This is a genomic window from Bifidobacterium scaligerum, from assembly GCF_002802865.1.
Classification (GTDB): Bacteria; Actinomycetota; Actinomycetes; order Actinomycetales; family Bifidobacteriaceae; genus Bifidobacterium; species Bifidobacterium scaligerum.
The window spans coordinates 1-57,671 of sequence record NZ_PGLQ01000007.1 but is presented as its reverse complement, the minus strand read 5'-3'; the positions used below and the strand labels follow the sequence as shown (position 1 = coordinate 57,671).

The window sequence follows — 57,671 nt, the reverse complement described above, 5'->3', positions numbered from 1 at the left end:
AAAGATGATGAAGCGCATGTCCAACCGCGCCGGCATGGGCGGAGGCATCCCCGGCTTCGGCGGCCCCGGTTCGGGTAACAGCAAGCGGAAAGGCAAGAACAAGAAGAAGGGCGGCAAGTCCGGCAACCCGATGAAGCGCGAAGCCGAGGAGAAGGCATTGCGCGACAAGCTGGCCGGCAAGTCCTCTGGCTCCACCGGCGGTTCCGCATTCGCCAAGAAGCCGCAGAACCCGGCCCTGCCCGCCGGCCTTGAGCAGATGATGAACAACGCCGAGGGCAACGGCATGGAGATGCCGCCGAACCTTGGCGGCGGAATCGGTGGTCTGTTCGGCCGCTGATTCCCAGCTTCTTCCGGCTCCCCTCTTGAAGGAGGGGAGCCTATTTTTTGTACTTCAGCAGCTCAGTACGTAAGTCCAATACTTACGTAAGTTCGGTACTTAAGGAGTGTATCCATGACTACGTTGTTTGCGGTAGTAGTCATCCTCGCATGGCTTTGGCTGGGATTGTCAGCGCTGCCGGCAGGCCTTGAAGCGCATATGCCAATGCCGTATATGATTGCGCTCACGCCATTCCTGTGGATTCCGCTGGTTGTATTGGCCGGCGTGGCGGCTTGGCAACATCATTGGGGATTCGTCTGCCTGTTGTTGGTCACGGCTCTGATGACCAGTTCGCAGCGTATCAGCTATTGGGGTACCGGATTCAGGACCAGTACTCGATCAACGCGTGAAACCTACCGTGAAACACCATCGGGAGACCGTGAAACCTCTCGTGAAACACTGCCTGAAACACTGCCGAACCAGTTTGCGGTTATGACGCTGAACTGCCGGTATGGCCGCGCAAATGCCGAGGCGATTGTAGAAGCGGTACGCGAACGCCACATCGCGGTGCTGGCATTGCAGGAAGTCTCCGATGAGCTGATCGCGCGGCTGGACACGGCAGGCATCGCGCAGCTGCTCCCCTATCGTCAATCGGGCGAGCCCAAGGCCACAGATAACGGCGGCTATAACGTAGTATTCTCCCGATACGAACCCGCCGCAGCCGTACCCAATGTGGTTACCATTCCGGCGGCCGACGTGCCGGCGATCACCTTGAAACTCGCGCACACCGTTGCCACTGAGGTCGATAACGCAACGAACGCTTTCGACAGAACCCCTGACGATTCTCCAGCACCGCACCACAACCGCACAGTCACGTTCTGCTCGGCACATCCGAAATCTCCGATGCGCGGCTGCGTCGATTGGTCGGCCGGCATCGTCGGCCTCGGATCGGTCGCCAAGGCGTCATCGATCGGAGAGCACAACATAGCCGTTGTTATGGGCGATCTCAACTCCAGTACCGACCACCCCAGTTTCCGTGCGCTGCTGAAGTCCGGTTTCAAAGACGCAAGCCTGACCCAAGCGTCCGGCCCGACCTTGACCTTCCCCCGATGGATCAAATGGCCACGCATCGAACTGGATCATGTGTTGTTCACGCCGGGTTTGACTGTCAGCAACGTCACGTCATTCGAAATCAAAGACACCGACCATCTGGCCCTCACCGCAACGCTCGCGCTCAAGGCACGCTAAGAATCACACTGAAATCACGCTAAGAATCACACCCAAAAACACAGCGAGACCCCGCGAACATCACGCACAGCAAACCAATACGCCACAGACATGACGGAATCGTGTTCGCTACGTGTTCGCGAGCCGGTTCACTGCGTGTTCAACGCGTGTTCAGTCCGGGGCTCGGCGCTATAATGGGCCAGTTATTCACGCGCGCGTGGCGCCCTCTACACCCCGTGCCGTGAGGACACGTGGGTTCCGGCGTGCCGTGCCCCACACAGCATACCGAGAAACCACAAACCTAGCATTTACAAGGAGAGCCATTTTGGCAACCAAGATTCGTCTGAAGCGACAGGGCAAGAAGTTCTACGCCTTCTACCGCGTGGTGGTCGTTGATTCCCGCAAGAAGCGCGACGGCAAGGTCATCGAGGAGATCGGTACCTACAACCCGAACACCCAGCCCTCGACCATCCAGATCAAGTCTGACCGCGCTCAGTACTGGCTCGGCGTCGGCGCTCAGCCGTCCGAGCCGGTCTTCAAGCTGCTGAACATCACCGGCGACTGGCAGAAGTTCAAGGGCCTCGAAGGTGCCGAAGGCACCCTGAAGACCGCTGAGGCTGGCCCGGATGCCGCTGCTCGCATTGAGGCTGTGGAGAACGAGGCTCAGAAGCTGAAGGCCGCCAAGTCCGAGGCTGAGGCCAAGGCTAAGGCTGAGGCTGAGGCTGAGGCTGAAGCCGCTGCCGCCGCTGAGGAGGCCCCGGCCGAGGATGCCGCTGCTGAAGAAGCTCCGGCTGAAGCCTGATTCGAGAAAGGCTGAGCAATGCTTGCACAGGCTGTGGAACACCTCATCAAGAACATCGTCGATTTTCCGGATGATGTTTCCGTCAAGTCTCACGAGAACGCGCGCGGCGAACTGCTTCGCGTACGCGTGAACCCGGAGGACATTGGCCGCGTGATCGGCCGTGGAGGCCGCACCGCCAATGCGATTCGTACTGTGATTCAGGCGCTGTCTGATCATAAGGTACGCGTCGATATCATGGACGTCCGTCGATAAGGGATAATTCACAGCATGGCACAGCAAGACATGCACGACGACCCTCAGCAGCTTGAGTTGCTGAGGGTCGCTCGTATTGGTAAGGCACAAGGCTTGAAGGGCGAGGTCACCGTTCGCCTGTTTACCGACGATCCGGAGTGGCGTTTCGAGCCCGGCTCGGTGCTCTATGAGCAGGACGGCGAGACCGAATACATCGTCGAGAACTCCCGCACGTTCAAGGACCGTTGGATCATCAAGTTTGAAGGCACCGACGACCGTAACGCCGCGGAAGCGTTGAACGGCATCGAACTGTACGGTGAAGCCGACGATCCAGATGAGATGCTGGAGGCCGACGAATGGTATCCGAAAGATCTCATCGGGCTTGAGGCTCGTATGGCCGAGGATAATGGACTGGGACTTCCGTCCGGTCAGGTGGTCGGCAAGGTGGTCGATGTGGTTGACTCCCCCGCCCAGTCGTTGCTGAAGATTCGTTTGACCGAGCCGGTAGTGACTGGTCAGAATGCAAAGGGCGAGGATGTGGTCGAGAAAACCGCACTCGTACCGTTCGTGGAACAGCTGGTACCGGAGATTGATTTGGATGGGCAATACCTGACGCTCGATCCGCCCGGTGGTTTGATTCCCGGATTGTAAAATATATCGTCGTTCATGAAGGAGCGTCGGAGGTGATTAAAGTCACGTCCGACGCTCTTTCATATCTCATCGGTTTATCTACGGTTCTCCGTTTTTTTAGCTTTCGCCTTTGCGAATATGTACCGCTGCCACGTCGTCAGTGGTACATATTCAGGGGAACCCCTCACGGGAGGTGGTTCCTCGTTTAGGAGTGGCTCCCGGCAGGGGGATGGCCTCTCCTCACGCGAATATGTACCACTTACTGTGAGTCAGTGGTACATATTCAAAGGAACGGTTCCTCCCTCGCGAATATGTATCTCTCACTGTGAGTCAGTGGTACATATTCGCGAGGAGGGGGCGAAGTGGGGAGCCGACGCGAGGGGGAGTCAACGACGAGACGACGGAACAACGGAACAACGGAACAACGAGACGACGAGACGATCAGCCGAGCTTGGCAAGCTCCTCGGGGCTGAGCTCAAGCTGATCAGCCTTCAGGGAATCGAGGATAGTCTCAGGACGATGAGCACCCGGAATCACGAACATGTGATCGCCCTTGGCGAGCTCCCACGCCAATACCACCTGCTGGTAGCTCACACCGTGGGCGGCTGCCACTTCGCGGAACGGGTCGAACTTGGACTCGTCATATGGGTGACGGTAGCCGCCGAGCGGGCTCCAGCACACGAAGGCGAGGCCGAGTTTGGCGCAGTAATCAAGCGTATCCCGCGTCTCCAGATGAATCGGCGAATACTGGTTCTGCACGGCCACCAGCTTGTCGCCCAAAATCGAGCGGGCGATGTCGATCTGTTCGATCGAAGCGTTGGAGACACCGGCGACCTGAGCCACACCCTGATCCAGCAGCGCCTTGATGCCTTCGATCGACTCGTTGTACGGCACTTCCGGGTCATGACGGTGCAGATACAGCAAGTCGATGGTGTCCACGCCGAGGGCCAGAGCGGACTGCTTGCCGTATTCGATCAAGTGTTCAGGCTTGCCATCGCGCGGCCAGAGCGGCTCGCCGTGCTCACCCCACGTACGGCGCAATCCCACCTTGGTGGCCACGGTCACTTCGTCTTTCGGCCCCTTCCAGCTGGCCAGGGCCTCACGCACCAGTTTTTCACCGGTCTGTTCCTCTTCGCCCGGCGTGTAGTAGGCCCATGCGGTATCGATATGGCGGCATCCGGCATCCAACGAAGCGTGCAGGGTTTCGATGCCGATATCATGACCGCGATTGTTCTCGATGGTCAGCGGCATTTCGCCGTGGCCGATGGCGGTGGTAGAGAACGGACCAAGATTGCGGAACAGTGCCATAATGGCTCCTTTGCTGTGTATGTACTTATGTTGTTGGCCGGGTTATCAACACTTCCACTGGCCACTATAAGCCGTTTCGCTGTTCCATCGCAGTCGAGCCGCACAATGTGTGGTGAATTGCGTCACGATCGTCCGTCACGATTACCCATCATCAACCCATCATCAACCCATCTGCCGCACATTTAGCGTCCGCCGAACGAGCCACCGCCAGAGCCGCCGGACGATCCACCAAAACCGCCGCCGGAGAAGCCGCCGCTGGAACCGTCCGACGAGCTGGGAGCGGCAGCACTGATAGTGGATGCGATGTCTGCGAAACCGGAGGAAAGCTGGGAGCCGAGATCGCTGAAGCTCAGGCTCGGCACATAGGAGGAACCGCCGAACATCGAGTTCGCGCCGAATTGGCCGGCGAGACCACCGCCGACGTTCTGCGTACTGCCCTGCGCGCCATAACCATAGCGGGCATCGTCATTCCAGCTATGCGAACGATAGGACCAGTAGAGCGTGGAATCGGAAGCGTTGTCGTCGAGCCAGCGCGGGTCGGCGACCTGCGGATACGCCTTGGCCAGTTCGGCGGCCACGCGGTCGCTGATGCCAAATGCGGCGGCGTACACCATATACCAATCCCACATGGCCAAATCAGCGGTACCGCGATCGGTGAAACTGGAGAAATCCTGCATGTAATGCTTGAGCCCCAAGCATTTGCCGGCGATTTCCTGGCCTTGTTCGGTCAGCTCGTGCGTCGCGCCGGCCAGAGCACAAAACAGGCCGACAAGGATTAGCGGTAGCCCAAGAATAATGCCGACTGCCGCATATCCAATATCCGTGTTGCCAATCATGGACCCATAGCCGATCACGGCGGCAAACGCGCCGGCGGTAATCGACTGCCATCTACGCGAGCGCGAGGCGTTCAGTCGCTCATATTCCATGTTGCACGCGCCGGTGAACTTGCCGAGCTCCACATAGCCATCTTTCCAGCCTTTACAGGCCTGTTTCATCTGACCGAAGTCGAATACCGGCGACCCCACCCGCTCGGATATCACAATCAGCAAGTTAAGCAGCGCATCCTCAGATTCGCTTAAGCCCAGCTGCCCGGCATTCGATACCGCATCGATGGCAGCCGGCAGAATCACGACGGTGCTGGTAGCGCGAGCGGCATATCGTCTGCCGGAATCCCCATCGATCATATGGCTCAGGCTCACCGGCGTGGCTTTGCTCATATCGATGCCGCGATACATATCTGCCGGCCCCGGATAGATGGCGACGGCCTTCTTGACGGCAAGCGACAGCATGGTTGCCGTAAGCTCACGGTTCATTGGCCGCGAATGCTTCGGCGACTCCACCACCTCGATGAGCCGAGCGGCCGAAGCCGGACTGATGCCGGGCTGGTCACGCCAATATTCGATAGGGCCGCGGTATTTTGTATTTTTATTGCTGGTGATGACGGCCGCGATTCCCCACGCACAGAAGATAAGGCCGAACAACACAATTGCAATCCATATGCCCAGCCGGATGCGGGCCATCGTGCGCTGCTTATCGCGCCACTGCTGCTCCTGCTGGTATTCGCTGTGTTTCAGTGTGTCCAGATGGTCACCGGACTGATAACGGGCCGCATTGATACCGGTGTCTTTCGGACCGGCTTTGAACGCGGCAACCACGTCCAGATAATCACCGGAACGCACGTTGTAAACCTTGAATTTCAGGCTGCCGTCGGCGGCACGACTGGTTTCGGACGTGCGTTCGGTGTGCAGCCACGCCCACGACGTATCCGAGTTGACGCCGTCGGGGAAGTGTACGGTGCCGCTGACTGTGCCGATCGGCACCGAATTGGATTTGCCAAACGGCTCCCATTGGAAGCTGGCGATGTCATCCCACTGGGCGGCCACATTGTGCATGGTGAACGACACGTCGAATTTCATGGAGTCGGCCGAGACGGTTGCCGGGATATTCCAACCGATTTCCACGGTTTTGCTGGCGGTGTCGGTGCCATATGCGGTAACATCCAAGGCATCCGTGCCGGGCGTGTAGGGGCGAGCGGCGTACGTACCGTCGGTCACATCCGCGATATACCAATGGTCGGCGTAATCGGAATCCCATATGGCGTCACTTGCCACAGCATCCGGCAGTTTCGGTTCGCTTTGCTGCTGGTACGTGACGCCTTCGGTCACGTTGCGCACGGTAATGTCACTGATATCGGTGAGATTGCCGGTACGCAACGTGTACTGCTGATACAACTGCTTCCATGGCTTGGTGTCGCCGTTATCGTCGTCGCGTTTCAGCAGCTTCATGTCGATATGCTGCGTGACCTTGAGGTCGCCTCCGCGGGTGATGGTGGCGTCATAGTCAAGCGTGCGATAGCTCAGGTCCTCGCCGGTGACAGCCACGGTAATCATACCCATCGCATACATCGTGAATACGCCGCCAACGAGCAATGTGATAGCCATACTGAAGATAGTGGCTCGAATCAGTCTCTTTCTCATTGCTGTTTCCCCTCCCCCGGATTCCCCAGTGCAGCCGGCACCCAGACCTCTGCGAGGGTCTGATGCTTAGAATTTGACCTGCGGGGCTTGGCGATCGGCCACATCCGCCTCGAAGTACTGCGCCTGTTCAAAGTGGAACAGGCCGGCGATGATGTTGGTCGGCACGGTTTCGATGGCGGTGTTGAGCTTCAACACCACATCGTTGTAGAACTGACGCGCGTATGCGATCTTGTTCTCCAGTTCCTTGAGCTGGGCCTGCAGGTCCATAAAGTTCTGATTGGCCTGCAGCTGTGGGTAAGCCTCAGCGGTTGCCTGCAGGTTGAACAACGCTCGGGACAGCTGATTTTCCGCGGTGATACGTTGCGCTTGGGTGGCGTTGGGATTCTGCGCGGCCGCCACCACGCCGGCACGGGCTTGGGTCACTTGTGTCAGCACGTTCGACTCATGTCCTGCATATCCTTTGACGGTCTCCACCAGATTCGGAATCAGGTCGGCACGTTGCTTCAGCTGCACATCGATTTGCGCCCAGCCGTTCTTCACCCGGTTCCTTAACGCGACCAAACCGTTGTACGCACTGATCGCCCAACCGATCAGGCCCACGATAACGATCACAACGATGATTCCGATAATGACCCCAACGCTCATAACTGCCCCTTTGCCCACACGGCGTCCATTCCATACCTATTCTTTCATGCGCGAGCGCAAAAAGCGAGGAGGCCGAAGTGAACGTTGCGTGACGGCGCGCGACATTCAGCAGTCCAGCGAACGTTCAGGAAGACTTCAGTCAAGTGCAACGTAGTTTGGCAGCGGCTATCAGCCCAGCACCAGCGGGCAATCAATTTCAGCCTCGATAGTTAGGGACAGAGGTCCCGCCTAGGCATGCCCAGAACGGAACCTGCACAACAACAAAAGCTCTGCCGAGTCGGATTCGCGCTTCCCTGGCTTTGTCTGAAGCAGCCAGCACCGCTTCAGGGCTCCTTACGGAACCCGGAAAGCATCCGACACAGACCCACCCAAGGACCCACTATGTTTGTGTTGAACAACGCCTGGAAAACCGTGATACGGAACAAAGGCCGCAATATATTGATCGTGCTGATCGTAGCGATTATCGCCGCGGCAGCCACCATCGGACTCGCTATTCGCAACGCCGCCGGCACTGCGCGCGAAACCGGTCTCGCGAACACGTCCGTGACCGCCACCATCAGTGTGGATCGCAGCAAACTGATGGAGCAGGCGCGTGAAGCCTCGTCATCCTCCAGTTCGTCCGACTCCTCCTCTTCATCCACCGATGCCGCACCGGACTTCGATTCGATGCGCAGTGCGCTGGACGACAGCAACCTTACGCTGGCCGACTACCAGAAGTATGAGAAGGCCTCCAGTGTTCCGGTCAGCTCGTATTACTCCGAAAGCACCGGCGTCTCCGGCACCGATTCGTTCCAGCCGGTGGAGACCAGCACGGCAAATGCCGCGAACTCATCCGACTCCAGCTCCTCGTCATCGGATTCTTCGTCCGAGTCGTCCGGCTCCGGCTCTGGCTCCGGCCAGCAAGGTCCGGGCGACGGCCAAGGCCAAGGCGGCCAGGGTGGTGGCCCCGGCAATATGATGACCTCCGGCGACTTCACCCTGACCGGCTTCTCCTCGGATACCGCCATCGCCAACGCATCCAACGGCACATTCACCATGTCGAGCGGCGAAGTGTTCGGATACGGTGAGGACGACAACGGCAAGGTCATCATCTCCAAGACCCTGGCAGACTTCAACAACCTGTCCGTCGGCGACACCATCACCGTGACCAATCCGAGCGACACCTCGCTCACCTACACGCTGACCATCTGCGGCATCTACGAGAACACCACGTCCAGCAACACGAACGCGATGGGTCCGATGGGCGGCACTTCGCAGGACGCCGACAACGCGATCTACACGTCCGTCTCCACGCTGAAATCGCTCGGTCTGGACTCCGACACCACCGCCAACGACGATAACGACGACACCACCACCCAGCTCAACTACACGTATGTGCTGTCCAGCGCCGACGACTACGAGACTTTCGCCTCCGACGTGAAGGCGGCCGGTCTGGACGATACGTACACCGTGCAGTCCGCCGATGTGGAACAGTACGAGTCCAGCCTCGTGCCGCTCGACAATCTGGCGAAGTTCGCACTGACCCTGCTGATCGTGGTGCTCGTGGTGGGTGCCGTGGTGCTCGTGGTGCTGAACCTGTTCAATATCCGCGAGCGCAAGTATGAGGTCGGCGTACTGACGGCCATCGGCGTGAAGAAGACCAAGGTGGCGGCACAGTTCGTCATCGAACTGCTGATTGTGACGATGTGCGGCATCGCTCTTGGCGTGGCCGGCGGCGCGGTGGCTTCCGTACCGGTGTCCAACCAGCTGCTTGCCTCGCAGGTGTCCGCACAGGAATCCGAGGCGTCCAGCCAGCAGCAGCAGTTCGGTCGTGCGGCCGATATGGGCGGCGGACCGGGCAGTGAGCAGCAGTCCGACTCCAGCTCTTCGGATTCGTCCAGCTCGTCTTCCTCTGATTCCTCCTCCACAGACTCCAACTCCGACTCCGACTCCAATGCAGGCAATGCCGCCCAGCCTTCACAACAAGGCGGACCGGGCGGCATGAGGCAAGCCGTCGATTACGTCAGTGAAATCAACGCCACCGTGAATCTCGCAGTGGTCGGCCAGCTGATTCTTATCGGACTCGGCCTGACACTGATCTCCGCACTGGTCGGCATCGTGTTCGTAATGCGTTACGAACCGCTGCAGATCCTCGCCGATCGCTCGTAATACAGCCGCTCTCTTTGCCACGGTGTGGATATCGCCACACCGATTAAGGATTTTTATTATGGATACTGCCGTTACAGCCACTGCAAACACTGCAAGCACCACAAACACCACTACTGCCGCCAAGCCGGCGCTGGAATTGGAGCACGTCTCCTACTCGTACACCAAGGGCGGCAAGCGCGTGCTTATCGACAAGAACTATGTGTTCCGCACCGGACGTGTCATCTCCATCACTGGACCTTCCGGAGCCGGCAAAACCACGCTGCTTTCGCTGCTGTCCGGACTGACCACTCCGACCAAGGGTCGGGTGCTGCACAACGGCGAAGATTTGGCCAAAGCCGACCGCTACCGCTTCCGCAGTCATGACATCGGCGTGATCTTCCAGAGCTTCAATCTCTTGCCGGCGCTGACCGTGGCGGAGAACATCATCCTGTCCATGGACGCCTCCGGCAAAACCTTTGATCAGCCGAAGAAGGAAATCGCCGCCGAGCTTATCGAGAAGGTGCGCCTGCAGCCGGAGTATTTGAACGAGCGTATTCTGCACCTGTCCGGCGGCGAGCAGCAGCGTGTGGCGATTGCGCGCGCGTTGAGCTACGACCCGCAGATCATCTTGGCCGACGAGCCCACCGGCAATCTCGATCTGGCCACGCAGGACGACATCATGGCGATTTTCAAGGATTTGGCGCATAACGAAGGCAAATGCGTGATTATCGTGACGCATAGCCCGGAAGTCGCCGCCCAGTCCGACGAAGTCTTCCAGCTCGCCCCGCTTCGCGAGCGGTGAGCGGACAGCTTCCCCAAGCGCAATTCGCCATTACGACGCCGCACAATGCCTCGATTTTTTGCATTGTTGTGATTTGTGTACGCACTTTACGCAACAATGCAAAAAATAGTGACGTTGTGCGGCGAATTATTTGGTGAGAATCGTTGGAAATCCAGCATTCTTGTGTGCGCTCACTGCGAATACACCTGAAAACGCCGCGCACAAAACCAACAAGGAACCCGTTTCTCTCCGTTGTGCGCAGTATTTCATCACCGACGCCGAAATACTAAAAAAGGACAGACCCGCAATAGGGCCTGTCCTTTTTTAGTACATGCAGTTATTTCCAGCGGATGCCGTAATCACTGCGAAGGTCTTTCCGAAGACCTCAGTCCTCGAATGCCGAACCGTCAAGCGGGGAACCCAGTGGGTTCCCCGTAGGTGAGGGGAGCGGCCATGCCGCGACGGATCCGTGAGAGGATCTCAGTCCTCGAACGGATCGAAGTCGCGACGGACGCGACGGCGCGGGCGCTCGGAACGCTCTTCGCGATCGGCGCGGTAATCGTCATAGTTGTCATCGGTGGCGTAGCGCGGGTTGCGGTCGGAACCACGGCCGCGGCCACGAGAGCCCGAACGACGGTCATCGCGGTCGAAATCACGATCGCCGCGGTCGGAGGAGCGGCGGCGACGCGGACGATCCTCATCGTCACGATCGTCGAAGTCGTCGTGATCCACCGGACGACGACGACGCGGACGATCCTCATCACGGTCAAAGTCGCGATCGTCACGATCAGCGGAACGACGGCGACGCGGACGATCCTCGTAATCATCCTCGAAGTCGTCGTGATCCACCGGACGACGACGACGCGGACGATCCTCATCACGATCGAAGTCACGATCGTCACGATCAGCGGAACGACGGCCACGGCCGCCGCCACGGCGATCGTCACGGGAGCCGCGGCCGCCACGGCGATCATCACGGTCGCCACGCTCAGCACGAGCACCGCCACGAGCGCCGGCGTTGTTCTCCTGATCTTCGAAGCCCGGGATGGCCAGGGAGATCTTGCCGCGGTCGTCCACACCCTGCACGACTACCTCAACGGTGTCGCCTTCTTTGAGCACGTCCTCCACGGAGTCGATGCGCTCACCGTTGGCGAGGTTGCGGATCTGGGAGATGTGCAGCAGACCGTCGGTGCCCGGGGTGAGGTTCACAAAGGCACCGAAGGAGGTGGTCTTCACAACCTTACCGTTGTAGGTTTCGCCGGCTTCCGGCACATGCGGGTTGGCGATGGAGTCGATGATGGCCTTGGCCTTCTCAGCGGCCTCGCCGCCCTCGGAGGAGATGAAGACGGTACCGTCATCCTCAATGGCGATTTCAGCACCGGTGTCTTCCTGAATCTGGTTGATCATCTTGCCCTTCGGGCCGATGACCTCGCCGATCTTCTCAACCGGAACGGTGGTGGTGATGATGCGCGGAGCGAACTCGCTCATCTCGGCCGGACCATCGATGCACTCGTTGATGACCTCAAGGATGGTGGTGCGGGCTTCGTGGGCCTGCTGCAGGGCGGCGGCCAGAATGTCAGCCGGAATACCGTCCAGCTTGGTGTCAAGCTGCAGGGCGGTGATGAACTCGGAGGTGCCAGCCACCTTGAAGTCCATATCGCCGAAAGCATCCTCAGCGCCCAGAATATCGGTCAGGGTCTTGTAGATGTGCTTGCCATCAACATCACCGGAGACCAAGCCCATGGCGATGCCGGCAACCGGTGCCTTCAGCGGCACACCGGCGGCGAGCAGGGACAGGGTGGAGGCGCACACGGAGCCCATGGACGTGGAACCGTTGGAACCAATGGCCTCGGAGACCTGACGGATGGCGTACGGGAACTCTTCGCGGCTCGGCAGCACCGGCACGAGGGCCTTCTCGGCGAGGGCACCGTGGCCGATTTCACGACGCTTCGGGGAACCGACGCGGCCGGTCTCACCGGTGGAGTACGGCGGCATCTCGTAGTTGTGCATATAGCGCTTGGACTGCGGACCGGACAGCGCGTCGATCTGCTGCTCCATCTTGAGCATGTTCAGGGTGGTGACGCCCAGAATCTGGGTTTCACCGCGCTGGAACAGAGCGGAGCCATGCACGCGAGGCACGATGTCCACTTCAGCGGAGAGGGTACGGATGTCGCGCAGGCCACGGCCGTCGATGCGGTAGTCCTCAGTCAGGATGCGGCGACGCACGATCTGGCGCTGCAGCTCCTTGAAGGCGTTGCCGAGTTCCTTCTCCTTCTCGGCATCATCCATGTCTTCGAACTCGTTGGCGAGCACTTCGCGCACGTGTTCCTTGATCTCGTGGATGCGATCCTGACGCGGCAGCTTCTCAGCGATGGAGAGTGCCTCATTGAGGTCAGCGTGAGCGATCTCGTCGATGCGAGCGTACAGCTCGTCGGTGTACTCCGGGAAGAGCTGGAATTCCTTGGTTTCCTTGGCAGCCTTCTCCTTGAGCTCGTTCTGAGCTTCGCAGATCACCTTGATGAATGGCTTGGCGGCCTCAAGACCCTGAGCCACGACGGTCTCGTCCGGCTTGGTCTGTCCCTCATCATAGATCAGGTGCCAAGCGTTCTTGCCGGCACCGGCCTCGATCATAGCGATGGCCACATCGCCGTTATCGATCACGCGGCCGGCGACCACGATCTCGAATACAGCGCGTTCACGCTCGCTCCAGCGCGGGAAAGCGACCCACTGGCCGTCGATCAGGGCCAGACGCACGCCGGACACCGGGCCGGAGAACGGCAGACCGGAGATCATGGTGGAAGCGGAGGCAGCGTTCAGTGCGATGACGTCGTAAGCGTCATCCGGGTTCACGGCGAGCACGGTCTCGACAACCTGAACCTCGTTGCGCAGGGTGTGCGGGAACAGCGGACGCAGCGGACGGTCAATGATACGGCAGGCGAGAATTGCCTCGGAGCTCGGACGGCCTTCGCGGCGGAAGAACGAGCCCGGAATCTTGCCGGCGGCATACATCTTCTCTTCCACATCGACGGTCAGCGGGAAGAAGTCGTAGTTCTCCTTCGGGCTGGAGCCGGCGGTGGTGGTGGACAGAATCATCGAATCGTCGTCCAGATAGGCGGCCACAGCACCATCAGCCTGCTGTGCGAGACGGCCGGTCTCGAAGCGCAGCGTGCGCTTGCCGAACGAGCCATTGTCGATTACGGCCTCAACGGCCTTGATTTCGGGACCCTCCATGGGGTTCCTCCTTTTTACTTATCTAATTATTCCTACATGCAAATGCGGCTTCGTGCCGCATGTCCTCTTCAGCGGACGTCACATACCTTGTGTCGGCTGGCCCCTTGGCCACCGTTTCCTCGTGTCAACCCATTCATTCGGGTTCTCTCTTCGGCCTTACCTCATGAACTTCAGCGCCAGACTCGATCGTTACATGACCGTTTACTGTCGTGCGGCACCTGTTTTGCGGCCTATCCTCTAACCCTCTTGCTGTTGTTGCCGTTGGTTGGCATATGTAAAACGCCCGAGTACCATCCTAGGCACTCGGGCGGAAGTCTTCAATTATCGACGCAGACCCAGACGCTCGATGAGGGAGCGGTAACGGTTGATGTCAACGTTCTTGAGGTAGTCAAGCAGACGACGACGATCACCGATCATGAGCTGCATGCCACGACGGGAGTGGTGGTCGTGCTTGTGCTGCTTCAGGTGCTCGGTCAGGTCGGCGATGCGCTTGGACAGGAGGGCAACCTGAACCTCGGGGGAACCGGTGTCACCTTCGTGCGTTGCGTACTCGTTGATAATCTGGGTCTTCTCTTCAGCCGTCAGTGCCACGGCATCCTCCTTAATGTGGTCGTTGCGCGGTGTTCCGTGCGGGCTCGCTCGAAACGCTCTCTATCCGCGGGCGAAATCACGCCAAATAGAAACTATAGGTCAGGGGGCGGACTGTCTACCGCATCACAGCACGGTCAGTACACCGCCGAACAGTACGACAAACAGCGCGAGCGCCTCGATCGCAAAGTACAGAATGAAACTCGCCCAGCTTTTGGTCAGCACGTTCAGCGGCGACGATTTTTTGATGACGACCAATAGTCCCACGAAAATCACCGCATATACTGCGATGCCGATGGCCGCCGCCATAATGCCGATGTTGGCAGCGTTCGCCAGATTGGCCTGGTCGCCGTACACCACATACGTGGAATACCAGAAGTTCAGATTGAGCATGCTCAAGCCGGCTATGAATTGCTCGCCGGCAAGACCGATGACGAACACGATCAGCCACGGCCACGAGGGGGAGACGACCACGGCCATCGCAAGCCCCACATAGGTGATCACTACGGCGGTCCAGCCGATCAGCGCGATGCCTTGGGCGGACACTCCATCAAGAGCCCCCAGTACGGTATACGTATTGTTCACGGCCAGCGAGCGGCCGAACCAGTATGGCGCGATCATGGCCGTCAACGCCGCCAGAATCACTACGATCCAGCGGACCGGATGGGAGCGCCGCCGTTCGATTTCCGCCAGCGAAAGGTCGGTTTCGGGGATCGAGGGGGTCGGATGCTTGGACACTTCCACCGTTTCGACTTTGCCGCCCACCACTTCGATGGCCTCGTTGGGCTCCGTGGGCTCTTCGGTCAGCGTGGGTCTGATGAGCTGAGCAAGTTCGGCTTCGGCGTCAGAGGCAAGCGGATCGGATTCGGCGTCGCGCCTATCGGCTTGCGTCTTGACCTGCGCGTCAGTCTGCGCTTCGGTCTGCGCATGAGGCTGTGCGGCTGCATTGAAGTGCACGGTTGCGTCGACGTCCGCCATGATCCTCCGTCCTGTCGTCCAGCCCTGTGCTGTTGAGGGTGCACTCGCACTGTTGGCAGCGCGGGCGCACCTATGTTTCATGTCCGCAACCATGGTACTCGCAACCCCGCTCGCAACAGCATTTTCCTTTGCGCCATGGTTCGACGCCACACGCCAAGGCACGAGGCACGACAGACGGAGTTGCTTGCGTCGGATTCCTATGTATAATGTCTCAAGTCGCCAAAAGCGACGACCTAACGCGGATGTAGCTCAATGGTAGAGCCTCAGTCTTCCAAACTGATTACGCGGGTTCGATTCCCGTCATCCGCTCCATTGATAACCGTTGGAATTCCGCCGTTTTTCTTGTTTTTGCGGCCAGCATCGCCCGCATAATGCCTCGCTTATGCCGCAGCTACAGCGGCAGAACAGGGACCGCGGAAACGTCGGGCGCTGTTTTTCATGCAATTTTCAGGTGGTTTGTACGTTGCGATGAGCTTGGGGTTGTTATATAGGACTTACGGCCACGAGGTCGCAATAACTGAATTCCTTTCTTCTTCTCTCTCCTTTCTCCGGCCCGGTTCTTCGGAACCGGGCTTTTCTTTTGTTTTCCGTCTTATAGGGTTATAGGAACAGGGTTGCGGGAACTGAGCGTGGTGTGTATGTTTCCGGGTCCGATCTTGCGGGAATATGCGCACAATTCGCGTTGTCTTTTCGAAACCGAGGTTTGTGCGCGCCGGCGTAAGCCCCTATCGGGGTCGCCCATGCGGGAAAGGGCGGAATTCCGGCGATCGCGATTCCGCATGTCGGCGCACAAAGCGTTTTCGGCGGCTTTTTGCTTGATTCGTGCGAACACAAAATGCGGTATGCGGGCCAATGGCCCCGAAGTGCGCGCGCCCGCAGTACCCGTTCTGTACGTCCAGCTCTTCGCCACTCATAGGGCGTGATTACGAGCTCTCCTTGCCGCGATGGCGCTCTCATGCCGTGCGAGCTGTTCCATGGTCATTGCGGTCACGCGAAAATCGACATGTGCGCCTCCTCGCTCCAGCGTGCGGGCCACAAGGAACGCGAATTCGGCTCTGGACTCATCGTGGCCCAGATTGCTGGCCGTGGCCAGGATGATTTCCCAGCCGCGGGCGCGCAGACGGTTGCGTTTCTCCTGATCGCGTCTCCACTGTTCCTTGTCCGTGCGATGCTGATCCCCGTCGTATTCGACCGCCACGAGGAAATCCGGCCATGCCATGTCCAACGTCATCGGTGCGCCCGTCTTAAACGAGGAATCCGGCACATGATAATTCAATGTTGGGCGCGAGATGCCGTGGCTACGAAGCAGGAGATGGGACTCCGATTCCTTGGGCGACCTCGCTCCGGGAATCATGAGTCCTGCGGCGACCTGACATTTCTTTTTGCCGTGAAACGACACGGGGCTCTTGCTCAGCGAGATAAAGGATCGCATGCGGCCGCCAAAGTCCGTTGCCGAATCGTTCGCCCGAAGATCCAAGGCGGCAATGATGGACTCTCCGAGGATAACGAGTTCCCGCAAAGGAAGATGCGCGGCCATCTGCGCCCAGGTGTGGAACAGGTCAAGCGCGTACACGTACTGGTTGATTCGCACGTTGCGCGCGGTCTTGAGCAAGGTCCAGACATGAGGCTGTACGAGGCCTCTCAGACTATGCATGCGCTGGCGTTTGCTACTTGAGACCGTGTGCAGCCTGTCGGGGTCCATGGCGCAGTTCGACGGCAGCGGTACGGCTTGCAGCATCAATGATGTGGTCATACCGAACAGCAGTGGTTTGCCGGCCCGTTGCGCGACTTCCGTGCAATGCTGGATGATGTCGCGTTTGCGTTGCGACAGGCTGCCGTACATCGAATTGGCGGCGAAATCGTTGCGGATTGACGAATATGGGCTGGCATGTTGTGTGTCGAGCGTATCCGGAGGCTCGTCGCCGAAGACGCCGGGCGGAGGTGTGGGGAGAGGCCGGCCGAAGATATTTGCGTTGGTTCTATTGGATGGTGTCGTGCTCATGATGTCACGCTAGCGAGTGTCGCAATGAGCCGCCACCTGAACCGGTGTATGTGGTTCGAGCTTATGTGGATAACTCGAATGTGGATAACCGGGCGATCGGGTACCGCGGGCGCTGCGGGCGCGCACTTCGGAGCCATTGGCCCGCATACCGCATTTTGTGTTCGCACGAATCAAGCAAAAAGCCGCCGAAAACGCTTTGTGCGCCGACATGCGGAATCGCGATCGCCGGAATTCCGCCCTTTCCCGCATGGGCGACCCCGATAGGGGCTTACGCCGGCGCGCACAAACCACGGTTTCGAAAAGACAACGCGAATTGTGCGCATGCACCAGGGGTGAAACGCATGCCGTCCGTCTCCCGACAGCTATAGGAGCCAGACCAATGTTCCGGAACCATGCCGGCGGCGTCCCCAGAGGCCTTGTTCCACGGCGTTTTCGGCGGATGGGGGGGGAAAAAAGCGCGCCCACGATGCGAACGCCCAAGCGTCGGGCTCAATACACCAGTGCCGGGTGAGACGGAAATCTCACCCGGCACTTGCCGGCTCTTGACCGCTATCGATCAGCCTAGGCGATCACAGTTGCACAAAACGTGCCTCATACGGTTCCAGATCGGCATCGAGCGGAGCGTCGAGGATGCCTTCGCTGGCGTTCAGGTGCGCGTGCTGGTCATGCTCGGAGAAGTTGAACAGGCCAATCAGCGTCTCGCCTTCAACCTTGCGAACCACGGCGAGCACCGCATCGTTAAACGTATCCCACGTGGACACCCAAGCGTCCGGAGCGAAGCACGGATCATGACGCTCTTCGCGCACCTCGGCCATGCCCTTGAACAACCGGTTCTGCAGCGTGCCGGACTTCTTGCGCAACGCCGCCTTGTCCCAGTCGAACTTGGAACGATGCAGGTTGCGGCTGTCTTCCACGCGGTCCGGGTCTTCCTTGTAATCCCAGCCGTTGAGCTGGCCGATCTCATCGCCGCAGTTGAGCATCGGGAAGCCCCGCAGGAAGCCCACGGCCTGATGCATCAGCAGATCACGCTTGACGGAAGTTTCGTACAGCGGCTTGTCGTGCGTAATGATGGCCTTCTCCACGCCGCACAGGGAGGCGGTGGTACCGCAGCTGCGGGCGTCGCGAGTGGCTTCGTCGTAGTTGTACAGCTCGCCCATCGACCAGCTGCCGGGCACCGCGCCCTCGTAGAAGTGGTACAGGAATTCCTTGTGCTTGAGCGGATCAATGCCGAGCTCACGCTCCACATCCTCGTCCAGACCCCAGCCGATATCGTCATGGCAACGCAGGTAGTTGACGAACCAGCAGTTGTCCGGCAGGGCATTGAGCTTGTCGATCTGGGCCTTGAGCAGACGCACGTCGCGGCTGGCCAGCGCGCTCCACAAGTTCACCATGATGGACACGTTGTACAGCATGTGGCACTCGGGGGCTTCGGGGGTGCCGAAGTAGGCGGCGAGCTCCTTCGGAGCCATGACCACCTCGCCCTTGAGCACAACGGCCGGGCAGACGCATTCCAGCACGATGCGCAGCATGCGCACGATGGTGTGGACCTCAGGCAGGTTGCGGCAGTTGGTGCCGAGCTGCTTCCAGATGTAGGGCACGGCGTCGATGCGGAAGACCTCCACACCGAGGTTGGCCAGATGCATCACGGACGAGAGCATGGCCACCAGCACCTTGGGGTTGCGATAGTTGAGATCCCACTGGAACGGGTAGAACTGGGTCATCACCCACTTGCCCATCTGTTCGTTCCAGCTGAAGTTGCCGGGTGCGGTGTTCGGGAAGACCTGCGGCACGTGCGCGTCGTACTCGTCCGGCACGGTGCGGTCATCGTAGCAGAAGTAGTAATCCTGATACTCAGGATCGCCGGCCTGTGCAGCCTTGGCCCAGCGATGAGTGGAGGCGGTGTGGTTCATCACGAAGTCGATACACAGGCTGATGCCGGCGCGACGCAGCTTCTTCGCCAGCTCAGCAAGATCCTCGTTGGTACCGAGCTTGGGGTCGACGGTGTCGAAATCCTCGACCGCGTAGCCGCCGTCGTTGTTCGGGTGCGGCATGGTCAGCAACGGCATGAGATGCAGATAGGTCAGCTTCTGCTCTTTCAGGTACGGGATCTTTTCGGCGAGCTTCTTGAGATCGCCGGCGAACAGGTCGGTGTACATGGTCATGCCGAACATGTCGCCACGCTTGTACCACTCAGGATCGGCTTCACGGGTTTTGTCGAGGCGCTTCAGATCAGCAGGACGGTCTGCGTAGGCTGCGGCCATCGCTTCGATTAGCGCGTCAAACTGATCATGATCGCTGTACAGGCTGCTGAACAGGCGCTCCAGCTCATCCTTGCGGGATTCAAGACGTGCGGTGAACACCTTGCTGGGTGCGCTTTTGCGCGTGGTCTTCGATGCGGTTTTCGCCGCGGACTTACGCGACGACTTCGCGTGCGACGCCGCGGTAGTGTTCGACTGTTGATCCTGTACCGACTGGTTACCTTGAGCCATCGGAAACTCCTTCGTCCCTATTATTGCCCGCGTCAACCGTTTGACGTGTGATTACTAGGATATCAAACCGGTTCGATACCCTCAAGTGCGCCACGCCGAAAACCCGCAACAGACCACACTTTCCAAGGCATCAGATCGAATACGCATGTTGCGAAAACGCCCCAGCACCATGGACCTAGCGAGCGATCACGACCATTGCCGAAGCGATAGAACCATCATGACTCAAGGAGACATGGACGGAAGGCCGCGAGCCAGCATATGGACCATCAGGCGACAGCTCACCCCCCTCCGAGCTTCCGCCGCCATAGAACGCACGCGCGGCACCCGCGGCGAGCATCACATGAGGAACGCCATGTGAATCATCCAGGATCTCCACCTCACGCCACGGGAAGTCATCGAGCGTAAACGGATACGACCCCTCCCCCACAGACTCGCACCACGCTTTGAGGAACGCCTCCTTGCCGGCCCATTTGGCCGCCAAATGCACCGCTTCGCCATCGTTTTTCACGCGTGCGCGCTCCAGCGCCTGACGCACCTCGCGCACGGAAAAAAGACTGCGCATGCGGGAAGCAGGTTCCGCCAGCTGTTCGGCGAAGGCCGCAACGTCCACCACATCATGCCCCAAACCCAATATGCCCATAGCAATCAATCCTATGGTCTTGCTCGGCGAGCGCACAACATTGCACCGCAATCATCGTTACGGAAGTCAAATTGTTGACTTACCTAAAGAATCCATGAAAACAGCGGATTTTCAACCGACACACCGAAACATAAATCGATTGACGTCAACTTTTTGACTTTTTAACGTTGTTAACACAACGAGCCAATGAAGGACAGCTTCATCATCGCGAAGCCGCAACCAACGAAGCAACTAGAAGCAAGGAGGCAAAACCATGGTCACCATGAAACAGATTGCCGCCCGTGCCGGAGTCTCCGTATCTTCCGTTTCGCTCGTGCTCAACAATCGCGACGCCGGACGCATCAGCGCGGACGTCGCAAGCCACATCCGCGCGATCGCCACGGATATGGGATATCTGACCAACCGCTTCGCCAGCGGCCTACGCACCAACAGCAGCCACACCATCGGTCTCTTGAGCGACGAAGTAGCCACCACTCCGTTCGCCGGGCGCATGATCGAAGGCGCGCAGGACGCCGCCCGGGCACTCGGCTATCTGCTCGTCATGGCCAACATCAAGAACGGCGCGAAAGAATCCGACCGCGAGATTCTCTCCCTGCGCCAGTTCGGGGTGGACGGCTTCATTTACGCACGCATGTTCAATCAAAAGACCACGCTGCCCGACTCACTGCAGGATTGCAAGGTGGTGCTCGCCGACTCCACGGATGCCTCCGGATCGGCACCCAGCATCGTGCCGGACGAACACAGCATCGGCTACACGGCCACCAACCATCTCATCGAAGCCGGCTGCCGGCGCATCGCTTACGTGGGCACCATACACAATATGGTCGCCCAGCCCGGGCGCCTGTCCGGATATGTGGATGCCCTGGCCGATCGCGGCATTCCCTATGACCCGGAACTCATGATCAACGTGGACACCGGAAGCGACGCCGCAGCTCGCATGCCGGCGTTCTTCGACCGTCATCCGGACGTAGATGGATTCTTCTGCTTCAACGACACCCGCGCCTGGGCCATCTACTCCGAAGCGGCCCGTCGCGGATTGACGCCCGGCAAAGATATCGCGGTGGTCGGCGTGGACAATCACCAGGTCATCGCCGAAGCGCTGGACCCGGCACTGTCCACCGTGGAACTGCCTCATTATGAAATGGGCTATTGGGCGGTCGGCAAACTGGTTTCGATGATCGAAGGCAAAGAGCCGACGCCATTCCCGAAAACCGGATACCCGGTCGACAAGGTCCAGCCGCCGCCGTTGAGCGAACATTCGCCGCAAATCGAGTGCCAACTGCGCATCAAACAATCTTGGGTGCGGCCGAAACGGCAGTAGTCCAGCCGGAGGCAAACGGCGCCACAGCATGGGCCAACGGCGAAGGCGCCGACGAATCCATCCGTCAACACCTCGCCTAGAGCATTCGAGTTCACATTTTTTACCGCCGATGCCGCAGAGCGTTGCGCGCAACCCAGCATCGAACCGGTTCGAGACATTACTGAGTAAGACAAACAGGAGAAACAGAAGGAGGAGCACCATGCCCCACACCATCAGAAATACAGCGCTCAAGGCTTTGGCAGCGTCACTCGCCATCGCCAGCCTTGTCACTGTAGGAGGCTGCGGCGAAGCAGCCCGCGCCGCGGCCAAGGCCAACGCCAACGAAATCACCATCTGGACGCATACGGCCGGCAGCGAAGCCGAGCTCGCAGGCGTGCAGCAGATCATCGACGACTACAACGCCAGCCCGGACAAGAAGGCCACCATCAAACTGCAGTCCTTCCCACAGAGCTCGTACAACGATTCGGTGATCTCCGCATCCTCCGCCAACAACCTGCCCTGCCTGGTGGACGTGGACCAGCCGAACACCCCGTACTGGGCCTGGGCCAACATCCTCGACCCGCTCACCGACGAGGCGTTGCTCAAGCGCACCAAGGACCTCATCCCCTCCGCCACCGGCAAGTGGAACGACAAGGTGTATACCGTAGGCTACTTCGATGCCACCGTGGCCCTGTTCGCCCGCAAATCCGTACTCAAGAAGCTCGGCATCCGCATCGCCACGGTGGACAAGCCGTGGACCAAGGACGAGATGGACGACGCACTGGCCAAACTCAAGGCCACCGGCGAATGGAACTACCCGTTCGAGATCGGCACCGCCGACAACAAGAGCGAATGGTATGCCTACGCCTACGCACCAATCCTGCAGTCCTTCGGCGGCGACCTCGTCAACCGCAAGGATTACCAGAGCGCGGACGGCGTGCTCAACGGCAAGGAGGGCAAGGCGTTCGCCAACTGGATGCGCGATCTCGTGGCCAAGGGCTACATCTCCTCCAAGGGCGGCTCCGACACGGCCCTCGACTTCGTGAACAACAAGTCCGGCCTGCTCTACGGCGGCATCTGGTCGATGAGCACCTTCCAGAAGTACGCCAAGGATTACGACGACATCGTCGTGATGCCGATGACCGACTTCGGCCACGGCTCCGTCACCGGCGGCGGTTCCTGGACGGTCGGCATGACCCCCACCTGCCCGAACAAGGCGGCCGCGCAGGACTACATCCGCTTCTCGCTGCAGGACAAGTACATCGCCAACATGGCGAGCGCCGGCATGAACATCCCGACCACCAAGGCCGCTCAGCAGATGGTCAAGCCGTTCGCCAAGGGCGGCGATATGCAGATCTTCACCGAGATCTCCGAGAAATACGTCAAGATGCGTCCTGAGACCCCGGCCTACAACTTCATCTCCACTGAGTTCCGCAAGACCATCGGCGACATCATGAACGGCGCCGACGTCAATACGTGGCTCGACAAAGCAGTCAATCATATCGACGGCAACATTCAGGGTGCCGACGGTTACCGGAAGAACTGATCGAAAGCGACTTCAAAGGGAATCATCATGACTAGTACCACCAAAACCCCTGTGGCGACCAACAAGCGTACCGCCGAACAGCGTCACGAGAACGCCGTCGGCTGGGGCATGCTGCTGCCGGCATCCCTGCTTCTGCTGCTGTTCATCGGCATCCCGGTGCTGCTGGCGTTCGGCCTGGCGTTCACCAACGCCCGCACCATCAGCCCGAATCCGACCCGATTCATCGGTTTCGAGAACTTCACCCGACTGTTCTCCGATCCCACGTTCTGGTTCGCACTGCGCAACGTTGCGGTGTTCGCCGTGGTCGTAGTGCCGGTTCAGGCCGGACTCGGCCTGCTGCTGGCCGTGCTCATCAACAAGCAGGTACGCTCCTCCGTGTTCTTCCGTACGGTCTACTTCCTGCCCGTGGTGACCTCCATGGTGGTGGTCTCCCTGCTGTGGATGTTCATCTACCAGAACGACGGCATGCTCAATCAGGTGATGTCCAAGCTCACCTTCGGCCACTGGCAGGCCGTGGACTGGCTCAACGACCCACGCACCGCGATGGGCGCCATCATCGTGATGTCCATCTGGCAAGCGGTCGGCCAGCATATGCTCATCTGGCTGTCCGGTCTGCAGACCATCCCAGGCGAACTGTACGAGGCCGCCGAGCTGGACGGCTGCAGCGCTTGGGAACAGTTCAAGAACGTGACTTGGCCGGGCCTGCGCTCCACGCGCAACATGATTCTGATCACCATCACCATCGCGGCTATGAGCCTGTTCACCCAGATCAACGTGATGACTCAGGGCGGCCCGCGCGACGCCACCACCACCGTGGTATTCGAGGCCGTGCGCTCCGGCTTCCAGCAGCAGGAGATGGGCTACGCCTCCGCGATCACGCTCGTGTTCTTCTGCATCATCATGGTCATCACCGCCATCCAGCGCTACCTGACCCGCGAGAAGTAATCGAAAAGACTTGAGATTAAGGATTCAACGATGAGCAACGCAACTACTTCGATGGCCGCTCACGACAAGCTCGCGGCCAAGGCCGCCAAAAAGGTCGCCTATAAGCACAACCGCCTGTCCGTAGGCGGATGGATCGTCCGCATCCTGTTCGCCTGCCTGTTCGCTTTCCCGCTGATCTTCATGGTGGTCAGCTCCTTCAAGCCGGACGATGAGATCATGGCCGATCTCGGCTCCTTCAAGGCGTTCCTGCCGGTGGGGCACATTTCGCTCGACAACTACGCGCAGGTGTTCACCCGCGTGCCCGCCGCCACCTTCCTGATGAACTCGGTGATCATCACCGTGGTTACCGTGGTGCTCGGCGTGATTGTCAACTCGATGGCGGCCTTCGCTCTGCAGCGTCTTGAGGTGCGTGGCAAGAAGGTCATCTTCACCTTCATTCTGGCCACACTGATGGTGCCGTTCGAAACCTACGCCATCCCGCTGCTGTGGTGGGTCAACCAGCTGCCGCGCCCGGTGGTGGACCAGTTCGGCCTGTACTTCACCCGCGGATGGATCGATACTCTGCCCGTGCAGATCGTGCCGTTCATCGCCAACGCCTTCTCCGTCTACCTGTACATGCAGTACTTCGAGACGATTCCGAAGGACCTCGATGAGGCCGCCCGCGTGGATGGTGCCGGATGGTTCCGCATCTACTCGCGTATCATCATGCCGCTGTCCGGACCTGCCACCGCCACCGTGGTGATCCTGAGCTTCCTGCCCATGTGGAACCAGTACGTCTGGCCGCTGATGGTGGTGCAGTCCGAGAATCTGCGCCCGGTGATGATCGGCGTGCAGTATTTCCAGCAAATGACCACCTCGTGGGGTCAGATCATGGCCTACAGCTCGCTGATCACCGTCCCGATCATCATCGTCTTCGTCCTCTTCCAAAAGCAATTCGTCAGCTCCATCGCCTCGACGGGAGTAAAGGGCTGAAATCACACCACATACTTCGACTGCGGTCGGGGCTAACCGGACCGCTGCGCCTGCCTCGATTGCAGTCGACCACATACTTGCCGGATGGGTTTTCCCCTTTTCTCCCATCCGGCATTATTCGTATCGCACGAAATAGTTGCACGCGTCAACGCATACGTCAAAGGAGACCACAATGACCATCATCAACACCGATAACTACACTGCATGCGAAGCGTTCGCATCATACGCCGGCGACGGCGAAACCCCCGGCATCATTCGTCTCACACCAGTCAGCGGCAGTGCGCAGCCGGTGGAGGCGAGCCTTACCGCAGCCGATCGTCGCGCGAAACTGACGCTACCCATCACCCCCGGCGAACAGTACGAGCTGCATTGCGAAGGACTGGAGCTGGGATTCGCGTACCTGACCGGCGGCGAGAATCTGATCGACCGCGGCATCCGCATCATCACTTCGGATACTCGAGCCACCGCGCATCGACCGCGCGCACATTTCGAGCCGGCACAGCACTGGATGAACGACCCGAACGGCCTCTGCCGTTTCCAAGGCCGCTACCACATGTTCTACCAGTACAACCCCTACGGCTGGGAGTGGGACAGCATGCATTGGGGCCATGCGGTCAGCCATGACCTGATGCACTGGGTCGATCTGCCGATCGCGCTGCTGCCGCAACCGGATCTATCGCGCGACGGGTCGCTGGCCGGCGGCGCGTTCTCCGGCTCCGCGGTCACCGTGGACGAATCCGGCCGCATCGTGCCAGGCGATCAGGCGAGCGCCATCCGCATCTTCCTGACCCGTCACTGGGAGCGTCGAGGAGATCCGCGCTCGGTCATCGAAGAACAGACCACGGCCGTCAGCACCGACGGACTGACGTTCGGCACTGAAACCACCGTGATTCGTCGTCCGGGCGATGATTTCGGACCGGACTTCCGCGATCCGAAAGCCGACGACACATTGCTGACTGACGCGCCGGACGGCGAGACGAACAGCAGCACCACGACAGCCGGCGTTCCGACCATCGTGGTCGCCACGAACCTGCCGGCCGAACAGGCACCTGCCGCTGGCGAAATCGGCTCGGCACCGCGTCCATCCGGCACCTATTGGTATGGCGAAAGCACGACTGCAGCGGCCGGCGAGCAGACCCCCGACCTCTCTCGCATTCCGACGCTCGCCCTGTTCCGCGCCACCGACTCCAATCTGGACAACGCCACATGGGAATACGCTGGCCCGTTGCTGTTCGAAACCGGCCTTCCCGAGGCGTACACCTACGAATGCCCGGACACGTTCAGCGTAGACGGTTCGGCCGTGGCCATCGGTTCGGTGATGAAATTGCACGATACGACCGGTCGATTCCAGCCGATTCGCTGGTACACCGGCTCAGTCGTGGAGCCGGCCGGCTCTCCACGATTCGATGTGGAGCAGGCCGGCTGGTGCGATTTCGGATCGTGTTATTACGCAGTACAGTCCTTCCGTGATCGGCACACGGCGGCGGACGGCAGCCAGTCCGATCGTCGCATCGCCATCGGCTGGCTGTGCGACTGGTTCGGCGTACGTATCGAACGTAACGACTACGCCAACGGCGTGATGAGTTTGCCGCGCGAACTGCATGTGGTGGACGGACGACTGCACTCTCGCCCGATTCAGGAGGTTTACGATCTGCTGATCGGCGGCGAGCTCACTCCGGACGCGACTGACGGCACTGATAGCGGGCGCGAACTGCGCGTGAACGTTCCGAATCATGCGTACTACGCAAACATCATCCCTGAAGCGAATCAGTCGTTTACCATGACGCTGGTTTCCGGCCTACGCAAGCAGAGCGACGGCACTATGACGCAGGCTTCGCTGAAGCTGGCAAGCGACGGCAAGGCGGTACACCTGACCACCACCGGACTGCCGACCGACGGTTGTGATTACGTCTCCGTCACCGAACAGGTGAACCGTGTGGAGGTGTTCTACGACCATGGCGTCGCCGAAGTGTTCGTCAATAACGGTGAGGATGTGGGTGCTGTGCTGTTCGACTGCAGCACCGTCAACGATCCGGTCTTTGTGACTGCGCCGACAGTGACCGGACTGCACGGCGCTGGCACTGGCACCGTGACGTTCCGCGAACTACGCTCCACGCGCTGACCATAACCGGCAGCTCGGGTTTTCTTCATGGCTTTTCACTCGCGATGCGTCACTACATGCACCTACATGCACATGCACATGCACAGTGGGCGTGACGCATTGCGGGTGGAGTGCCTCTGCTTGGCCGGCAGCCCTTCGTAGACGAGACAGATATTCCGCGAGGGCAGAAATCAGCCCCTTGTAACACGGATAGCCTTGGCAGCTGGACAAAAACACACGTTGCCGAGCCTATTCATTCATCCATGACGCTCCTCGCACCGGCACATCGACGCATCGGCGAATCGACGAATCGACGCATCGGCAAAACATCACAAAGCTGCCCTAACGCAGGGGGCGCTGGCTTCGTCATGGTAGACGACTCCGTCGAGGATAACCGTCAGGCCACGCCCGTGACCATAACGGTCACCGATCTGGTCATAGTAAATGTCGATGGTCGTGTCGCCTACCGGCAATCCCAACAATCTCCAATACGGCATCGCATGTTCCACAGCGAGCGGTTCAACGATGAGCATCGAAGACGTCGACTCATCCTCCACTCTTACGCCGGCCAGACCGGAGATGATCAAATCGCAGAAAGCGGAATGGTTGTAGTCTTTGCCGCGCTCATACCCACCTTTGTCTTCGCGCCAACCCCATGCTTCCAACTGATCGCGAGAAATCCAGACTCCGGTATCGGCATCAAGATCTTCGTCAATCCAATCGACGATGTCCCCCTCGGCGGTCTGCCGAGTATGGATTGCCGCGTATCGGCGCAATTCACGCATAAAATCGTCAGCTGTCACTCCGTTGCGTCCAGAGCGAATTTCAGCAATCATCGAATTAAGCGTTTGGGTGGTGGCATACGGCCAACACGGTCCATTCCACTGACATTCGTGGGCGGAGTCGCGATTCATGTACCGAGGGTGGCATATTTCGGCAGTACGAATACCTGCCGCACCAGCGAAGTGCTCTGGATCCGCAAGGAATCGCCACGCATCCTCGTTGCGCGCGTCGGCCACATTGAACGCCCATGGGATATAGCCAATCTCTTCACGCACGTTGCGCATGGGATCAACATCGGCGAACTCGATAGCATCCAACACACCATCTTTGTCGTCCAGCGGCAGCACCTTAAAGAACCGGCCTTCGTCATCCCAAAGCTCACTTTGCATCAGACGAATGAGCTCGCTGGCCTTCGCCCGATATTCTTCAACCAGATCATCACGCCCAGCCCAACCGGCAATGCGTGCAATGGCTCGCGCGTTGCCTACCATGTAACTATTAAGTGTGGGACGCAGGCCGGAACCGGAGATGGAATCTTCCATGGCATCACGGTCGTCGTATGACCAGAACAAGCCGTAGCGCGTCATGTTGCACTCCTCCACCGTGTGGTAGAAACGCACGAACTCATCCAACAAACCAATGGCAAAATCACGGTCATCACGGATTTCGGCGTACCGCATGACAGCATCAATAACCCACGATGAATACGACAGTTCATCACCTGGTCCCCTGAACCAGAAGTTCACATAACTACGCACCAAATCCTTGCCATCACGCAACCAACGAGCCTCGGCAATATGATGGCCGCTGGCGCAATTGATGGAGTTATAAGGACCTGCCCAATACACATTCGGCAGAAATTCCGAGATGATGCGACCTTCAGGCGTGGACGTGATGTGCTTGCGAAACACCCACCAGCGGAAGTAGTACACGCGCTCCAGAAGTCGATCGGCGCACTCGAAGAACGGCACCTCGCGCTTCATCCAGTCAGCGGCCATCTTATTGGCGATATCCTGCGGATACAGTTCCTCATCATGGGAATTGAACTCATTGACATACCCATCAATCACGCTGCCGGTATCACGCGTCGGCCCAGGCGCAGTGAACTCCTCAATCGGTTGGTACACCTCAGTCATGACGTCATTGTCCTTTCGAAACAGCCTGTCTTGACTCAGCCCTTAACCGCTCCGGCCACCAGACCAGAAACAATCCAACGCTGGCAGAACATGAAGAACACGACCACCGGCGCAAGCGCTATACAGGTGATGGCCATGAACAGCGGCCAGTTCGTAGAGAAAGCGTTGACCGCGTTGTACACCTGAAGCACCACCGTGCATTTTTCGGCGGAGGAGACGAACACGCTTGGGCGCAGGAAGTCATTCCACACGGCCAAGGTCTGGAACACAATCACCGTGGCAAGAATCGGTCTAATGAGCGGGAGCACAATCTGCCAGTAGATGCGGAATGGACTTGCGCCGTCCACACGAGCAGCCTCAAACAACTCCGTAGGCAATTTGCGCATGTATCCGACAATCAGGTAGTAGCAGAATGCCGAATCGGCTAGGTACAGCACAATCAGGCCCGGAAGAGAGTCGACGATACCCAACGTGCCCTCCATTTTGTACAAGGGCAGCAACGTGGATTGCACAGGAATACAGAACGCGAGGGTCAACACGGCCCCCATGCCGACTGTAAGCCAGTTCTTTTTCAGCACCATGGCATAGGCGGCGAGTGAGCCGACAGCCACCTGCAGAATCACGCCGAAAACAGTAACAATCAGCGTATTCAGGAAGGCAGTCCAAATCGAGCCGTCCGCTACGGCCTGGGCATAATTAGCGAATGTCCATTCAGTCGGGAGCGCGAATGGATGCTTGGTCATGTCCACACTGGTTTTGAACGAGCTGACAATAACGTAATACAGCGGCAAAGCGCACAGAATCGCCGAGCCCAGCGTCACGATAGTGCGCACAATCTTGCGAGGCACGGTATTGGCACGTGACTCAATCATTCGAATCTCCTTTGAATCGCAGAAGCAACAATCTGCTGAATAGTGACCAGCAGCAAGCAAACAATGGTGAACAACACGGCGAGAGCGGATCCCACACCGTACTGTGATTGGCCGGTGCCGCGCAGCAGAATGGCTTGGGTGATGGTCATTGTGGCATTGCGCGGACCGCCGGCGGTCAAGGTGAATGGCAGGTCATAGACCTTAAGGTTGCCGGTCATGATGAGGAACGTGGACACCACGATGGCGGGAACCAACTGAGACAAGGTGATATGGATGAACTGTTGACGGGAATTGGCGCCATCGATTAAGGACTGTTCGTACAGGTCGGCGGGAATCGCCTGCATATAGGCGAGATAAAGCGTGGCATGCCAGCCGACGCCCATCCAAACACCCACGAAAATCACGCAGAACTGGGCCCAATGATCATCCGACGTCCATGGGATCGGCGGAATGGTAAACAAATCGAGAATCTGGTTGAAGATGCCGGATTTCATTGGAGAGAAAATCTGCCTCCAAATCAGACCCAGAATGGCTTGCGCCGGGATGCCTAGGAAGAAGAACAGCGAACGGGCTAGAGAACGGCCGTAGAACTGTTTATTCAATGTCACAGCAAGAGGCAAAGCCAACACAGTAATCAGCAGCGTGGTCGATACCGCAAATAGCAGGGTGAAGCCAAGGCTGTGAAGCAACTCCGGCTCGGAGAAAATGGTGACGTAGTTCTTCAGTCCGACCATATTGAAGTCGGTCGAGAAGCCGTTGTAGTCGGTCAACGAATAGTAGACGGATGAGAGCAGCGGAACCAAGGTCAGTACGGCGAATACGACCATAATCGGCAGCAGGAAGAAGAACGTGGCTCGGTCTTCAGGGCTAAGTGGCCTCCTGCGGACTTTAGCAATGGCGGAAGTTGCAGAAGCGTTCATGAGTAACGGCTTTCTTTATTCATGAGTGGGAATGATTACAGAAAATGCAGGTACGGACGCCCGAGCTGAAGGGATTCAAACGCAGGAGTAGAGAACGGTTTGTCATTGCAGCAAATCGGACGCCCGCATTTCAAACTGCACGGATACGATCAGCTATTGGACACTGCTCCACTTGGCATCCAGGTTTTTGGCAGCGTCCGTTGGCGTAGTCGTGCCGCCTTGGATGCCTTGCTGTTGTGCGATGACTTCAGCGCTCATGGCCGTGGATCCCTTTTCGAACGAAACCCAATGGAACTTGCCTTTGAAGAAATAGTCATCGTACAGAGGCTTAAGCTGTTCATCAATATCAGAGGTGTAGTTGCTCGAAACGGAAGCGGAGCCGTATGCAGTAGTGAACAGTTTGAGGCCTTCCTCGGAGTTCATGAAGGTGAGGAACTTTTCAGCGGCATCCTTATGCTTGGTCTTGGCGCTGATAGCGAAAGCAGGATCGGCACCACCATCGACGTATGGTTCAGAACCTGGATATTCGGGGAATGGAGAGAATCCGTAGTTCACACCAGCCGCCTTGATATCAGCCACATCCCATCCGCCGGTGCGATACATGGCAGCCTCACCATTAATGAATGACTGCTTGACCTGATCGGCGTTCAGGCCAGTGGCCTCCTGCGGCAAGGCACCGGACTTGATGAAACCATCATTCCAAGCCTCGAATGCTTTGGTCCACTGGTCAGCAAACGTGCTCTTTCCGGCGTAGATTTCCTTGTCGCCATCGGTTCCGGTAGAGGCGTAGTAGCTACCCAACAGGCCAATCAGCGACCCTGACATTTCCTGCCCGTTTTCCAAGAATGGCGTAATGCCTTTGTCCTTGAGCTTCTTGGCCAGTGCGGCAAAATCATCAAGATTATCCGGCACAGAATCGTAGCCGACTTCCTTCAGCAAATCTTTGTTATACACAACGCCAGCAAGCCAACCGGAAATCGGCATGCCGTAAATCTTGCCATCCTTGGTGTAGTCAGTCAGATAGGTTTCATCAATACCTTTGAGATAGCCAGCACCAGTGATATCTGCGACCGCACCGTTATTCATAAGGTCAGCGCGATTGTTGCCATTGAGGTTGAAGACATCAGGCGCCTGATTACCAGCGATGCGGGTTTGCAACGTGGAATTGTATTCGGAATCACCTTGTCCATAGGAAATCTGGACTTTGATATCCGGATTGGCCTTTTCGAAGGCCGCAACCACCGGATCCATAGTTGCCTTGTTGTAGTAGGAATACACGGTTAAGGAATTGCCTGAATCCGCAGAGCTGGACCCACATGCGGCCATGGGCACGATCAGGGCAACTGCACCAAGCGCAGCCACAATCGCTTTGTTCATTCTCGACTGCATCGTCTTTTCTCCTTGCTTGTTGTATGCACGCTCTTCTATGAGCGATGACTTCATCGTAGCACCGTTTTACAAGAACGTTTAACCTTTAGTTTTGTTTGATGAATTACGTGTTTGCAATTGGCTTTATTTCAACCTTTTCCGCTCTTTTAGCAACGTTCGATATCGGCGCGTCGAAACGTTCTTGTAGATATATTTTCTTAAACGATATTTTTTGAAGCAACGCCTTTGAGAAGCGAAAGGTGTAACGTTTATATGGTCCATTTACCACGAACCAACGCAGGAGGACACAGCATGGCTACATTGCGCGATGTCGCCAAAGAAGCAGGCGTGTCAGTCGCCACCGCTTCCGTTGTGTTGCGAGGAGAGCCTGGATTTAAACCGGCAACCCGTGAAAAAATCCTTCGGGCAGCCGAAAAAATGCATTACACGGCGAATATGACCGCACGCTTTTTAAAGCAAGGCTCCAGCGGTTTCATCGCTTTCGTAGTTCCAGATCTCGCAAATCCTTATTATTCCGATCTGGCTTGGGCAATTTCTCAACAGGCCGCCCAACAGGGCTACCAGACCATCGTGGTTCAGACTAACGCTTCTTCCGAATCGGAGCGAGATTCGTTGAAGCGTATCAGTACGCCAATGTGCGACGGGCTCATCATCAATCTGCACAACGTACCCGAAGATGAACTGAAATCTTTGATTAGCGGCCATCCGGCTGTCTTGTTCGAAGACTATGCGGAACATCCTCAATATGACAATGTCGCTCTACCTTTAGAGGCTTCATTCAAGGCAGCTTTTACTTATCTCAAACAACGAGGCTATGAGCATACCGCCATCGTCGGAGGACGAAAATTCGCAAAAGATGAATTCAGTCAGGCAGGGCGCAACACCGGATTCCAACTTGCGCTGCAGGCTATGACCAACGCCGGCCTAGGATCGGAAGCCGACACCATCCCCTGCGATTGGACCGCAGAAGGCGGAGTCCATGCCGCAACCACAATTGTGCAGGCTGATCTAGGATATGACTCATTCTTCTGCATGAATGATCTCATAGCGTTCGGGCTCATCAACGGGTTGCAGGATATGGGCGTTCGCGTGCCGGAAGACAAAGCGGTATTTGGATTCGATGGCATAAGTCCGGCATCGTATTGCTCACCGAAGCTCAGCACCATTGCCGTGGATTTTGACGGAATGGCTCGTACGGCCGTCTCCATGTTGGTGGAACGCATCAAAAAAACCAGTGATATACCCCCGCGCCGCGAAATCGCCAGTTTTTCTCTTGTACGTGGCGTTTCAGCGTAAAGCAGACGCAGAATTGCCGCATCTGCTCTACAAGGGGCTGATTTCCGCTTTGCGGAACATCTATCTCGTTTACAGGGGGCGGCCGACCAATTCAACCTTACGGAGAAGAGGCACTCGGCCGCCGTTATTTTGTCGTTTTGCGGTGCCTCTGCCTGGCCAACAGCCCCTTGTAACTGAGATAGATGTTCCGCAAAGCGGAAATCAGCCCCTTCTAACACAGAAAGCCCCTTCTCGCGAACCAGCTCAGTTCACTTGCGGAGGGGCTTTCGGCACCTTTTGCGAATTTGTCTCTCTGACGCGAACTCAGAGAGACAAATTCGCAAAAGGGAGGCCGTTCGGATCCGAATAAACGGTGCCGAACGAGGGGATCCGAATAAACGGCTTAGGCGGTCAGGCTTCGTAGAAGCCGGATTCGCCAAGGCGAGCGTCGGGCTGAGCCGTTAAGCGGGATGCCCAGTGGGCATCCCGTAGGCGAAGTGAGCGGGGCACACCACAGGTGCCCCGCGAAGGAATCCTGATGTGAGCCGACCGAATCAGGCTTCGTAGAAGCCGGATTCGCCAAGGCGAGCGTCGGGATTCAGCAGCATGGCCTTTTCGACCTCGTGGTGGTCGTAGCCGCGGTGGTCCTCACGGAAACGACGGTTTTCGATCGGCTCGTAGAGCGCGGCACGGCCCATCATGCCTTCTTCAAAGTGACGCTGGCCGGCGGCCAAACGCGCATTGGCACGTTCGCGCCATGCTGCCAGCGCAGCTTCGCCGTCCGCATGAGCCACGGCCGCCTCGAAGGCACCGGGGTGAACCAGTGCCACGAATCCGCTCACATGACCGAAGCCGAGCGACGTGGCGAGGCCTGCCTTGACCGGACACCCTGCGGTCTCGCGACCGAACTCGTCCTCGCCGCCGCCGATGCGCAGAGGCTTACGCAGCCAGACCATATGGTCGTCGCGCTTGAGCTTCGGATCGACGCAGTCGAGCGCCGCGTTGGCCGGAATCACGCCGGATTTGAACAGCTGAGTCAGGCCGTTGACCTGGAAGATGCAGGCACCGCCCTTGGCATGGCCGGTGAGCGTCTTCTGGGAGATCACGAACAGCGGGTTGCCGTCCGTGCGGCCGATGGCGTGGGCCAGCGTGTTGTGCAGCTCGGACTCGTTCGGATCGTTGGCGTTCGTGGAGGTGTCATGCTTGGACACCACGGCGATGTCATCCGCGGAAACGCCCAGCGCGGCCAGGTCGTGCACCAGCTTGGACCGGCGTCCGCCAAGGCCCGCCGCCAGAGCGCCGAGTCCCGGAGCCGGAATCGAGGTGTGCGCACCATCCGCGTACGAGTGGATGAATCCGACCACGGCCGCGACCGGCAGACCGAGCTTCAAGGCGATATCGCCACGGGTCACGAGAATCGTGCCGCCGCCCTGGGATTCCAGGAAGCCACCGCGGCGACGGTCGTTGGCGCGGCTGAAGAAGCGCGCGTCAATGCCCTTGCCGTACATCTCTTCGGAGTTGGCGGTGGCATTCATGTTGCCGAAGCCGATCACCGACTCCACGCCAATATCATCAATGGCACCGGTGACCACGAAGTCGGCCTTGCCGAGGGCAATCTTGTCAACGCCCTCTTCCAGAGAGACCGCAGCGGTGGCGCAGGCGGAAACCGGCTGAATCATGTTGCCGTAGCCGCCGATGTACGACTGCATCACATGAGCCGCGACCACGTTCGGCAGGGCCTCCTGCAGAATGTCGGTCGGAATCTCGTGGTTGAGGAAGCGGTCGAGATAGAGCTTGCGCATCGAGGCCATGCCGCCGAAGCCGGTGCCTTGGGTCGAGGCCACCAGCGAGGGGTGGATGGACTCAAGGATTTCGGCCGGGGTAAAGCCGGCGCTCAGGTAGGCATCCACAGTGGTGACGATGTTCCACAGCGCGATTTCGTCCACATCGCCCACCATCGAGGCCGGAATGCCCCATCGAGTCGGGTCGAAGCCGGTCGGGAACTGGCCGCCGACGGTACGGGTCATCGTGGCACGACGCGGTACGCGAATCATCGATCCGGCGTGACGGGTCACATTCCATTCGCCGGATTCAGCGTCCGGAGCGATGGTGGTGTGCTTGGCGTCCAGCTTGACGTATTCGCGGGCGACGTCCTCGCTCGGCACGGAGAAGGTGACGTCGTGGTCCAGGAAGACCTCGGCTTCTTCTTCGTCGGCACCGTCCTTATAGTCGCCGCCCATGCCGGTTTCGAATGGACGGATGCCGGAGCGGGCCACGACCTCGTCGTGGTACCGTTCGGCGATGTCCTCTTCGGGCACCAAGTTGCCGTCCACGTCGTACCAGCCCGGCTTCGGGCTGTCCTGCCAATTCAGCAGGCCCATATTCCATGCCAGTTCGAGCACGGCACCGGCACTCAGATCGACAGTGCCGTCCGAATGGATGCCGAGTTCGGCTTGGGTGCGCGTACGGCCGGAACCCCACGGGCCAAGTTCGCCGACGGAAACGATAACGATTTCGTCTTCCGGCTTGGCGGTGACGTTCCGCCAATCGGCAAGGTTCACCGGAGCCTGCTTGGTAACGATCGGGGTGGGCAGGGCCTTGAGCGCGGCGGCACCGCTCTTATCGCCTTGCGATTGTCGCTGCTCGGCGTCGGCTACGGACAGTCCACTGGACTGTCCGTTTAACGCCTCCGCACGCAACGCCTTGATATCGATGGGTTCAGAACCAAGGCCGCCGGTCAGGTCCACGTCGAGCGGAGCCTGGGCCGCTTGAGCACGCGATTCGGCGGTGCACAGGTCGAGCAGCTTGGCGGCGATCTGCGCGGTGGAATAGGTGTGGATGCCGTGACGCTCCACGACGTCCACCAGCGGGTCGTTGCCGCCCATCAGACCGGTGCCACGCACCCAACCGATCTTCGGGTGAGCGAAGGTCACACGGCTGGACCATGCGTCACGCTCGGCACGGGCACGGTTCACCACGGCATCGAAGGCGGACTTGACTTCGCCGTACGCACCGTCACCGCCGAAGACGCCACGGTTCGGGGAACCGGGCAGCACCACATGCAGCTTGTGCTGCACGTTGGTGTCGGCACCGATCTTGGACAGGCCCGCGATGGCACGTTCCACACCCCAGAGCATGAGTCGGGCCTGCGATTCGAACAGGTCGCCGGCATCGGCCAACGTACCGTGCACCGGAGGAGCCGCGAACGGGAAGAACAGCGTCGGTTCGTAGGCGGGCTTGAGCACGGTGGTCGTAGCTCCGGAGGTCTTCTTCTGCTCGTGGCCCACCCAGTCAACCAGCGCATCCACATCACGATAGCTGGAGAGGTTGGCCGGCACCAGCCACAGCTTGGCGTTGCCAGAGGCGTGTTCGCGGTAGGCCTGCGCACCCCAAGCCTTGATGGATGGCTTGAAGCTGTGCGAGGTGGCCACCACGGTGGCACCGCCGGCGAGCAAGCCTTCGACCACCTGGGCGGCGATCGAGTTCGGGCTTACGCCGGTCACGATGGCGATGTCGCTCGCGAAACGGGAGGCGGCAGCGTCGGAAGCGACTGGTTCGAGAGCCTCAGATGCGACCTTTTGGAAGGCGGCCTTGAGGTCTTCCTCATCAGAGGAAGTCGAGGAGGAAGTCGAGAGCTGATCCGCAAACCACGTCGCTTCGTCGGCAATGGTCTTGCCGAGGCCGACGAAGCTGCCGGCAAGCGCGGAAGCATCGTGGCCGTAGTAGGCACGAGCCAGATCCTCACGAGCGGAGGCCCAACGGTCATCGAAGAGAATGGCCTTGTTGGCGTCGAAGCGCGGCTCGACCTGCTTCGGCCAGTCGGAGCCGAGTTCGGCTTCAACGGCGGCCACTACGGCAGCGTTCTCATCGTCGGCCTCTTCAGGAGCCGGAGCAGCGACGCCGAGTTCGTTCAAGACGAACCGTGCGGTGGCGGCGAGCACACCGTCGGCACCGGTGACCTTCTCGGCGAAGGCGTCCAACGCCGCGGAATCCACTACGGCACCACCGGCCGCACCACCGGCGGACGGCAGGGCGACCGAAACGCCCTTGAGCTGGGCGACGGCCTGCACGGCGGCGTCGATGAGTTTGTCCGCTTCGGCCTTGGACTGCACAGCGGCAGTCGGCAGCTTGGCCAGATCGCCGCCACGGGAGCTGGAGCCCTCGCGGGTGTCGAGCAGCAGCGCGGCGAGCACGCTGGCCACCCAACCTTCGCCAAGCTGCCATACGTTGGTCACGCGATCGCGGATGTACTGCTGCTTGACGCCGGCGGCACCGAACAGGGCGCGCAGACGATCACGCAACGCTTCGGAGAGCACGGCACCGAACGGCTTGTAGTTCGGGGCGGCCTTGTTGACGATTGCGGCGAGCTTGTCAAGCGTCGCTTCGGCGGCACCATCCACGCTGGCGACTCCCAGTTCGGAGCTGATGTCCATCAACAGCTGGTTGCGGCGCGAAGAAACACCGTTGGTCAGGGTGTCGGTGGTGTCGTTGCTGCCGATCTGGTCGAGACGCACCTTCGCGGCGTAGGCCATAAGCACGCCGATGCCATCGGAGGCCTTGAACGGCAAGTCGGCGACGGCGGCACCGGACGCTGCGGCAGGGGCAGTCGCGGAAACCACGGCAGCCGGAGCCGGAGCAGAACCAAGGTTGGCGGCAGCACTGTTGGCGGCAGCGCCGGAGCCAAGCTGCGCAACGGCGGAACCGCCGGCGGGAGCGGTCTCCACCGGAGCCGGAGCGGCCGTCGAATCATCATCCTCGTCAGGCACCAGCGAATCCGAATCGGTCATGTACACACGGCCTTCATCACGGCCGACGTTGTACACCACGGTATCGCTGCCGGCGAATTCAGGCAGACGCAAGGTCTTGGCACCGAGGTTGGCCAACGTCGGAGCGTTGCCGAGTCCCACCTCGACGTATTCCTCAACACCGAGTCCGCCAGCGGTCCGCGAGCCGAACAGCAGCGCCTGGGTTTCAATCCAACGCACCGGGGAGGCGAACTGCCACGAAAGCAGTTCGGTCAACAACAGTCGGCCGAGTTTTTGATCGTCGGCGGCATAGGAATCCCATACGGCCGGGTCATCAAGAGCGGCCTTGATGCGCTCGGACGGCACCACTTCAAGAATCTTGGCGGCGAATTCGCGGGTCATTTCAAACGGCACGGCCACAAGGTTCGGAATGTAGCGGCCCACCAGGCGGCCACGGTAGTCGATGTGCTGCGGCAGCAACGCATCGAGCTTGTCGCGGAATTCCGGCACGCCCTTACGAAGCAGCGTGGAATGGAACGGTACATCGATGCCCGGCACCAGCATGAACGCGGGCTTGCCGCCGTATTCGGCGACGCGACGGGCGGCATCGGCCTTCAGCGCCTTGAGACCGGCGATCGTGCCGGCGATGGCGTACTGCTGACCGGCGAGGTTGTAGTTCACGATTTGCAGGAACTCGCCGCTCTTCTTGGCCACGGATTCCACGTATTCCTTCACGTGGGCGTCGTCCACACCGAACTGGTTCGGGCGAAGCGCACCCATGCGGTAGTTGGAACGGCCCTGGGCGTCACGATCGATGAGGTGATGCATGGTCGAACCGCGGTGGAACACGAGCTCCAGCACGGTTTCCAGCGGAATCACACCGGCGAAAGCGGACAGCGCGTTGTATTCGCCGAGCGAATGGCCGGCGAAGTAGGCGGGCCAGATGTCAGCGCCGGCTTCGTGCAGACGTGCGGTCTGGGCGAAGGCCACGGTGGCGAGCGCCACCTGCGTGAACTGGGTCAGGTTAAGCAGACCCTCGGGATGGCGGTAGGTGACGCCATTGGCGGTCAATTCCTTGGGATTATCGCGTACGAGTCCGATGATCGAGAAACCGAGCTTCGAGCGAGTCAGCTTGTCGGCACGCTCCCACACATCGCGGGCGGCGGCGGACTTGGCACGCTCGTCGAGCACCATGCCCTGCTTCTGGATGCCTTGGCCGGGGTAGACGAAGGCGGCGCGCGGCGCGCGAACCAGCGCGGTGCCGCGGGAGACCAGCTGACCGTCGATACGGCAGGTGACCTCTAGAGTGATGCCGCCGTGGCGCACCTTGCCGACGCGCTCCACGGAGATCTCCACCTGATCGTTCAGCTGAACCATGCCGTACATGTTGTAGGTCCAGCCGGCGATCTCGTAATGGGCGCCCTTCTCGTCGGTGGCCTGCACCGCGTGCTGCGCGGTGGCGGACAGCCACATGCCGTGCACAAGCGGAGCCTTCAGACCGGAGATACGAGCGCCGCGCGTGGAGGTGTGGATCGGGTTGAAGTCGCCGGAGGTACGGGCGAATGCGGTCATATCCCCCGGAGCGGTGACCTTCACACGGCGCAGCAAGCGACGAGGCGTGGGCTCGACTTCATCGTGCGAGGCGTCGCCGAATTCAGGCGCATCGACCGGCAACGCATCGGAGTAGACACGGCCGCGAATGGCGAAACGCTCAGTTTCGCGGGCAAGCAGCGTGCCGTCGGCGGCGGTGTGGATCACGTGAATGGTGACCACGCGACCGGATGCGGACTCGAAGTAGTCCTCAGCCCAGGAAGTCAGTGCAATCGTCTCGCCGACGTGGCTCAGCAACTCTTCTTCATTGACTTCAAGTTCGATGAGATGGTCGAGATGTACGGCGTTGAGCAGGCCCTCGATCACCGGATAACCGTTGACGGATACGGAACCGAGCGCCGCATAGATCGCCGGCCATGCCGGTCCTACCAGTGCGTCCGGTGCGATGCGGCTGGGCTGCAACACGGTCGGCAACGCGCCACCGGTGGCCGCTTCATGGTCGAAACCGAGGTTGGCGGACAGCGTGTAGGCGGTGTGTGCTTCACCGAACACGCGACCTTCAGCCGGCACGATCTCCGGCATCGCGGTGAGCTTGTCGCCGGTAATGGCGGTGTTGCCGATGCCGGCGGTGGCGGCGAGCATCGCATACACGTCCGGGATCAGTCGCTCGCGGTCCACGACCGGCACACGGCCCGGCTCGGCACCGTCCACGATCAGCGGGATGACGATGTCACGCACGGCGTGCTTGGATACGCCACCGTCCGGATCGTTGTCCCAGAAGGTATCGAGGTGAATGTCAAGGTCGTACTTGCCGGCTGCGGCATCAAACGCACGAATCTCATAGTGCTTGTCGCCCAGAGCGGTGCCGTAGGCAGGATTGTCGGTGATGTGCCCCACCCAAGAGATGTTCGGGGACTTGCGAATGAAGTCTTCGGCATTCGTGGCAGACCCCAGGGCCGCAAAACCTTGCGCCTCATCGGAAGCGACAGCATCGGCAGCATCAGCGCTCTTGACACGTTCGATGGCGGCGTGTTCGAAGCGGCCGAGAATATCGGCGACCGGCTCGTCCACCGTGGTGATGCCGGCCACGGAAATCGGACCGGGGATGGCACGCACGGAATCTGCAGAGTACCGCGGATCTTCGGATTGCCAGAGCTGATCCTGCCCCCACCAGCGCAGCAGATCGTTGTCGATAACCGGTACGAACGGCATCGGCTTGGGGTATTCGCGTACGAGCACCGGGAACCAAGCGACGTCCGACGGCACCACCGTGAGCGTAGCGACTTCAGGGTAGATTTCGGCGAGCTTGGCCAGTGACGGTGCGGGGTCGGCGAGAATGTCGTCTCGGGTCAGCAGTCCCGCAGCCGCGGCGTCGGCGGCGGAAGTGCCGTCTGCGGCGAACAGTCGGGAGGTGAACTCACCGGAGTCCTGCACATTGACGCGGGCCTCGATGCGCTGGAGCAGATGCTGGAAACGATCGGCATAGGTGGGATCGGCCCACGGGTAGGCAAGTTCGGCGAAACGCTGCGCCCAGCCGAGGTAGGTCATGGTGTTGAGATCGCCGAAGTAGGGCTTGGCGGTCTTGTTCAGGGCCTCGATGATTTCGCTGCGGCGGGATTCTAACTCTTCCGGGTGCTTCATGACACGCACGAGCAGACGGCCGCAAGCGGCGGAGGAGTTCTCCAACTCGTAGATGTCCGCATGCAAATGGCTCAGGCCTGAAGACACACCGCCCACCGACTTGCCGGAGGGCACCCAATGGGCGGCCTGAGGGGCGAACGGATCATCGGCAGACGCAGCATCGAGCGCGCCAGCGGCACCGGCGGCGGAAACGGCCGGAATGCCAGGCGTCTTGACGAGCAGCTGCTTGACTTCGGGGCTGGTGTGCGCCTCCTTGGCGGTCATCACCGCAGTGCCCACCAGCACGCCGTCCACCGGCATATCCGGCAGTCCGTACGCACGGGACCACTGGCCGGAAATGTAGTCGGCGGCACGTTCGGGAGTGCCGATGCCGCCGCCGGCCACGAGCACCAGATTCTCGCAGGCGCGCACATCGGCGTAGGTGGCGGCCAACAGGTCATCCAGAGCTTCCCAGCTGTGGTGTCCGCCGGCCTCACCGCCTTCCACCTGAATCATGATGGTGGTCGGCGCCACAGCCTTGGCGATCGCGACCACCTGACGAATCTGGTCCACGGTACCGGGCTTGAAGCTCACGTACGGCAGACCGTCCTCCTGCAGCGACTTGATCAGGGATACGGCTTCGTCGAGCTCCGGAATGCCGGCGGAAACCACCACGCCATCGATAGGCGCGCCGGACGCACGCTTCTTCGGTACGATGCGCGACGAACCGAACTGCAGGTTCCACAGATAGCGGTCCATGAACATGGCGTTGAACTCGACAGTGCGGCCTTCCTCCAACTGTTCTTCCAGCGCGGCCACGTGACGGTCGAACACCTCGGCGGTCACCTGACCGCCACCGGCGAGCTCGGCCCAATAACCGGCGTTGGCGGCCGCCGCCACGATTTCCGGCTCCACGGTGGTGGGAGTCATGCCGGGCAGCAGCACCGGAGGCTTGCCGGTCAAGCGAGAGAACTTGGTGACGAGCTTGTCACCGGCCGGCGTGGAGACCACATGCGGGGCAAAGGCCTTCCAATTCTGCGTACGCTCCGGCTCGCCGTCCAACGTGGACAGCGCCGCTCGCTCGGCCAATGTGGTGGCTTCCACCACGCCTGCACCGGTGCCCTCGACCACGTTACCGATCAGCTTGCCGAGCGTATTGCCCGGGCCCAGGTCCACAATCCACAGCTTGGCCGGATCCTCCGCCTGATCAAGCAGGGACTTGACGCGGGCGTTCCAATCCACGTGGTTGATAAGCACTTCTTCGGCGAGCGCACGGGTGCGATCCTGGTCGAAGCCGCAAGCCGCAGCCCAAGCAACGGTCTGTTCCACGGCTTCAACCATCAGCGGCGAGTGGAACGGCAGAGTGACCTCAAGGTATTCGAGGACGGGGGCGAACACAGTGCCACCGCGCAACTTCTCTTCGCGCAACTTGGCCTGATGCTTGTGCTCGCGTTCGGCTTCCACGGCGAACGCGGCCAGATCTTCCGGATAGCCGGAAAGTACGTAATGATTGGCCGAGTTGGTCACGGCGACGGAGATCGGGCCGCGAGCGCGACCGGCGGCATCCACACGCGCGATCAGCGCCTTGACTTGCGCCAACGTGGCTCCCTTGACGGACAGCATCGGACTGGCCTCGCCATTCTTGGCGGCCAAGCCGAGTTCGCGAACGCGACGGGTGCCGGCGGCACCGATCAGCGCAGCGGCGGCGAGGATTTCGTCCAGCGCATCGGCCGCGCCCTTCACGGAACCGGCGGCGGCAATAGCGCGAGCCATGTGTACGGCGAGCACGCCTTGCGAGTGGCCGAGCACGGCAACCGGCTTGGCTTGGGCAATCGCATATCCCAAATGCTCAAGGTCAAGCAATGCACCTAACTGGGTGAGCGCGATGCCTTCAACAGACGCGGTGGCATCAGCGGCGGCACCGAGACGAGCCGGATTCGGCGTGAAACCGAACAGATCGACCGGGCGGCCTGTGGTGGCCAGCAGGTCGGCGGCGACTGGGGCGAGCAGTCGACCGGCCGCATCGGCGTGGGCGTGCAGCGCCTCGTCAAGGCTGGGATCGGTGGTCTGGTCGGCGAGCGCGACAGGCCACGGGGTCGACTGTCCGGCGAAGGCGAGCGCGTGCGGCTCGGCGGCCAGGCGATTGAGGAAGAAAGTAGTCATTGGTGTTCCTTGCGTTGGTTGATTGGTTGACGTCTTACAAAGTTGGGTTATGTGGATGGCTTCGTCAGTCGGCGGGCCACCGGGCTGCGACCTACCCGATGCGGGGTCACAGCGGCTGGTTGCCGTGGTGCTTGGAGGTGCGTTTCACACGACGCTTGGTGGCGAGGGTGGCGAGGGATTCGACGATGACTTCGCGGGTCTGTTCGGGGTCGATCATGGCGTCGATCTGCCCAATTTCCAGCGAAAGATTCGCATTGACTGTGCTGGTCTCGTAATCCTTGATGTACTTGGCCCTCAGCGCTTCCACATCCTGACCGGCGGCCTTGGCTTTGGCCAGATCGTGCCGGTGGATGATGTTCACCGCACCGGCCGCGCCAAGTACGGCGATCTGCGAGCTGGGCCAAGCGAAGTTCAGGTCTGCGCCGATGGCCTTGGAGCCCATCACGATGTAGGCGCCGCCGAACGCTTTGCGCAGCACTACGGTCACCAGCGGCACCTGTGCGTTGGCGTAGGCGTAGATCACCTTGGCGCCGCGGCGAATGATGCCGGCGTGTTCCTGATCGGAGCCGGGCTTGTATCCGGGCACGTCCACCAACGTGATGACAGGCAGGTTGAATGCGTCGCACAGACGCACGAACCGTGCGACTTTTTCGGAGGAGTCGACGTCCAGGATACCGGCCCTGATGTTCGGCTGGTTGGCCACAACACCCACCGGATGCCCCTCGATGCAGGCGAATCCCACGAGCGCAGAGGCGCCGAAGAGTTCCTGAACCTGTACGAATTCGCCGTAGTCCACGATGCAGCGGATCACGTCGAGCATGTCGTAGGGCTGGCGTTCGTTGGCGGGCACGATCTGGGCGAGTCGCTTGGCCGTATCGCGCTCGGCACGCGTGGCGGCGTAGGCGTAGACCGGCGGCTTGCCTTCGGCGTTGGACGGCAGGTAGGCAAGCACCGTACGCGCGTAGTCGATGGCGTCGGACTCGTCCTCGCCGAGATAGTGGGCCACACCGGACACCTTGTTGTGCACTTCGCCGCCGCCGAGGTCCGCCATCGAGATGGTTTCACCGGTGGCCGCCTTGACCACGTCCGGTCCGGTGACGAACATATTCGAATTCTCGCGGGTCATGATGATCAGATCCGTCAGCGCCGGGCAGTAGACCGCACCGCCTGCGCAAGGTCCGAGAATCAGGCTCAGCTGGGGCACGAAGCCGCTGGCTTCGCAGGTTTTGCGGAAGATGCGGCCGTATTGGGTCAGCGCCGCCACGCCTTCCTGGATACGAGCGCCGCCGGAATCCACAATGGCTACGATCGGCACTTTGAGGTCGATGGCCATGTCCATCAGACGGCAGATCTTCTCACCTTCCGCAGTGCCCAGCGTGCCGCCTTTGACGGAGAAGTCCTGTGCGTAGACGGCTACTTTGCGCCCATAAACCAAGCCGAAACCGGTGATAACGGCCGCACCTGCGTTGCCGGCGGCGATGTTGCCGCCTTGGAAGCGGCCGATTTCCTCGAACGTACCGGTGTCGAACAGCATGTCGAGGCGTTCGCGCGCGGTTTTCTTGCCTTTGGCGTGCTGTTTGTCGCGGGCGCGCTCCTCGGCGGCGCGGGCCAGCTCGGCAGCTTTGACCACCGCGGCGCGTAACGGCTGATGGGCGGACGGCTGGGCGGCGACCTGCGCGGCTTTGACGGCCGGCGAATCCATGATGTCAGTCATTCTTACCGCCTTCCTTGGCCTGGTTGGCCACCTGGCTGTCCGATTGGGCGGCGCTGGAGGTCTTGCCTGCGGCCACGTCCAGCGTGACCAGCGTGTCGCCGGCTTCCACGCCGTCCGCGGGCCCCACAAAAATCTTGGTCACTTCGCCGGCGGCCGGCGCGTACACGTAGTTCTCCATCTTCATGGATTCGAGCACCACCAACAGGTCTCCCTTGGCCACTTGCTGGCCTTCGGACACGTTGATGCGCGTGACGACGGCCTGCATCGGCGAGGCGATGACGCCGGATTTGGCACCGTCGTTCACCTTGGTCGCACTGGAGTCGGCGTTGTGCAGTCCGGCACCGCGCAACGGCTGCGTGGGACGCTTGGCGTTACGGGCGCGGGCGGAACCGGTCAGATTCTCCACGATGTCCAGTGGCACGGTGAGCTTGACACGGCGGTCGTTCATTTCGATGACGAACGTTTCGGACTTGGTCTTATCCGGCTGGCTTGCAGCGGCACCCGGAGTGCCGGATGCGGCTGCGCCCAGCGAGGCCGGCTGCCCGGCGCGCGCCGAGTCAGGCGTGCGGTTGAGGTACGTGCGCTCCAGCCATTTGGTGGAGACGGCAAACGGATGGCTGTGCTCGGCGGTGAAGTCGTCGTTCGAGAAGATTTCCTTGAACAGTGGAATCGGCGTGGGCACGCCTTCGATCACCAGCTCATCGAGCACGCGGCGCACGCGCGCCACGGCGGCGGCACGATCCTGTGCGGTGACGATCACCTTGCCCATCATCGAATCGAATTTCGGCGAAATGGTGTCGCCTTGCTCCACACCGGTGTCGATGCGCACGCCAGGGCCTGCCGGCCATTGAATCTTCTCCAGCGTGCCGGCACCCGGGGTCAGGTTCTTGGCCGGGTCTTCGCTGGTGATGCGCAGTTCGAAGCTGTGGCCACGCGGCTCGGGAGCACGTGTCAGCGTGCCGCCGGAGGCGATGACCAGCTGTTCGCGCACCAGGTCGAGGCCGCTGACCTCCTCAGAGACGGTATGCTCGACCTGCAGTCGTGGGTTGACTTCCAGGAAGTAGACCTTGCCATTGGGCGTCACCATGAATTCGCAGGTGCCCAAACCCACGTAATCCACGGTAGTGAACAGTCTGCGGGAGTATTCCGTGAGCGTATCGACGATCTCCTGAGACAGGAACGGCGCGGGGGCCTCCTCCACGAGCTTCTGGTTGCGGCGCTGCAGCGAGCAGTCGCGGGTGGAGTAGACGGTGAAGTTGCCGTGCGAGTCACGACCGGACTGGGTCTCGACGTGGCGGGCCTTGTCGATGAACTTTTCGATGAAGTATTCGTTCAGATCTCCGCCCTGCAACGCATCATGATTGGTGTAGAAGCGGCGCAACTCCTCGTCGTCGTGGACCACGGTGATGCCATGTCCGCCACCGCCGTCGGTGCGCTTCATCATGATCGGGTAACCGTGGGTGTGCGCGAAGTCGAGCAGGGTGCGAATGTCCTGCACCGGTTCGGACAAGCCCGGCACCGGCGGCACTTTGGCACGCAAGGCCACGCGACGTGCGGTGATCTTGTCGCCGAGGTCCACCAGCGCGGTGTGATGCGGACCTACCCATATGGCACCGGCCGCTTCGACCTTCTGCGCGAAGCTCGGCACTTCGGAGAGGAATCCGTAGCCGGGATGCACGGCGTCCGCACCGCTGCGATGCAGAATGTCGATGAGCAGATCCTCGTTGAGATACGTGTCTTTATAGGTGTCGCCGGAAAGCAGGTACGCTTCGTCGGCCATGTCTACGTAACGGCCGTCGCGATCCTGTTCGGCGTAGACGGCCACGGTCCTGATCCCCATCTCCTTGGCCGTACGCACCACGCGCAACGCGATTTCCCCGCGATTCGCGATCAGCAATGTATTGACAGAGTGAGCCATACTGTCAAATTCTTGCCTCACACACCATCGATCAGCAAGGCCTGTTCACACAAAACAACACATGGCCTTTTGTAGAGACCCAACAAACGTCAGCGTAAGTTTCGCAAGCGTAACCATAGTCTTTAAACCTCGACAAACACCGTGATTCCAACGTTATTCAGGCTCTTATCTCACGTTTTTCACCATTGACGCGCAAGCGCTATTTCGTCAATTTTCAACAAACCGGAATCCGTATTTTTGTAGCTCGGCACGAAACCGCACGAAACCGCACATCCTTAGGATGGCAACTGTTGAGGGGAAGGCTTCGCATCGCGAATCACCGCAACCATTCATCCAGCAACATCCGTACCGCTCCCGCCACGCGCTGCATCAGTCGGCATCCCTCCCATGAGATATCGCATTGCCGTAGCGCACAACAAGACGGTACGGATCGCGACCGAAGGGGAATCACATCATGCAGACTTCACACACCACAGCGTCCAACGCAACGACCACCGTTTCATTCACCCGCCGTCTTATCGCCGTTTCATGGAAGCCGGTGATGTTCGCCGCTCTGCTGTGGCTGGCTTCGGCCGCCGGAGAAATCCCGATTCCGGGTACGCCGGTGCCGATCACGCTGCAGACCTTCGTGGTGATGCTGGCAGGCCTTATGCTCTCCTGGCGTCAGGCCGGATCTGCCATCGCGCTGTATCTGGTTGCCGGCGCGGCCGGACTGCCGGTCTTCGCCGGCGGCGCATCCACCATGGCGTTGGTGGGCCCGAGCGCCGGATTCCTCATCGGGTTCCTGCCGGGCGTGGTAGTGACCGCGTTGCTGAAAGGCAAGGCGGCAACCCACGCCGCCGGATTCGCCGAGACAGCTCTCGCCGCAATTCGTTATTTCGCCGCGTCGACGATCGGCTGCGTTGTAGTGGTCTACGCATTCGGCTTCTTGGTGCAGTCCGCATTGACCGGTGCCCCTCTGGCCGCTGTGGCCTTGGCATCCATGGGATTTGTGGCCGGTGACGTCGTCAAGGCCGTGGTCGCCTCGCTTGCCGCCGCAGGCCTTGCCAAGCTGGGCCGCTGAACAACCAGCGACATATAACAACGGCCTGTTTGGGCAACCGGAAATTCCGGCGCCCAAACAGGCCGTGCTCTCTTCCTTTTCTCACATCGTCGGCATCACCGCTGATACCGGCGACAATCAATCGCCGTAATGGGGACGTGCGTCTACGCACGCCTGCACTTACAGCACACCCACGTCCGCAGTGCGAACCGTATGTTCCACGCCATCGTCCGTCCGCAGAATCAGCGAAGCATCCTCGGTCAGGCCGATTGCCTCACCGGTGAGCGTGGAACCGTCCGTAAAGTGGGCTTCGACCTGACGGCCACGCGCCCAACATACGGTTTTCATTTCCTCACGCAGCGCCTCGGCCTGACCATGAGGGTCAGCGAAGAACTTCGTCAGCCGCTCGCGGAAACCTTCGACCTGTCGGCATGCCACATCATCGCGCATCTCATCGAACGACGGCAGTCCGGCCGCATGCAGTTGCAGCGAAGTGGAGTTTGGCGTAGGCAGACGGCAAGCACCCAACGCCAGATTCAGACCGACGCCGAATACGATCACCACATCGTCGCCCGCATCGGCTGCGTCATTTACATCGCCCGTATCGCCCACATTGCCCGCCGCCGCACCTTCAGCGGTCTCGGACTCGGCCGGAAGCAGCACCAATTCCGAAAGCAGCCCACCCATCTTGAGCCCATGGCAGAACACATCGTTCGGCCATTTCAGTTCCAAGAAGCAGTCAGGCTGATTCGGCACGGCCCCATATTCCCGCATCATGCCATTCAACGCGTCCAGCGTCACCAGACCGGCGATCATCTGCAGCCAGCCGTTGATCGAACTGTCTGTGGCGATCGCGCGTGGCACACGTACCGCATAGGAAATTGTCGAGCACCGACCGGGCTGGCTCACCCACCGGTGCCCATTGCGCCCACGACCGGCGGTCTGCCGGTCGGCGGCGACGACAGCCACCGCCATCGCGCCATCGTCGCGCTTGTGCAACGGCATCGCGCCGCTGCCTACCATTTGTGCGGCCAGCGCGTTGGTCGAGCCGACTTCGTCAAGCGCAATCACTTGATCAGCGACGGCCTTGGTTTTGGGCAGCTGCGGCGTTGCAGCTTTCAAAGCAATCATCATGGGTGTTACCTTACCCGTGGCACGGACCGAATCAGCCCCGATATCCCACGAAAAACCGCACAATTCCAATCATTTTCAGCCATCGACCCTTTGTGAGCGTTCACACGTGACCTAAATCACACCCCATTCCCCGACCTCCAACACACACCCCGATTACCCGCCCATACCCACTTTCCAATTACATGCCCAACACTTATTTATAACCTTATAAATAAGTGCTACAATGATGCCGTACGCATTGACGCACGGCCCTCGCGGAAAAGACTTCCGCCGGTGCCGCAACAGCAACGAAGCAGCCGAAAGGAACCTCATGCGATACGGTCATTTTGATGATGCGAACCGCGAATACGTGATCGAAACCCCCGCCACCCCTCTGCCGTGGATCAACTATCTGGGCAACGAGGACTTCTTCTCGCTGATCTCCAACACGGGAGGCGGCTACTCGTTCTACAAGGACGCCAAGCTCCGCCGCATCACCCGCTACCGTTACAACAACGTTCCGTTCGACAACGGCACACGCAACTACTACGTGAGCATCATGAGTGGCGACACCCCGGACGCCAAGCCGGTCGAAACCTTCTCCCCCACCTTCCTGCCCGTCAAGACCCCGCTCGACAGCTACCAGTGCCGTCACGGCATCGGCTACACCGTCTTCGAGGCATCCAAAGCCGGCATCCGCACCGAGCTTACCGCGTTCGTCCCGCTGCACACCGCCGCTGAAATCAACCGTCTCGACATCACCAACATCAACGGCGCACCGAAAACCGTCGATGTGACCGGCCTGGTCGAATGGTGTCTGTGGAATGCCGTCGATGATTCCAGCAACTTCCAGCGCAACCTGTCCACCGGCGAGGTCGAGGTCGAGCGACGCGACGAATCCACCCTGCTCTACCACAAGACCGAGTTCAAGGAGCGCCGCAACCACTACGCGTTCTACGGCGTGAACGCACCGGTCATCGGATTCGACACCAGCCGCGACGAATTCCTGGGCCAGTTCAACGGTTGGGACACCCCGCAGGTTATCGCCGAAGGCAAGGCGCACGACTCCGTGGCACACGGCTGGTACCCGATCGCCGCGAACCGCGTGCGCGTCACCGTCGATCCGGGCGAGACGAAGTCGTTGATCTTCACGCTCGGCTACATCGAAGTGCCGAACGACCAGAAATGGGAGGATCCGAACGATCCGGCCAAGGTCGGCATCATCAACAAGAAGCCGGCGCATGAGCTGTTCGCCCGCTTCGACACGACCGAGAAGGTCGAAGCCGCGCTTGACGAACTCAAGCAGTACTGGAACGGTCTGCTGAGCACCTACAGCGTCGAATCCGGCGACAGCAAGCTCGACCGCATGGTCAATATCTGGCATCAGTACCAGTGCATGGTCACATTCAACATGTCCCGCTCCGCCTCCTACTACGAGTCCGGTATGGGCCGCGGCATGGGCTTCCGCGATTCGAACCAAGATCTGCTCGGCTTCGTGCATCTCGTGCCCGAGCGCGCACGCGAGCGCATCATCGACATCGCCTCCACGCAGATGGAGGACGGTTCCGCATGGCACCAGTACCAGCCGCTCACCAAGAAGGGCAACGCCGACATCGGCGGCGGCTTCAACGATGATCCGCTGTGGCTGATCGCCGGCGTGAACGCCTACCTTGCCGAAACCGGCGACGCTTCGATCTTGACCGAACCGGTGCCGTTCAACAACGTCGAGGGGTCCGAAGTGCCGCTGCTGGAGCATCTGCGCCGCTCCGCGAACTTCACGATGAACCATCTCGGCCCGCATAAGCTGCCGCTCATCGGCCGCGCCGACTGGAACGACTGCCTGAATCTCAACTGCTTCTCCGCCACCCCGGGCGAAAGCTTCCAGACTGTGGAGAACAACGACACCGGCATCGCCGAATCGGTGTTCATCGGCGGCATGTTCGTGCTGTATGGCGGCCAGTACGCCGATATTCTCGCGCACTACGGCGAGGCGTGCGGCATGTCCGCCGACGAGGTGGCCGCTGAGGTCGGGGTCGTGCGCGACGCGATCGACGCGATGACCGAAGCCGTCAAAACCGCCGGCTGGGACGGTGCATGGTTCCGCCGCGCCTACGATGCCTACTCCCGTCCGGTCGGCACCATCGACGACACCGAAGGCCAGATCTACATCGAGCCTCAGGGCATGTGCGTCATGGCCGGCATCGGCTTGGACGACGGCAAGGCGCAGGCCGCGCTCAAATCGGTCAAGGATCGCCTGACCTGCGAATGGGGCACCGCAATCCTCGCTCCCGCTTACTCCACCTACCGCATCGAGCTCGGTGAAATCTCCACCTACCCGCGCGGATACAAGGAAAACGGCGGCATCTTCTGCCATAACAACCCGTGGGTGTCGATCGCCAACGCTTTGGCCGGCAACGATGAGGAGGCGTTCGCCGTCTACCGCCGCAACTGCCCGGCATGGCTGGAAGACAAGTCCGACATCCGCAAGGTGGAACCTTACGTGTACTGCCAGATGGTCGCCGGTCCGGAAGCCGCGATTCCGGGTGAGGGCAAGAACTCCTGGCTCACCGGCACCGCCGCCTGGACGTTCGTGGACGTCTCCCAGTACCTGCTCGGCATCCGTCCCACCCTCGACGGTCTGGCCATCGAACCTCACCTGCCCGCCGAGTACACGCACCTGACCATCACACGCGTGTTCCGCGGCGTCACCTACCGCATCACGCTCGACCGTACCGGCGAGCGCACGCTCACCGTCAACGGCAAGGTGATTGACGGCAGCACGGTACCGGTACCGACCGACGGTGCGACTACCGTAGACGTCACCGTCACGTTCTGATGTTCTGGGTTTGTTACATTCACGTTGGGCTCTTGCTTGAGGCTCTCGCCTCGTTGCAGCAGAGCCCAACGTGCCCAGCGACTGTGCTGCCGGGCGACGGCTGATAAGTAGCGATCAGCGGCGGTCGGCGGCACAACAGAACCGTAGAGATAAGGAAGCCGTAATGCCCGTCGCAGCATGGGAACAGTTTCTGAAAGACCAGAGCAGTTGGCCCGCCGCCTCGCGAGCCACCCATCAATCCATGGTGAGGGACACGACATCCGGCACCACTTTCGAGAAGCGCAAGCGCATGAGTCCCGAAGAGCGGCATCTGCAGATCATACAGGCCGCGATTAAGGTCATCGCCTCCAAGGGTTTCTGGGGCATGTCGCTGCAAGACATCGCCGACGAGATCAGCATCACCGAGGCGGCGCTCTACCATTACATTCGCTCGAAAAACGAATTACTCAACATGGTGCTTGCCGAAGGCTACGATACGTCCGAAGCGGACGAGTACAACGCAGCCACGTCCGCTGTTACTGATTTCGACGGTCACCATTGCTATTGTTTCCCGCGCTATTGCACCAACATCGTACTGTACAACCTGCGACGTCCGGAAATGGTGCAGCTGTTTTCAATGCTCAACGGCGAGGCGCTCAACCCCACGCATCCCGCACACCGGTTCTTCATCGGACGTCACCTGCGCGCCTGGGAGCAGATCGGTTCGATGAATTGGATTCTGCCTCACGGATACGATGAAGAACGCTTCTACCATCTCTATACGCTCGCGATGAGCGCGATGGACGGTCTGCAATACCGCTGGCTCGCCGACCATTCCGTAAACCTGTTGGAAGAGTGGATGGCGTTCTCCGACGAGATCTTTCCGGAAACCATATGGCAAGGCTTCCGTGACCCGTCCGAATACAATCCGGACGCCCGGCAATGTCTTCTGCCGTTCACGCTAAACGGCGACAACGAATGAGGAGCAGCGAGAGGCCACTCACTGTTCTTCATCTGCAGCTCGGCCATAAGGGCGCGATGCTCTCCTTCATCGAACGTGGCACCGACATCAGGGGTAATCTCCTCACAGCTGCCGACGATTCACGATTCATTCCACGATTGGTCCGGAAACCGGTCCGAATTATGTTTTTCTCCCTACGGAACTGTCCGATAGCCATACACCGTTGAACGTTTGCGCAGATTCGCGAGCGAGCGTTACCGATTGCGTCTCAGTGATGCACTCCGTGCGGTACGACATACACATATGGCTGTTTGGGCGCATCGTACCGCGCTACCTTGCCCCTATACGCACAGCAAACGATTGCCGTAAGTTTCGTCCCACACACCAGTCACAACAAATCCCCGGAATTCCACCATTTTGCGAAATCGGCAGCATCGACTGCTCCGCAAGCCCGTGGTACGATCCGCCGCAAACGCCACAAACGCTGGATTGTCCCACTCACCACCCATCGGGTGCCGCCCTGTCACCCCACTGCGCATCACTGCCGCGCATCGCTCACCACTCATCGCTCATCACCCATCGCTCATCACCCATCGGGTACCGCCCGACCACCCGCTACGCATCATCGCGCACCGCACTGCTCGCACCCGCTTCACGCTTCACGCATCACTTCATCACCCGCATTGCCGCGCATCACCCGCCAGAACGCCACAGTTGACGTATGCGGCTACCATTGACTGACATGACGTCACCAGCCATCTCAAAGCCTGCCGCCGCATCGCATCATCCTGACTCACGCACGTGCGCACACCCCACGTTGCGCCATGTGGGTGCGATCGCGCGATGGACGCTGGCCGTGCTGGCATGCCTGTGGCTCGCCCTGTGCACTGCGGTCGGCCCACTGTATTGGGATCTCGACAACGGTACGCTCGCTAACTGGAACTGGACGAACACCGCCATTTTCGCAGGCTCGTTCATCATCTACCTCGGCATCATCCTGCTATTGGTACGCTTCGCAGCCACCGGCCACGTGTTGCCTTCCACGCTTGACGAGTGCTGGCATCGATTCGCGCAACGGTATTTCAGCCCCGATCAGCGTCCCGGCACCGTCCCTACCGCAGCCAACGGCTCCAAGGCTCATACGCATGACGCCCATATAAACGCTTCAAACGCTGCCGCTCAGCCGCAGCCGTATACCTCACACACGCCACAACAACCCTCGCGCCCCCGCATCACCGCGCAACGCATCACCGCGGCAATCGCACAGGCTTTCGCTGCGGCGGGACGCTGGATTATGCGCGGCACCGATCGATTCTGGAAACTCGCACTGGTGTTCTTCATCGGGTGGCTGTGGATTCCAACCACGCTGCTGGCCGCGTTCGGCGCGGATCTTCGCTCGCAGATTCGCGAATTCGCATGGGTGTGGAATCAATGGACCGGCCTGAAACAGCCGTATATCGGCTTCTTCTCGTTCGTGCCGATGGATGTGTATCCTACCGCGCACTACATGTGGCCCGACAATCCCACGTATCTCACCGACCAACATAACGTGGTGCTCACCTTGCTCTACGGCGGCGCGGCCACGTTCTCACGGTACCTGACCGGCTCCAACGACGCCGGCATTGTGGTGCTTGCCGTGGGTCAGATGCTGTTCGCCGTGTTCTGCTGCGCGGCCACCGCCAATCGCTTCCTGAATCGTCCGTGGCTGGTCAAGGCCGGACTTGACGAAACGTCACCGCGATTCGCCGGACCGCTGGCACGATTCCTGATTCTGTTGTTCTTCCTCACCTGTCCGCTGGCGGTATTCGCCACGATCTCCCTCACCAAGTCGCCTCTGTTCGCATTCTCGTTCGTCTGGTGGTTCGGCATCTGGTATGAACTTACCCAGACCTGGCGGCCCGTCAGCAAGCGCGGCGGGCGTAACGAACGTCACGACAGCGCGAAATCCACCGCTCAGTCGGCAAGCGCACCGGCGTTGACCGCACCGTTGCGTTTGCCACGGCACAGCCTCCTTGCTTTTATCGCTTCCACATCGGTGATGCTGATCTCCGCAAAGTACGCGTGGTATATCATCGCCCTGCAGGTGGTGCTGGCACTGATCGCCGACCGTCGCCGATGGGCCACGTACGTTGCGGCCCTGCTGATTCCCACCGTGCTGATTCACGGCGGTATCTCTTTTGCGATCGCATCTGGTGCGATTATCGGCGGTGATCCGATCGAAAGCCGCGGCGTACAGCTGCAAATGATCGCACGCGTGGCCAAACGCAACCCGAACGGCATTTCCGAAGAAGCCAAGAAGAATCTCTCCCCCGTGTTCAATCTGGACCAGATGGCGGACGCGTATTCCCAGCAGGATGCTGATCCGGTGAAGTCTTCCGGTATACAGTCCAAAAAAGTAAGTTATAAGTGGCGTACCGTTACCCCGGAAGATATGAACAACTTCAACAAGGCGTGGCTTGCGATTGTCAAGGACAATCCGATCATCGCCTTGGACGCGCTGCTGGCCAAATGCTTCGGTTACTTCAATGTGACCGATCAGCCCTATGTGGCGATGGATTACTATGTGGCCAGCGATTATGTACAGAAGAACTCCGCTTGGATCAAAGCGTATAACCATCAGTGGCGCGAGCAGGTGGCCCAGTTCTCCCGCGCATGGGGGCATGTACCGGTCCTCGGCTGGGTGGCGCACGGCAATTTCTACGTGGTGGCCACTTTGCTGATTGGTGCAGCCGAAGTGATTCGCCGCCGTTGGCTCACCTTGATGACGCATATTCCGCTGCTGTTGCTCATGGGTGTGATGATCACTGCGCCCGCCAATAATTTCGAACGACACATGCTGCCGGTCGCGTTCGTATTCGGTTTCGTGGTGCTGACGTATTGGCGTGATACTCGGCGCGAACTCCATGCACAGCGCGTGTCAGGCGAACGGCCGCAGAGGTCACGCGCGAATCTCGAATAGATGGGGCCTATGCTGCGGGGAAAGCCCGCACACGAATTCCTATAGCGTCCTATAGCGTCCTTTCTATAGTGCGTCTGTGTTGTCAGCCGCACTAACCGCACCATCGTTGTACTGCTGCTGCGGTTGGCGCGGCTACACTAGTGGCTATGCCTTCAGATTTCCTCGAACTGCTTGCCGACGACGCTGCCAACAATGCCGATGCCACAGCGCTCGACCGCGTACGTACGGTACTGTTCGAATGCCTATTCCACGAGATTGCCGACGAACGCGTGTCTTCCTTGTTCGCCATCCTCGGGTTTACTGGTGATTTTGACTGTTACGCCATTGCCGGGTACCCGGCACGGTCCGCAGTCCGTACCCGCAAGGATATCGAGAAAATCGTGGCTGATTTCGGCGGCACATGTGTAACCGCCGACTATCAGGTCAGCGGGCTGACGGTGGCCGCTCACGATTCAGTAAAGTCCCACATTACGCCGTCGGCAGGTAACGACGGTACGGCAGAGGCTGCCGGTGCTGCTAGTAGCCGAAAGAACCGCGGTAAACGTGACGATAGCCGCAACGCTGTTGTTGCGCTGGTGCATCAGTCCGGTGCAGCGACTCCCGAGGTGATTTGCAATACCGTCGCTGGAGCGTTCGCGGCCGACCGTCCATTGGCGATGGGGCCTCAACTTGCCGGTGCCGAAGGGGCCATGCGATCCGTGCGTACCGCGCTGTACTGCCTCAAGGCCGCTCCCGCACTCACCGTTACGCTTCAGTCGATTCCGCGGCCGTTGCGTACCGATGACGCGTTACCTGAACGCGCGCTTATTGGAGATACAGATGCGCGTGACGAGTTGGTACGCGTGGTATATGGCAGTCTTACCGCGGCAGGTCCGGATGATCCGACTTTGCGCACCGTCTCCACGTTCCTGCAGTTCGGTGGCTCGTTGGAAGCCACCGCCAAGGAGCTCAACGTGCATCCCAATACGATTCGCTACCGTCTCAAGCGCGCGGCGGAGACGACCGGCTGGGACGCCACCGACCCCCGTGAGGCTTACGTACTCACCACTGCCATCGCGCTGGGTCATATGGTTGTGTAGTCCCGTGCCGCACCGACGACGGCAGACAAGAGACAATCCCCACGACCCCGGCAGGAGCCGGAAGACCCCGACCGCACATGACCACACGGGAATCCCCTGGCGGGCTTCCCGCGCATGGGGCGGCGGACCCAAGCCCCGGTGCGGATAAGCAATGACCAAGCAGGAAGCCCCCGTCGGTCTTCCGTGAGGCGATCCGTGTTCGGATATGAAAAGAGGGGGAGCCTGTACAGGCTCCCCCTCACAAGAATAATGCGGCGGCGTGCTACTCTCCCACACCCTA

The 57,671-nt window shown here is 59.9% G+C and carries 34 protein-coding genes, 1 tRNA gene and 2 pseudogenes (1 of these 37 running past the window's edge); 19 read left to right on the top strand and 18 right to left on the bottom strand.

Going from position 1 to position 57,671, the window contains the following annotated elements:
- The 5 genes from ffh to rimM form a co-directional block, all read left to right on the top strand.
- A protein-coding gene (ffh, locus tag CUU80_RS08795; RefSeq protein WP_207760111.1) for a signal recognition particle protein crosses the window boundary here: on the top strand, positions 1 to 337 show its 3' portion. 1,325 nt of this gene lie to the left of the window's left edge; only the last 337 of its 1,662 coding nucleotides appear in the window; its start codon lies beyond the left edge, outside the window; its stop codon occupies positions 335 to 337.
- A gap of 114 nt (positions 338 to 451) precedes the next feature.
- Positions 452 to 1,564, top strand: coding sequence for an endonuclease/exonuclease/phosphatase family protein (locus tag CUU80_RS08790; protein WP_100496942.1), 1,113 nt, complete (start codon positions 452 to 454; stop codon positions 1,562 to 1,564).
- A 304-nt stretch (positions 1,565 to 1,868) separates the two neighbouring features.
- Entirely contained in the window at positions 1,869 to 2,345 is a 477-nt protein-coding gene (gene rpsP / locus CUU80_RS08785; RefSeq protein ID WP_100496941.1) for a 30S ribosomal protein S16, read from the top strand.
- 18 nt (positions 2,346 to 2,363) lie between these two features.
- Positions 2,364 to 2,597: an RNA-binding protein gene (locus CUU80_RS08780; protein ID WP_007051427.1), complete on the top strand. Its 234-nt coding sequence runs from the start codon at positions 2,364 to 2,366 to the stop codon at positions 2,595 to 2,597.
- Between the two features lie 15 nt (positions 2,598 to 2,612).
- Positions 2,613 to 3,227 carry a ribosome maturation factor RimM gene (gene rimM / locus CUU80_RS08775; RefSeq protein WP_100496940.1) on the top strand — a complete coding sequence of 205 codons (615 nt, stop codon included), beginning with the start codon at positions 2,613 to 2,615 and terminating at the stop codon, positions 3,225 to 3,227.
- 420 nt (positions 3,228 to 3,647) lie between these two features.
- Here rimM and CUU80_RS08770 read toward each other — a convergent pair whose 3' ends face one another.
- From CUU80_RS08770 to CUU80_RS08760, 3 genes are all read right to left on the bottom strand, one after another.
- Entirely contained in the window at positions 3,648 to 4,514 is an 867-nt protein-coding gene (locus CUU80_RS08770) for an aldo/keto reductase (protein ID WP_100496939.1), read from the bottom strand.
- Between the two features lie 182 nt (positions 4,515 to 4,696).
- Positions 4,697 to 6,991, bottom strand: coding sequence for a DUF2207 domain-containing protein (locus CUU80_RS08765; RefSeq protein ID WP_100496938.1), 2,295 nt, complete (start codon positions 6,989 to 6,991; stop codon positions 4,697 to 4,699).
- A 66-nt stretch (positions 6,992 to 7,057) separates the two neighbouring features.
- Positions 7,058 to 7,636, bottom strand: a complete 579-nt coding sequence (locus CUU80_RS08760; protein ID WP_100496937.1) for a LemA family protein — start codon at positions 7,634 to 7,636, stop codon at positions 7,058 to 7,060.
- Between the two features lie 381 nt (positions 7,637 to 8,017).
- On the opposite strand from CUU80_RS08760, the gene CUU80_RS08755 reads away from it, so the two are divergent.
- Together CUU80_RS08755 and CUU80_RS08750 are read left to right on the top strand one after the other, a co-directional pair.
- On the top strand, positions 8,018 to 9,784 hold the full coding sequence (locus CUU80_RS08755) for an ABC transporter permease (RefSeq protein WP_100496936.1): 1,767 nt from the start codon (positions 8,018 to 8,020) through the stop codon (positions 9,782 to 9,784).
- A 58-nt stretch (positions 9,785 to 9,842) separates the two neighbouring features.
- On the top strand, positions 9,843 to 10,565 hold the full coding sequence (locus CUU80_RS08750; RefSeq protein ID WP_100496935.1) for an ABC transporter ATP-binding protein: 723 nt from the start codon (positions 9,843 to 9,845) through the stop codon (positions 10,563 to 10,565).
- A 459-nt stretch (positions 10,566 to 11,024) separates the two neighbouring features.
- Here CUU80_RS08750 and CUU80_RS08745 read toward each other — a convergent pair whose 3' ends face one another.
- The 3 genes from CUU80_RS08745 to CUU80_RS08730 all read right to left on the bottom strand — a co-directional run bounded on the left by CUU80_RS08745 (position 11,025) and on the right by CUU80_RS08730 (position 15,341).
- Positions 11,025 to 13,775, bottom strand: coding sequence for a polyribonucleotide nucleotidyltransferase (locus tag CUU80_RS08745; protein WP_100496934.1), 2,751 nt, complete (start codon positions 13,773 to 13,775; stop codon positions 11,025 to 11,027).
- A gap of 321 nt (positions 13,776 to 14,096) precedes the next feature.
- Complete coding sequence (gene rpsO / locus CUU80_RS08735) at positions 14,097 to 14,366, bottom strand: 30S ribosomal protein S15 (protein ID WP_100496933.1); 270 nt, start codon at positions 14,364 to 14,366, stop codon at positions 14,097 to 14,099.
- Between the two features lie 123 nt (positions 14,367 to 14,489).
- Positions 14,490 to 15,341 (bottom strand): hypothetical protein, encoded by an 852-nt coding sequence (locus CUU80_RS08730; RefSeq protein WP_439329980.1) that lies wholly within the window; start codon positions 15,339 to 15,341, stop codon positions 14,490 to 14,492.
- Positions 15,342 to 15,579: 238 nt separating this feature from the next.
- Between CUU80_RS08730 and CUU80_RS08725 the strand changes: the two genes are divergently transcribed.
- Positions 15,580 to 15,653 (top strand) — tRNA-Gly (locus tag CUU80_RS08725).
- Positions 15,654 to 16,251: 598 nt separating this feature from the next.
- Here CUU80_RS08725 and CUU80_RS08720 read toward each other — a convergent pair.
- From CUU80_RS08720 to CUU80_RS08710, 3 genes are all read right to left on the bottom strand, one after another.
- Entirely contained in the window at positions 16,252 to 17,343 is a 1,092-nt protein-coding gene (locus tag CUU80_RS08720; protein ID WP_243388706.1) for a putative endonuclease domain-containing protein, read from the bottom strand.
- A 569-nt stretch (positions 17,344 to 17,912) separates the two neighbouring features.
- A complete protein-coding gene (locus tag CUU80_RS08715) occupies positions 17,913 to 19,832 on the bottom strand; it encodes an alpha-amylase family protein (protein ID WP_100496931.1) in 1,920 nt (639 codons plus the stop codon).
- A gap of 175 nt (positions 19,833 to 20,007) precedes the next feature.
- On the bottom strand, positions 20,008 to 20,472 hold the full coding sequence (locus CUU80_RS08710; RefSeq protein ID WP_100496930.1) for a holo-ACP synthase: 465 nt from the start codon (positions 20,470 to 20,472) through the stop codon (positions 20,008 to 20,010).
- Between the two features lie 253 nt (positions 20,473 to 20,725).
- Here CUU80_RS08710 and CUU80_RS08705 point away from each other — a divergent pair, with 253 nt between their 5' ends.
- The 5 genes from CUU80_RS08705 to CUU80_RS08685 all read left to right on the top strand — a co-directional run bounded on the left by CUU80_RS08705 (position 20,726) and on the right by CUU80_RS08685 (position 27,357).
- Positions 20,726 to 21,793 carry a LacI family DNA-binding transcriptional regulator gene (locus tag CUU80_RS08705; RefSeq protein ID WP_100496929.1) on the top strand — a complete coding sequence of 356 codons (1,068 nt, stop codon included), beginning with the start codon at positions 20,726 to 20,728 and terminating at the stop codon, positions 21,791 to 21,793.
- Positions 21,794 to 21,992: 199 nt separating this feature from the next.
- Complete coding sequence (locus CUU80_RS08700; protein WP_100496928.1) at positions 21,993 to 23,318, top strand: extracellular solute-binding protein; 1,326 nt, start codon at positions 21,993 to 21,995, stop codon at positions 23,316 to 23,318.
- Between the two features lie 27 nt (positions 23,319 to 23,345).
- A complete protein-coding gene (locus CUU80_RS08695; protein WP_100496927.1) occupies positions 23,346 to 24,263 on the top strand; it encodes a carbohydrate ABC transporter permease in 918 nt (305 codons plus the stop codon).
- Positions 24,264 to 24,293: 30 nt separating this feature from the next.
- The gene (locus CUU80_RS08690; RefSeq protein WP_205832605.1) at positions 24,294 to 25,235 is read left to right on the top strand and encodes a carbohydrate ABC transporter permease; all 942 of its coding nucleotides are present in this window, start codon (positions 24,294 to 24,296) and stop codon (positions 25,233 to 25,235) included.
- A 172-nt stretch (positions 25,236 to 25,407) separates the two neighbouring features.
- A complete protein-coding gene (locus tag CUU80_RS08685) occupies positions 25,408 to 27,357 on the top strand; it encodes a glycoside hydrolase family protein (protein ID WP_100496926.1) in 1,950 nt (649 codons plus the stop codon).
- A 308-nt stretch (positions 27,358 to 27,665) separates the two neighbouring features.
- On the opposite strand, the gene CUU80_RS08680 is transcribed toward CUU80_RS08685, so the two are convergent.
- The 4 genes from CUU80_RS08680 to CUU80_RS08665 form a co-directional block, all read right to left on the bottom strand.
- Positions 27,666 to 29,255: an MGH1-like glycoside hydrolase domain-containing protein gene (locus CUU80_RS08680; RefSeq protein ID WP_207760110.1), complete on the bottom strand. Its 1,590-nt coding sequence runs from the start codon at positions 29,253 to 29,255 to the stop codon at positions 27,666 to 27,668.
- Between the two features lie 35 nt (positions 29,256 to 29,290).
- Positions 29,291 to 30,127, bottom strand: a complete 837-nt coding sequence (locus CUU80_RS08675; RefSeq protein ID WP_100496925.1) for a carbohydrate ABC transporter permease — start codon at positions 30,125 to 30,127, stop codon at positions 29,291 to 29,293.
- Positions 30,124 to 31,047, bottom strand: coding sequence for a carbohydrate ABC transporter permease (locus tag CUU80_RS08670; RefSeq protein WP_100496924.1), 924 nt, complete (start codon positions 31,045 to 31,047; stop codon positions 30,124 to 30,126). Before CUU80_RS08670 ends, CUU80_RS08675 begins: the two co-directional genes overlap by 4 nt.
- 153 nt (positions 31,048 to 31,200) lie before the next feature.
- A complete protein-coding gene (locus CUU80_RS08665) occupies positions 31,201 to 32,436 on the bottom strand; it encodes an ABC transporter substrate-binding protein (RefSeq protein WP_165775912.1) in 1,236 nt (411 codons plus the stop codon).
- Positions 32,437 to 32,727: 291 nt separating this feature from the next.
- Between CUU80_RS08665 and CUU80_RS08660 the strand changes: the two genes are divergently transcribed.
- The gene (locus tag CUU80_RS08660) at positions 32,728 to 33,732 is read left to right on the top strand and encodes a LacI family DNA-binding transcriptional regulator (protein ID WP_165775911.1); all 1,005 of its coding nucleotides are present in this window, start codon (positions 32,728 to 32,730) and stop codon (positions 33,730 to 33,732) included.
- 533 nt (positions 33,733 to 34,265) lie between these two features.
- Here CUU80_RS08660 and CUU80_RS11280 read toward each other — a convergent pair.
- The 4 genes and pseudogenes from CUU80_RS11280 to CUU80_RS08645 all read right to left on the bottom strand — a co-directional run.
- A pseudogene (locus tag CUU80_RS11280) lies at positions 34,266 to 36,314 on the bottom strand (beta-ketoacyl synthase N-terminal-like domain-containing protein); the annotation flags it as partial.
- 77 nt (positions 36,315 to 36,391) lie between these two features.
- Positions 36,392 to 43,790, bottom strand: a pseudogene (locus CUU80_RS08655) (fatty acid synthase subunit beta domain-containing protein); the annotation flags it as partial.
- Between the two features lie 106 nt (positions 43,791 to 43,896).
- Positions 43,897 to 45,504, bottom strand: a complete 1,608-nt coding sequence (locus CUU80_RS08650; RefSeq protein WP_100496920.1) for an acyl-CoA carboxylase subunit beta — start codon at positions 45,502 to 45,504, stop codon at positions 43,897 to 43,899.
- A complete protein-coding gene (locus CUU80_RS08645; RefSeq protein ID WP_100496919.1) occupies positions 45,497 to 47,422 on the bottom strand; it encodes an ATP-binding protein in 1,926 nt (641 codons plus the stop codon). The genes CUU80_RS08650 and CUU80_RS08645 overlap by 8 nt, the downstream gene beginning before the upstream one ends.
- A 454-nt stretch (positions 47,423 to 47,876) precedes the next feature.
- Here CUU80_RS08645 and CUU80_RS08640 point away from each other — a divergent pair, with 454 nt between their 5' ends.
- Complete coding sequence (locus CUU80_RS08640; RefSeq protein WP_100496918.1) at positions 47,877 to 48,485, top strand: biotin transporter BioY; 609 nt, start codon at positions 47,877 to 47,879, stop codon at positions 48,483 to 48,485.
- 159 nt (positions 48,486 to 48,644) lie between these two features.
- Here the strand turns inward: CUU80_RS08640 and CUU80_RS08635 are convergent, their stop codons facing one another.
- Entirely contained in the window at positions 48,645 to 49,598 is a 954-nt protein-coding gene (locus tag CUU80_RS08635; protein WP_100496917.1) for a biotin--[acetyl-CoA-carboxylase] ligase, read from the bottom strand.
- Positions 49,599 to 49,908: 310 nt separating this feature from the next.
- Between CUU80_RS08635 and CUU80_RS08630 the strand changes: the two genes are divergently transcribed.
- From CUU80_RS08630 to CUU80_RS08615, 4 genes are all read left to right on the top strand, one after another.
- Positions 49,909 to 52,413, top strand: coding sequence for a glycoside hydrolase family 94 protein (locus CUU80_RS08630; RefSeq protein ID WP_100496916.1), 2,505 nt, complete (start codon positions 49,909 to 49,911; stop codon positions 52,411 to 52,413).
- Positions 52,414 to 52,576: 163 nt separating this feature from the next.
- The gene (locus CUU80_RS08625) at positions 52,577 to 53,374 is read left to right on the top strand and encodes a TetR/AcrR family transcriptional regulator (protein WP_100496915.1); all 798 of its coding nucleotides are present in this window, start codon (positions 52,577 to 52,579) and stop codon (positions 53,372 to 53,374) included.
- Positions 53,375 to 54,095: 721 nt separating this feature from the next.
- Entirely contained in the window at positions 54,096 to 56,312 is a 2,217-nt protein-coding gene (locus CUU80_RS08620) for a DUF6020 family protein (RefSeq protein WP_165775910.1), read from the top strand.
- A 146-nt stretch (positions 56,313 to 56,458) separates the two neighbouring features.
- The gene (locus tag CUU80_RS08615; protein WP_100496913.1) at positions 56,459 to 57,391 is read left to right on the top strand and encodes a PucR family transcriptional regulator; all 933 of its coding nucleotides are present in this window, start codon (positions 56,459 to 56,461) and stop codon (positions 57,389 to 57,391) included.
- The last annotated feature ends 280 nt before the right edge of the window (positions 57,392 to 57,671 follow it).

Excerpts from the sequence above, each read along its gene's own strand:
- CUU80_RS08790 (WP_100496942.1), top strand. The coding sequence starts at position 452 with ATGACTACGTTGTTTGCGGTAGTAGTCATCCTCGCATGGCTTTGGCTG.
- CUU80_RS08780 (WP_007051427.1), top strand. The coding sequence starts at position 2,364 with ATGCTTGCACAGGCTGTGGAACACCTCATCAAGAACATCGTCGATTTT.
- rimM (WP_100496940.1), top strand. The coding sequence starts at position 2,613 with ATGGCACAGCAAGACATGCACGACGACCCTCAGCAGCTTGAGTTGCTG.
- CUU80_RS08770 (WP_100496939.1), bottom strand. The coding sequence starts at position 4,514 with ATGGCACTGTTCCGCAATCTTGGTCCGTTCTCTACCACCGCCATCGGC.
- CUU80_RS08765 (WP_100496938.1), bottom strand. The coding sequence starts at position 6,991 with ATGAGAAAGAGACTGATTCGAGCCACTATCTTCAGTATGGCTATCACA.
- CUU80_RS08760 (WP_100496937.1), bottom strand. The coding sequence starts at position 7,636 with ATGAGCGTTGGGGTCATTATCGGAATCATCGTTGTGATCGTTATCGTG.
- CUU80_RS08755 (WP_100496936.1), top strand. The coding sequence starts at position 8,018 with ATGTTTGTGTTGAACAACGCCTGGAAAACCGTGATACGGAACAAAGGC.
- CUU80_RS08750 (WP_100496935.1), top strand. The coding sequence starts at position 9,843 with ATGGATACTGCCGTTACAGCCACTGCAAACACTGCAAGCACCACAAAC.
- CUU80_RS08745 (WP_100496934.1), bottom strand. The coding sequence starts at position 13,775 with ATGGAGGGTCCCGAAATCAAGGCCGTTGAGGCCGTAATCGACAATGGC.
- CUU80_RS08730 (WP_439329980.1), bottom strand. The coding sequence starts at position 15,341 with ATGGCGGACGTCGACGCAACCGTGCACTTCAATGCAGCCGCACAGCCT.
- CUU80_RS08720 (WP_243388706.1), bottom strand. The coding sequence starts at position 17,343 with ATGAGCACGACACCATCCAATAGAACCAACGCAAATATCTTCGGCCGG.
- CUU80_RS08715 (WP_100496931.1), bottom strand. The coding sequence starts at position 19,832 with ATGGCTCAAGGTAACCAGTCGGTACAGGATCAACAGTCGAACACTACC.
- CUU80_RS08710 (WP_100496930.1), bottom strand. The coding sequence starts at position 20,472 with ATGGGCATATTGGGTTTGGGGCATGATGTGGTGGACGTTGCGGCCTTC.
- CUU80_RS08705 (WP_100496929.1), top strand. The coding sequence starts at position 20,726 with ATGGTCACCATGAAACAGATTGCCGCCCGTGCCGGAGTCTCCGTATCT.
- CUU80_RS08700 (WP_100496928.1), top strand. The coding sequence starts at position 21,993 with ATGCCCCACACCATCAGAAATACAGCGCTCAAGGCTTTGGCAGCGTCA.
- CUU80_RS08695 (WP_100496927.1), top strand. The coding sequence starts at position 23,346 with ATGACTAGTACCACCAAAACCCCTGTGGCGACCAACAAGCGTACCGCC.
- CUU80_RS08690 (WP_205832605.1), top strand. The coding sequence starts at position 24,294 with ATGAGCAACGCAACTACTTCGATGGCCGCTCACGACAAGCTCGCGGCC.
- CUU80_RS08685 (WP_100496926.1), top strand. The coding sequence starts at position 25,408 with ATGACCATCATCAACACCGATAACTACACTGCATGCGAAGCGTTCGCA.
- CUU80_RS08680 (WP_207760110.1), bottom strand. The coding sequence starts at position 29,255 with ATGACTGAGGTGTACCAACCGATTGAGGAGTTCACTGCGCCTGGGCCG.
- CUU80_RS08675 (WP_100496925.1), bottom strand. The coding sequence starts at position 30,127 with ATGATTGAGTCACGTGCCAATACCGTGCCTCGCAAGATTGTGCGCACT.
- CUU80_RS08670 (WP_100496924.1), bottom strand. The coding sequence starts at position 31,047 with ATGAACGCTTCTGCAACTTCCGCCATTGCTAAAGTCCGCAGGAGGCCA.
- CUU80_RS08665 (WP_165775912.1), bottom strand. The coding sequence starts at position 32,436 with ATGCAGTCGAGAATGAACAAAGCGATTGTGGCTGCGCTTGGTGCAGTT.
- CUU80_RS08660 (WP_165775911.1), top strand. The coding sequence starts at position 32,728 with ATGGCTACATTGCGCGATGTCGCCAAAGAAGCAGGCGTGTCAGTCGCC.
- CUU80_RS08650 (WP_100496920.1), bottom strand. The coding sequence starts at position 45,504 with ATGACTGACATCATGGATTCGCCGGCCGTCAAAGCCGCGCAGGTCGCC.
- CUU80_RS08645 (WP_100496919.1), bottom strand. The coding sequence starts at position 47,422 with ATGGCTCACTCTGTCAATACATTGCTGATCGCGAATCGCGGGGAAATC.
- CUU80_RS08640 (WP_100496918.1), top strand. The coding sequence starts at position 47,877 with ATGCAGACTTCACACACCACAGCGTCCAACGCAACGACCACCGTTTCA.
- CUU80_RS08635 (WP_100496917.1), bottom strand. The coding sequence starts at position 49,598 with ATGATGATTGCTTTGAAAGCTGCAACGCCGCAGCTGCCCAAAACCAAG.
- CUU80_RS08630 (WP_100496916.1), top strand. The coding sequence starts at position 49,909 with ATGCGATACGGTCATTTTGATGATGCGAACCGCGAATACGTGATCGAA.
- CUU80_RS08625 (WP_100496915.1), top strand. The coding sequence starts at position 52,577 with ATGCCCGTCGCAGCATGGGAACAGTTTCTGAAAGACCAGAGCAGTTGG.
- CUU80_RS08620 (WP_165775910.1), top strand. The coding sequence starts at position 54,096 with ATGACGTCACCAGCCATCTCAAAGCCTGCCGCCGCATCGCATCATCCT.
- CUU80_RS08615 (WP_100496913.1), top strand. The coding sequence starts at position 56,459 with ATGCCTTCAGATTTCCTCGAACTGCTTGCCGACGACGCTGCCAACAAT.